The following is a 57,671-nucleotide window of genomic DNA, read 5'->3' on the forward strand; positions in this document are numbered from 1 at the left end:
CCAGCCGGCACCGGCGGGCGATCGGGCGATGCGGATCCAGTCCTGGATGAAGGCCACGCCATTGCGGTCGCGGATGCCGCGCAGATTGCTGCCGGCCTGTCCTGGCCTGCGGGCATGGGCACGGCAGGTGCCGTCCAGGTCATAGACGAAGACATAGAGATCGCCATCATTGAAGGCACGCGGCCCGCGCGTCACCTCGGCAAGCCCGGCCGCCTCGCCATGGGCGTCGAAATAGGCGACGGCGCGCGCCACCATCGCCTGGGCATCGGCGGGCCCGTGGCCGGTTTCTCCAGGATCAAGCCTGGGGGCGGCAGCCGCCGTCATCGCCATCAGGGGTAAGGCCAAGGCCGCCAGCAGGGTGGGCAGGTGTCGCCGCATCGGCCATCTCCAGGCATACATAAACCTCGGATAGAATAGCAGCGGCCATCGCCAACGAAAAGAGCCACCACCGGTTGCCCGGGGTGGCCCTTCCGTCAGATCAGAACGGCGAAGATCAGCCGATCTTGCCGGTGACCCAGTATTCCACCCGCGCCGGATGGTTCTTGATGTAGTTGTCGACCGCGGCCTCATACGAGGTCTCGTTCGCCTCGGCCATCATCGCTTCCAGCTCGGCGAGCGGGATGTTGAAGCGGCTGAGGAAGGCGAAGGCTTCCGGCTGCTCGCGATCCAGGCCCATACGGGCGATGGCATGGACCCGCTCGGCACCGCCGAGTGCGCCCTCGGGATCATCGAGATAGCGCAGGTCATAGGCGCCGAACATCCAGTGCGGGCTCCAGCCGGTGACCACGATCCACTCCTCGCGCTTGATCGCGCGGTCGAGGGCGGCGGTCATCGCGGCGCCGGAAGCCGAGACCAGCTCGTAATCCAGGCCATAGGTCTCGATCGCCTCGTCGGACAGCCGCATCAGGCCGGCGCCGGGGTCGATCCCCTGGATCTTGCTGTCCAGCTTTTCAGCGACCTCGGGCTTCTTCAGGTCGGCCAGCGACTTGAGCTGATCTTCCGGGATGAAGTTCGGAACCACCCAGCCCAGCTTGGCGCCGGTATAGATGGGGCCGAGATCGATGATCTTGCCGGCGGCCTTCTTGTAATAGTCGCCATGGGTGTCGGGCAGCCAGGACATCATCATCAGGTCCAGATCGCCGTTCTCGACACCCTGATACTGCGGCCCGATATCGGCCAGCGTCAGTTCGACGTCATAGCCAAGGCGGTCTTCCATCAGCTTGGCGGCAAGCTTGGTCACCGCTTCCGCATCGGACCAGGCGGTCCAGCCGATGTTGATCTTCTTCTCCTCTGCGGCCGTGGCCGGGGCCGCCAGCACGCCGGTGACGGCGGTGGCGACGAGCGCCGCGAGGGCACGCTTCGGGATGAAGCTCATGGTTGTCTCCTTCAGGTAGGTGCGAGGATCGATCAGAACGTGTGTGGAATGGTGGCAGGCATGGTGCCGCCGGCGTTGCGGGGTCAGCGCTTGCGCGCCTTGCTGCGTCCGACGCTCTGGGTCAGCCGGTCGAGCACGATCGCCAGCACCACCACGCCCAGCCCGGCCTCGAAGCCCAGGCCGATATCCAGCCGCTGAATGCCGCGCAACACCTCGTTGCCAAGCCCGCCCGCGCCGATCATCGATGCGATGACCACCATCGACAGCGACAGCATGATCGTCTGGTTGACGCCGGCCATGATCGCCGGCAGCGCGTTCGGTAGCTGGACCTTATAGAGCAACTGCCGATCGCTGCAGCCAAAGGCGCGCCCGGCCTCGACCATCTCGGCCGGCACCTGGCGGATGCCGAGAGCGGTGAGCCGCACGGCGGGTGGCATCGAGAAGATCACCGTGGCAATGGCGCCGGGCACCTGGCCCAGGCCGAAGAACATCACCGCCGGGATCAGATAGACGAAGGGCGGCATGGTCTGCATCAGGTCCAGTGCCGGCCGGAGCGTGTTCTCGACCCGGTCGGAACGGGCGGCGGCAATGCCCAGCGGCAGGCCGATCGCCAGACTGAGCAGAGTGGAGGCGATGACCAGCGACAGGCTGCGCATCGTCGCGTCCCACAGATCCATGCCGACCAGAGCCAGCAGGGCGATCACCGCGAACAGCGCGAAGCCGCGGCCGACCCGCCAGAAGGCGATGCCGGTGATGATGATGATCATCGCCCACCAGGGCATCCAGGCCAGGGCGACGGCGAAGGCGTCGACGACGGCTTCCACGACATCGGCGATCGCGTCGAAGGCGGGGGTGAAATTGTCGAGCAGGAACTCGACCACCGCCTCGACGCCATCGCCGATTGGAAGCGTAAACCCAAGATCACTCATTACTCTGCAGCCTCCCCGCCACGTTGACCTTCAGGGCCATCGGCCGCCAGTGCTTCCGTCGGCGCCGGGGCCTCGGGTGCCTGTGGATCTTCCGAACCGCGATCCAGCGCATTCAGCAGCGCGCGCCGGCTGACCACGCCCAGATACAGCCCCTCGGCATCGATCACCGGTACCGGATAGGGGGCCGACGCGACCGTGCCAAGGATGGTCGACAGCGACGCGTCCGACGGCACGGTCACGGCATCGGGCAGGAAGGCGGCCTTGATCACCGCTTCCGGATCGGCCTGCGCGGTCGGATTGCCGGCGGCCTTGCGGTCGCGTTCGGCAATCGCGGCGGCCAGGCTTTCCACCGAAACCATGCCGCGGAAGCGGCGGCGGCGGTCGTGAACGATGGCAAAGTCGCGTTCCGCCCGGCGCAGGCGTTCAAGCGCCGCACGCAGGTTGGACTCCGACAGGTTGATCACCGTCAGGCCTTCGCGGCGGGCGACATCGGCGGCGGTGTAGACATGCGCCACATCGACACCGCGGAAGAAGGCCCGGACATAATCATCGGCCGGATCGCGCAGGATCTCGTCGGGCGTGCCGACCTGAATCATCCGGCCGCCTTCCATGATCGCGATCCGGTCGCCGATGCGCATCGCCTCGTCCAGATCGTGGCTGATGAACACGACCGTACGGCTTTCCTCTTCCTGCAGGCGGATCAGCTCGTCCTGCATCTCGGTGCGGATCAGCGGGTCGAGGGCCGAGAACGCCTCGTCCATCAGCAGCACGGTGGGGTTCTGAGCCAGAGCACGGGCGAGGCCGACACGCTGCTGCTGCCCGCCCGACAATTCATGCGGATAGCGGTCGGCCAGATGGCCAAGCCCCACCTTGTCCAGGGCGGCGCGGGCACGCTCGCGCCGCTCGGGCACCGGCATGCCGCCCACGGCCAGCCCGAAGGCGGCATTGTCCAGCGCCGACAGATGCGGCATCAGCGCGAAGCTCTGGAACACCATCGCGATATCGCGACGGCGCAGATCGCGCAGGCTGCGCATATCCATGGCGGTCACATCGGTGCCGTCGATCAGCACGCGGCCTTCGGTGGGGTCGATCAGGCGGTTGAGCATGCGCACCAGCGTGCTCTTGCCTGAACCGGACAGCCCCATGATCACGAAGATCTCGCCGGCCTTGACGGAAAAGCTCACCTCGCGCACGGCGACGGTGTTGCCGGTGGCCTCATGGATGGCGGCTGAGCTTTCACCCTTGGCAATGCGCTTCAGCGCCTGGCTGGGGTGAGGCCCGAAAACCTTGGTCATTCCTTCGACGACGATCTTGTCGGTCATGCTCCATCGATCTGGTCGGGCGGCCCGGATCAGGGCGGCACTGCGGCCCGGCATACGACGACACCAGACAAAAAAGGGCCCGGACAGTCCAGCCTTCATGCCGAACCGTCGGGTGACAATCGCATCAGAGATGCGCATAGCCGTATTGAACGGGCCCATCAGCGCCGGCCCGTTATGTCCAGACGATCAGGATCGTCCACGGACAGATAGACCGCCGGGTTGCTCTGGACTGACTTGATATCTGGTCCAGAATTCTATGCGTGATCTCTATGTATCACAGGTGGCCGGTTTTGAAAACCCGTGGGAGGGCATAAAGTCTGTTCGTGATCACGCATCTAACGCATAAGAGGCGGGAATCGAATGCCGAACGCCCGCTGGTGTGCTGCCCCAAAGTCCCATCCGGGCACAAAAAAAGCCCCCGCCGGGCCAGCGGGGGCTTTCTTCATCATCGCGTCACAGGTCAGCCGGATATGGCTGGTGACGGCAGATCACGTCAGGCGCCGATCACGCGGTGCCGGCGGCGCCGATCGCGATCCGCTTCGGCTGGCGTGCCTCGGGCAGCTTGCGCACCAGCGCGATGCTCAGCACCCCGGCCTTCAGATCGGCGCTTTCCACCTCGACATGCTCGGCCAGCGTGAAGCGGCGCTCGAAGCTCGCAGGCGCGAAGCCGCGGGTGACATAGGTGATACCGTCTTCGGTCGCCTCGGGCTTGGTGCCCTTCACGGTCAGGATCCGGTCCTCGACCGTGATCTCGACCTCGGATTCGACGAAGCCGGGCACCGCCAGTTCAACGCGGAAGCTGTCGTCGCCAAGCCGGGCGATGTTGACGCCGTCTGTCCGGGCACCGTCGGCGATCCGGTCGACCAGATCGAACAGGGGCGAGCGGAAGCCGTCGAGGGCACGGAAAGCGGGAACGGTGCGGAATGCGGGCGCGTAATTCAGGAGACCAGCCATGGGTCACATCCTCCAGGAGCAATGTGTCGTGTGGGTGGGATCAGCCGCCGCTGGCATCCGTTCATACGCCCGTCACGGGCCGTACAGGGGAGGCGGTCGGCTGGTGCCGGTCTGACTGTCAGCCCCGGCACGACCACGATGTAGGAACCCTGACAAGGACGTTCAAGAGGTCTGGGCACGCGGAAAATGCCGCCCGCCACGACCAGACGCGAAGGCCCGGCAGACGCGAAAGCCGACAGGCGCGAAAGCCGACAGACGCGAAAGCCGACAGACGCGAAAGCCCGGCGCCTGTCGACCCCGAGAGGACGCAGATGCCGGGCTTTCGCGCGGGACGATCCGGCAGAGGGCCAGGGCCGCTCTGCGGGTCGCTCAGATACCGAAGTTCCCGAAGCGCTTCTTGAACTTCGCGACCTGACCGGCCTTCTCGGACAGACGGACAGTGCCGCCGGTCCAAACCGGATGGGTCTTGGTATCGACGTCAAGCTGCAGCTGATCACCAGCCTTGCCATAGGTCGAACGGGTCTGGAACGTCGTGCCGTCGGTCATCACCACGGTGATATCGTGGTAATCCGGATGGATGCCCTGTTTCATGGCGATGCCTCCTCGCGGAAAATCGAGGCTGCGAAATACCATGGCTAGGGCGGGCCGGCAAGCTGAAACGCCATTGAGCCCCGGTATCATGTCCGCCGGCCCCTGATGAGCGGCCGGCGATCCATGGTCATTTGTTGGTCAGTTTCAGCTCGATGCGCCGATTGCGCCGATAGGCGTCGCCGGTTTCGGCGGTGTCGATGGGGTGGAACTCGCCATAGCCGGCGGCGGCCAGACGCCAGGGCGGCACGCCCTGCGAGATCAGGAATTTGACCACGGAAATCGCTCGTGCCGCCGACAATTCCCAGTTCGAGGCGAACGCGGCGGTCGAAATCGGGCGGACGTCGGTATGACCGTCGACCTGAAGGACCCAGTTGATGTCGTCGGGGATCTCGCCGGCGATCTGGTTCAGCGCGTCGCCCAGCCGGGCCAGTTGCGTGCGGCCGGCGGGGCTGATCTCCGATGCGCCGCTGTCGAACAGCACCTCGGACTGGAAAACGAACCGGTCGCCGACGATCTGGATGTCTTCCCGGCCGCCCAGCACCTCACGCAGCCGCCCAAAGAATTCCGAGCGATAGCGTGCCAGCTCCTCGACCTTGGCGGCCAGGGCCTGGTTGAGCTTCTGGCCCAGATCGGCGATCACCGCCTTCTGTTCCTCGCTGCGCTCGCGGCTTTCATCCAGCAGGGCGGACAGCCGCGCCAGTTCCTGGTTCAGCCGTTCAAGCTGTGCCGCCATGTCGGTCAGCCGTGACTCGGCCGCATCGGCCCGGGACTCGGCGGACTCTGCCCGGACGGTCTGGCGGTCGACCCGGTCCAGCGCCGCCATCAGGCTCGACGACTGCGCCTCGATGGTGCGGTCGGCATCAGCCAGCCGGTCGCCGGCGCTTTGCAGAGCCAGCGCGCGGTCGTCGGCGGTCTGCTCGCTTGCGGCCAGCCGCTCGTCCAGAATACGCAGACGCTCTTCCAGTTCCGCCATCCGGTCGGTCAGGCTGCGCTTGTCGGCTTCGGCGCTTTCCAGCGCGCTGGCGATGCGGGCGCGTTCGGCCTCGGTGGTGCGCTGGCTTTCCGCGGCCTCGTTCAGGGCCTGTTCAAGGGCGGTGATCCGCTGATCGGCGGCCGAAACCCTGGCCGCCAGACTGTCGCGCTCGGCAGTCGACCGTTCCAGGTCGCTCGACACACGATCCAGGGTCACGCGCAACTCTTCCGACCCGGCACGCTCCAGGTTAAGAAGCTCGGTCAGTTCGTTCAACTGCCGGGTAAGCTGGTCCAGCTTCTCCTCGCGGCCCGACAGCGCCTGGCTCAGATAGAACTGGGCCAGCATGAAGACCACGAGCAGGAAGATGATGACCAGCAGCAGCGACGACAGGGCGTCGACAAAGCCGGGCCAGATATCGCTGCCGCCCTGTTTGCGGCGTAAACGGCGCATGAGCGTCGATCCTTGGAACGCGGTACCGAACTCCGTTGCCGGAGCGACGGGGTGGTCTGACAGTGGCGCGGATCAGCGCCGGGCGTCGTCTTCGGCGGCCAGCGCCGCGATGGTGCGGGCCAGAAGGCGGACTTCGGAACGGATGTCTTCCACGGCCTGCTGGCGCCCCTGGGGGATGTCTTCCACCATGCGGGCCAGAAGGATGTCCACATTGCGCAGATGCGCCCGGCTGGCCTCGTCGAAGCCGTCATCGCGGTGCTGGGACTCGACCAGCAGCGTCAGCAGCGGCTTCAGGTCTTTCTGCTGTTCGGCCAGCTTCACCAGAACCGATTGTTCCACCCGCATCTGATCGGTCAGCGTCGCCAGCCGTTCGGTCAGCGCGCGGAGGTTCTCGTCGCCCTGGCGGCGGGCCTCGTCAGACCGTTGCAGCGTGCGCTTCAGATCCGACAGGTTCTCGGCCGTCTGTTCCACCAGCGCCGCCAGATAGGCGCCGGCGCCGGGCGCGCCCTCGATCTCGATGCCGCCCATGCCGCCGCCAAGCTTGGTCAGCCGCGAGAACCACTCCTCGACCTCGTTGAAGAACCGGCTCTGCGCCTGGCCCGCCTGAAGGTCCAGAAAACCCAGCACCAGCGATCCGGACAGACCGAAGAGCGAGGATGAGAATGCCGTGCCCATGCCGGCCAGCGGCGCTTCCAGCCCCGCCTTCAGATCGTCGAACAACCGCCCGACATCGCCGGTGCCGACCGACAGGTTGCCGATGACGCCGGCGACCGCGCTGATCGTCTGGATAAGCCCCCAGAAGGTGCCGAGCAGGCCCAGGAAGATCAGCAGCCCGATGATGTAGCGGCTGATCTCGCGGCTCTCGTCCAGGCGGCTGCCCAGGCTGTCGAGCAGCGACCGGCTCGCCATCGGCGACAGCTTGGCGTCCTCGCGGGTCTGCGACAGCATCGCGGCGATCGGGTTCAGCAGGTCGGGGGCGGGGGTGGCCGCCATGCCCGGCCGGTTCTGGCGGAAGCCTTCCAGCCACGCGACCTCGCTGTTCAGCCGCCAGACCTGACGGATGGCGTAGGCGCAGCCAAGAACGGCGGTGCCCACGATCAGCGCGTTCAGGACCGGATTGGTCATGAAGGCGTCGATCAGGGTCTCGCCGAGCAGGGCCACCACGCCCAGAGTGAGGGCGAGGAAGATGATCATCCGCACGAGATAGCGTTGCGGGCGGGTCAGGCTGTCGGTGGTCGGGCGGGCCATGCGGATCAACCCTTGCTCTTCGAACGGTCTGAAGCGGACGACCGGTGACCGGCAGCCAGGCGGCTGGCGAGCCTGCGGTCATGGCCGGGATGGGGGAGGCGTGGGCGTCGATCGACGGCTGGCAGGCCATGTGTCTGGCCCGCATGCCTGGCGCCCGGATGGGGCAGGAAAGCCGGATGGGACAGGAAGATCTGGGGCATCGCCATTGTCTGCGTCATCTCAACCGGCCCGCGCCACGTCGAGGTCCACACGGTCGGCCGGGCCGGAGGAGGCGGCGCCGTGGACCTTCAACTCGATGCGGGTGGGGCCGATGCCGGCATCGGCCAGGATATCGCGGACCGCGAGCGCCCGATCCAGCGCCAGTCGGCGCGATGCATGCGCGGGCGCACCGGCCGGTGCGGTCGCATAGGCATCCACCAGAACGCGGCTGCGTGCCTGCGGCTGAATGGTGGCGGCAAATGCGCGGATGATCTCGCGGCCGCCGGCGGGGATTTCGGCGCTGCCGGCATCGAACGGCACGGTGATCGCCGCCGCCGATACCGCTTCGGCTGTCTGCGCCATGGCATTGCCGATGGCAACCGGTGCCGCCAGCAATGCCATGGCCAGCGCCGCGGCGCCGGCGAGCCGGCACGACAGGCGCCCGTGCGGCAATGGGGGGGCAGCCTGCCGGTCGTGGTCCGGCAGGCGATATGGCGAATGGACGAGCGGCGTCGACGCGAGCGTCATGGCATCCCGATGGCTGATCGCCCGCGAGGCCCCAGAGCCCCGGCACGGCTGTACCGGCCGGTGCCCGCTGGGCGGACCGACCGGCCCAACCATAGCCCAGCCCCGGAAGCAGCGGCAAGCCCGCCGCCACCTCTGGTGCCGTGCTGCGGCATCATTCCATCAGATCAGGGCGTGGCCAGGCGGCTGCGACCGGGTTCAGAGAGGTGTCGACGCGTGCGACGGTATGGTTTCAGCCGCGCGGCCCGCGCGGTGCGGCGGCGGGGCGAAGGCCCGGCGCCATCGTCTCCTCAGGGCGACGCGGACGCTTGGCCAGCATGGTGCTCAGCACCTTGTGGGTCTGGCCGTGCACGGCGGTGTTGCCGGCGATGATGCCGCCGGTGTCCATCATGGCCTCGGCGCCGGTGATGTCGCTGACGAAGCCGCCGGCCTCGCGGACCAGCACGATGCCCGCCGCCATGTCCCAGGGCTGAAGATCGATCTCGAAAAAGCCGTCGAAACGGCCGGCCGCGACATAGGCCAGGTCGAGTGCGGCGGAGCCGAACCGGCGCAGGCCGCCGGTGTTCTTCATCATCCCGGCCAGCATCTTCAGATACTCGGTGTGGTTCGGCTTGTCGGCGCGCGGAATGCCGGTCGCGATCACGCAGTCGATCAACTGGCGACGGGCGGCCACGCGGATGCGGCGATCGTTGACGAAGGCGCCATAGCCCTTTTCGGCCGAATACATCTCGTCGCGCAGCGGATCATAGGTGACGCCGGCGATGATCTCGCCCTCGCGTTCCAATGCCACGGTCACCGCGAAATGGGGGATGCCATGCAGGAAATTATGGGTGCCGTCCAGCGGATCGATGATCCAGCGATGCGACGGGCCGGTGCCGGTGGCCTTGATCTCGCCGCCTTCCTCCATCAGGAAGCCGAAATCGGGACGGGCCTTCGACAGTTCGGCGCGGATGGTCTTTTCGGATTTCAGATCGGCGCTCGACACGAAATCGGCCGGCCCCTTGCGGGACACCTGGAGGTTTTCGACCTCGCCGAAGTCGCGGATCAGGCCGCGCGCGGCCTTCTGGGCGGCACCGATCATGACGTTGAGAATAGGGGAACGGACGGCCATCGGTGGCAACTCCCGGCGGTAGGTCAGCAGACGGACTGAAAGAACGGTGGCGCCGACGCATGCAGCGCCCCTCGGCGGACCGGACCGGCCTGCCAAGGGGCGCCATCATGCCCCGGATCGGCGGGCGAAGGGAACTGCGGATGCCGCAGGTCAGTCCTTCGCGCGCTCCAGATAGGTCTGGTCGGCGGTCATCACCACGACGCGGGTGCCGGTTTCGATATGCGGCGGCACCATGATGCGGATGCCGTTCGACATCATCGCCGGCTTATAGGACGCGGCGGCGGTCTGGCCCTTCACGGTCGGCTCGGTCTCGACCACTTCCAGGACCACCGATTCCGGCAGGGCCACGGCCAGCGGCTCGTCTTCATAGGTGGAGACGGTCAGCATCATGCCGTCCTGCAGGAACACCGCCGGTTCGCCGACCAGATCCTTGTGAATATTGATCTGGTCATAGGTTTCCTGATCCATCAGGGTCAGCATGTCGCCGTCGGCGTACAGGAACTGGTATTCCTTTTCGTCCAGCCGCACCCGCTCGACCGCCTCGGACGCCCGGAAGCGCTCGTTCAGCTTGGTGCCGCTGCGGATGTCCTTCAACTCCACCTGCAGATACGCACCGCCCTTGCCGGGCTGGGTGTGCATGGTGCGGCGGGCGACCCACAGCCGGTTCTGATGCTCGATGATCATGCCGGGGCGGATGGCGTTGCCATTGATCTTCATAGGCGTCGGTCCTTCGGTGCCGGACCGGCCGGGCCTGGTGGGGCCGCGGCTGCGGTCGCAAACGGAACGGGATGGCGTCGGGGTGTCGGGGGGCTTGGTCGGGCGTCCCGGCGCCGCCATCCCGCGAAGCACCCGCCGCCGTCGTCGGTCTGCGGGGTGGTGCGCCGCCGCCGGTTGCCGGGCGCCCCTTGGAACTTCGGGCGCCGGCATCGGGCGGACGGGCGTCAGCCCCGGCCGGGGGCGGGGCCTTCGTCTTCAAGTGCCCGCGCGATCTCGCGGTTGAAATCGGTCACCGCCTGGGCGGGACCGGCTTCGTAATTCCACACCCCGGCGGTCACCGCCAGGAAATCGGCGCCGGCGCGAACCACGTCGGCGCAATTGGCGACCGTGATGCCGCCGATCGCGACACAGGGCACTTCCATCAGCGCCTGCCACCATTCCAGCAGATCCAGCCCGGCCCGTGCCGGCGGTTCCTTGGTGGTGGAGGGGAAGAAGGCCCCGAAAGCCACGTAATCGGCGCCATCCTCGGCAACGACCATGGCGCGATGGCGGCTGTCATAGGCCGACACGCCCAGGATAGCGTTGGGCCCCATGATCTTGCGGGCCTTCGCCTGATCCATGTCGTCCTGGCCGATATGGGCGCCGTCGGCCCCCATTTCAGCGGCAAGATCGGGCCGGTCGTTGATCAGCACCGCGACATTGCGGCTCTGGGCGACCGGCAGCAGACGTTCGATCGCGCGCCGGACCTGGTCGTCGGGCACATCCTTCAGGCGGATCTGAAGGCAGGCGACGTCACCGGCATCCAGTGCGCGGGCAAGCGTGTCGGCGAACGCCGCCGGCTCGAAAGCCGGCGGCGTCAGCAGATAGAGACGGCAATCGCGGGACGCGGTCACGCCTTGCCCTGATAGATCTTGATGATCTGGTCGAGCAGCGCCAGCGCTTCCTCACGCGGGCGCTGGAAGGTGTTGCGGCCGATGATCGAGCCGTTGGCACCGCCGTCGCGGATCTCGCGGATCTCTTCCATCAGATCCTCGGTGCCCTTGGCGTTGCCGCCCGAGAACACCACGATCCGGCGGCCGTTGAACGACGCCTGGACGACATGCGCGATCCGCTCGGCCATGGTCGAGCGGGCGATGTCGTATTTCTCGTAGACCTTCTTCGCCTCGTCCTGCTCAAGCTCGGCGGTCGGCGGCTTCACCTTGATGATGTTGGCGCCGAGCAGGGCCGCATGATGGGCGGCATAGGCGCAGACGTCGAGCGCGGTCTCGCCGGACTTGGTCAGCATGCCGCCGCGCGGATACGACCATACAACGACCGCCACACCCTTGGACTTCGCCTCAAGGGTCAGCTCGCGCAGCTCTTCCATCATCTCGAACTGGTATTCCGAGCCCGGATAGATGGTGAAGCCGATGGCGGCGCAGCCCAGGCGCAGCGCGTCGTCGACCGTCGCCGTCACCGCCTGATCCTTCTCGGTCGCCAGGCTGTTCGAGCTGTTGACCTTCAGGATGGTCGGGATCGCGCCGGCGAAGGTGTCGGCACCGGCTTCCAGCATGCCCAGGGGTGCTGCATAGGCCGACAACCCGGCATCGATCGCCAGCTGATAGTGGTAGTGGGGATCATAGGCCGGCACGTTCGGCGCGAAGCTGCGCGCGGGACCATGCTCGAATCCCTGATCGACCGGCAGGATCACCAGCCGCCCGGTACCGCCCAGGCGGCCTTCCATCAGGATGCGGGCGAGGTTGGTCTTCACACCGGGATTCTCGCCTTCATAATTGGCAAGGATCCGCTTCACGCGCTGAGTGATCTTCATCCGGCTGATGTTCCCTGGCTGACGCATCAGCGGCGAATATGCCACCGCTGCTGCTGTAAAGGCTTGTCCGGGCGCTGAAAACGTCCCGGTTCCGCGGATACGGCCCGCTCGATGGGCCTTTTAACCGAGGCGTGGGCGATTTGCAATCACCCGACCGGGTCAGACGGCGCGACATCTTCGTGTCAGAGGCTGAAAACGGCCCGTCAGAGCCGCATTTCGGCCTCCATAACCGAGATTCCGCCCGAAGCAGCGGCTTTCACCGCATCCAGAACCGCGGGTGGCGCGGCCAGGATCAGATCGGCCGCGCCCAGTTGCGCCAGCCGGTGGGCGCGCGCGGCATCATCGCCGCAATCGACCAGCAGGCGGATGCCGGCGGTGGCCGGGGTGGCGGCGAGAAGCCGGCAGATCTCCATCACCCAGCCGATGCCGCCGGTGGCCAGCAGGCCCGGCGGCGTCGCCACGCGCGCGGGCCTGGCGATGGTGCCGGCCTCGATCGCCGCGGCCAGCCGCATGACATCCGCCTGCGCGGCGATCAGCCAGGGCGAGGTGTCGGGGCAGGGCGGTGTGTCGGGGCACGGTGAGGTGTCGGGGCTGGCTTCGGTCATCGGACCTCGCGCCGTTCGGCGGAAGGGTCAGCGGGCCAGGGCGGCGACGCCGGGCAGTTCCTTGCCCTCGCAGAATTCCAGGAAGGCGCCACCCGCGGTCGACACATAGGTCAGCGCATCGAGCACGCCGGCATGCGCCAGCGCCGCGACCGTGTCGCCACCGCCGGCGATCGAGGCGAGGCCGCCCGCACGGGTCAGCTTCTCCACCGCCCTGGCCACCGCCACGGTGGCGGCATCGAAGGGCTCGATCTCGAAGGCGCCGAAGGGGCCGTTCCACAGCAGGGTCTTCGATCCGGCGATGCAGGCCTCGACCTCGGCCACCGTCTTCGGGCCGACATCCAGGATCATCTCGTCATCGGCGACCCCGGTGACCTCGACCGTGCGGCTGTCGGCGCCGGCCTTGAATTCGCGGGCGACAACCGCATCGACCGGCAGCACCACCCGGCAGCCTGCGGCCTCGGCCCGGGCCAGGATCGCGCGGGCGGTTTCGGCCAGATCGGCCTCGCACAGCGACTTGCCGACGGCGATGCCCTGGGCATGCAGGAAGGTGTTGGCCATGCCGCCGCCGATGATCACCGCATCGACCCGGGCCACCAGATTGTTCAGCAGATCGATCTTGGTCGAGACCTTGGCGCCGCCCACGATCGCCGCCACCGGCCGGCGGGGATCCGCCAGTGCGGCACCCAGTGCCTCAAGCTCCGCCTGCATCGACAGGCCGGCAGCGGTCGGCAGGCGTTCGGCCAGACCGACGGTGGAGGCATGGGCGCGGTGGGCGCAACTGAAGGCATCCGACACGAAGATCTGGCCCAGTCCCGCCAGCGCATCGGCGAAGCCGGCCTCGTTCTTCTCTTCGCCGGCATGGAAGCGCAGATTCTCCAGCAGGGCCACGTCGCCGTCGCCCAGCGCCGCCACCACCCCGGATGCGGCCTCGCCGATGCAGTCATCGGCAAAGGCGACCGGACGGCCGATGGCGGCGGCAAGCGGTGCCGCAACCGGCTTCAGCGACATCGACGGCACGATCCGGCCCTTGGGCCGGTCGAAATGCGACAGCACCACCACGCGGGCGCCACGTTCGGCCAGGGCGCGCACCGTCGGTGCCTGACGGTCGATGCGGGTGGCGTCGGTGACGACACCGTCCTTCATCGGCACGTTCAGGTCCAGGCGGACCAGGACGACACGGCCGGCGACATCGATCTGATCCAGGGTCTTGAAGCGGAGGGGCTGGCTTGACGACATGGCGATAAGCGGTTCCGGTTGCTGCGGGCGATGATGATGAGCCGGGGTATCTCCGGCCAGGCCCGTCTGAAGGGGGTGGCTGACAGCGACAGGCCCCGCACATCGCTGTGCGGGGCCTGTGCCGGTCGGTGGATCGATCAGAGCTTGCCGAGTGCCACGGCCGTGTCGGCCATGCGGTTCGAGAAGCCCCACTCGTTGTCGTACCACGACAGCACACGCACGAAGGTGCCGTCGATCACCGAGGTCTGGCCCAGATCGAAGCTGGACGAGTGCGGGTCGTGGTTGAAGTCGATCGACACCAGCGGCTCGTCGACCACGCCCAGAATGCCCTTCAGCGAACCTTCGGCGGCGGCGGCGCGGATCGCGTCGTTGATCTCGTCGGCCGAGGTGGCCCGGCTGGCGACGAAGGTCAGGTCGATCATCGAGACGTTGGGGGTCGGCACACGCACGGCGACGCCGTCGAGCTTGCCCTTCAGTTCCGGCAGCACCAGGCCCACGGCGCGGGCGGCACCGGTCGAGGTGGGGATGATCGACTGCGCGGCGGCGCGGGCACGGTGCAGATCCTTGTGCGCGATGTCCAGAACCGGCTGGTCACCGGTATAGGCATGCACCGTGGTCATGAAACCGTGGACGATGCCGACGGCATCGTTCAGCACCTTGGCGACCGGGGCCAGACAGTTGGTGGTGCACGAGGCGTTCGACACCACCACGTGGTCGGCCGTGAGGCCCTGATGGTTGACGCCATAGACCACGGTGTAGTCGGCATTGTCGGCCGGGGCCGAGACCAGCACCTTGCGGGCGCCGGCTTCCAGGTGCTTCGCGGCGGCGTCGCGCTTGGTGAAGATACCGGTGCATTCCAGCGCCACATCGACCTTCAGCTCGGCCCAGGGCAGCTTCGCGGGGTCGCGCTCGGCGGTGACCCGGATCGGGCCGGTGCCGACATCGATGCTGTCGGGGCCGGTGGTCACGGTGCCGGGGAAGCGGCCATGGACCGAGTCATACTTCAGCAGATGGGCATTGGTCGCGGCAGGCGCGAGATCGTTGATGCCGACGACCTGAATGTCGGTGCGGCCCGACTCGACGATCGCACGCAGAACGCCACGGCCGATGCGGCCGAAGCCGTTGATCGCCACCCGAATGGTCATGCCTTCCTCCGAACTGTCTTCGACGTTAAGGGCGCCGACCGCCAGGACGGCGCCCCTGGGGGGATATAGGGACGCTTCGACATCTCCGCGACAGCGCCCCCCTCGATCAGGGGGGAGGGAGGAGAGCGCAGTCGCGCAGGCCGGCTGTCAGATCCGCGTCTTCACGGCATCGACAACGGCCTCGGCGGTGATGCCGAAGTGACGATAGAGTTCCGGTGCCGGCGCGCTGGCGCCGAAGCCGGTCATGGTGACGGTGGCGCCACGGGCGCCGATCCAGCGCTCCCAGCCGAAGCCGATGCCGGCCTCGACCGCGACGCGGACCACGTCGCCGCCCAGCACCTCGGCCTGATAGGCCGCCGGCTGGTCTGCGAACAATTCCCAGCACGGCATCGACACCACGCGGGTCGCGATGCCCTGGGCTTCAAGCGCCTCGGCGGCGGCCATGGCGATCTCGACTTCCGAACCGGTGGCGAGCAACACCGCCTTCGGTGCGGCCGAGGCCTCACGCAGCACATAGGCGCCCTTGGCCGACAGATTTTCGGCCTCGGCCGTCAGGCGCACCGGCTTCAGGTTCTGCCGGCTCAACGCCAGCACCGACGGGCCGGTGGTGCGGTTCAGAGCCGCCGCCCAGCATTCGGCGGTCTCGACCGCATCGGCCGGGCGCATCACCGCCACATTCGGCATCATGCGCAGGCTCATCAGATGCTCGACCGGCTGATGGGTCGGGCCGTCCTCGCCGAGGCCGATCGAGTCGTGGGTCATGACATAGATGACCCGCTGCTCCATCAGCGCCGACAGGCGGATCGAGGGCCGGCAATAATCGGTGAACACCAGGAAGGTGCCGCCATAGGGGATGACGCCGCCATGCAGCGCCATGCCGTTCATCGCGGCGGCCATGCCATGCTCGCGGATGCCCCAATAGATATAGCGGCCGTCGAATTCGCCCGGCGCCACCGGCTTCATCGCCTTGGTGCGGGTGTTGTTCGAGCCGGTGAGGTCGGCCGAGCCGCCGATCAGTTCCGGGATCGCCGGAACCAGCGCTTCCAGCGCCATTTCCGAGGCCTTGCGGGTGGCGACGGCCTTGGGATCGGCGATGATCGCGGCGATATGGGCATCGAGCGCCCCGGTCCACCCGGCCGGCAATTCGCCCGCCATCGCGCGGGTGAAGCTGGCCTGCGTGTCGGGATCGAGAGTGGCGAACCGCTCTTCCCAGGCCGTGCGATCGGCGCTGCCGCGCCGGCCGGCGGTGGCCCAGGCATCGCGGATCGCCGCCGGAACCTCGAACGGCTCATGCGGCCACGACAGCGCCTCGCGGGCGCCGGCGATTTCAACCGCACCCAGGGGTGAGCCGTGAACGCCGGAGGTGCCGGCCTTCTTGGGCGCGCCGTAACCGATGGTGGTGCGGCAGGCGATCAGCACCGGCTTGTCGCCGGACCGTGCCCGCTCCAGCGCCGCGGCCACAGCCTCAGGGTCGTGACCGTCGACCGCATCGGTCGCCCAGCCGCTGGCCTCGAAGCGCTTGCGCTGGTCATCCGAGCACGACAGCGACACCGGCCCGTCGATCGAGATGCCGTTATCGTCCCACAGCACGATCAGCTTCGACAGCCGCAGATGGCCGGCCAGCGAGATCGCCTCGTGGCTGATGCCTTCCATCAGGCAGCCGTCGCCGACGATGGCATAGGTGTGATGGTCGACCACCGACCCGCCGAATCGGGCGGCGAGCAGGCGCTCGGCCAGCGCCATGCCGACGGCATTGGCGATGCCCTGGCCCAGCGGCCCGGTGGTGGTCTCGATGCCGCTGGCATGGCCGTATTCCGGATGGCCGGCGGTGCGGGCGCCGAGCTGACGGAAATTCCTGATCTCGTCGAGCGTCATGTCGGCATAGCCGGTCAGATGCAGCAGCGCATAGAGCAGCATCGAGCCATGGCCGGCCGAGAGCACGAAGCGGTCGCGATCGGCCCATTTCGGCGCCGACGGATCGAACTTCAGGAAACGGGTGAAGAGAACGGTGGCCGCGTCCGCCATGCCCATGGGCATGCCCGGATGGCCGGAATTCGCGCGCTCGACGGCATCCATGCTGAGCGTGCGCACGGCATTCGCCATGTCGCGCAGCGATGGCGCATCGGTCGAGGGGGCATCGGTCGTCTGAGCGGTCATCGGCCTTCACGCAGCATAAGAGGGGCGGCAAAGTGCCGGCGCTCGCTGCCGGTCCGCCGCCGACGATCCGTCAACTGCCTGAAACAAGCGCCGTGCGGCGCAAAGATGGCGGGCTGTCACCGCCCCGTCAACCGCCTATTTCCGCAAGGCTCCGTGCTGCGGGTGCGGCCGTTCCACCCGGGCATGCAGGGCTGCCGTCCCCGAGCACAGGCGGCGGGTGGGGCCAGACTCCGAGTGAGGCCAGACTCCGAGTGAGGCCAGACTCCGAGTGAGGCCAGGGTCATTGACGGCGAGCGGTGGCAGTTCCTATCTTGGCCCGTCGATACCGGCCGATCATGTTCGCCGGTTCCGCAACCAGCCGTGCGACACCATGTTGTCATTTGCGTGCGTCTGTTTACCGCAGATATCTGTATCTTTGTATATCCTTCCCAAAGTCGATGGTGGCCGGACCGATGGCGAATATGGAATTGGCATGGCAGCGTCTGTCGAGCGCGCTCGCCCGCCTCGATGCGGCAAGCCGCAAGGCATCGGAGCGTGTCACCCAGGCGCGTCACGCCGGTGAGACTGCGGCGGCCGGCGCTGCCGGTGCGCAGATCGAGGCTTTGCGGGCCGAAATCGAGACGCTGGCGGCCGAGCGGTCGGCATTGCAGCAGGCCCTGGCGGCGGCGCAGGACGCCCGCGGCCGGGCCGATGCCCGCGGCCATATGGCCGGGCAGGAGATCGACAGGGCGATCGACGCAATCGGTCGCGCGCTCGATGACCGCTGACCTCAACCGGATCGGAGACACAGGCGCGATGGCCGAAGTCGAGGTACGCATTCTGGGCCGGGCGTTCACGCTGGCCTGCGGCGAGGGCCAGGAAGACAGTGTCCGGGCGCTGGCCCACAAGCTTGAAGACAAGGTCCGCCAGGTCACCGGCGACCGGCCGGTCGCTGTGGATGCGCGCGTGATGCTGATGGCGGCCCTGCTGCTGGCCGATCAGGCGAACGAGTCCGAACAGGGCCTGTACCGGGCGCGGATCGAGGTCGACAAGATGCGCCGCAGCGCCGATCGCTCCGCCGCCGAGGTCGATGCGACGCTGGCCCGCGCCCTCGACGATTTCGCCGGACGCATCGAGGCTATTGCAACCCGGCTTGAGAAACTCTAAATGAAGGCCAGGACGGGATCTGGCCTTCACGTCAGGCAACCTAAATCCCAGGGACCGATACCATCTACATGAGGGAGCTGTCCCTCTCCGTCGGGCGGACAGGGCACCGGCCGGCTCGTCCGGACCGGTTCAGCCCGGACCAAACGACGGAGGAAACGGCGCCCACCTGCTCAAGCGGGTCCATGTGGATTTTTAACCGCCAACGAAAGTGCCGGTTCCCCGTCCGACCGTTTGACGACCCTGATCGACCCTGGTTGCGAACCCGCAGCCGGGGCGAATTGCTTTTTGCGGAGCCACGATCTGACGCAGCCGATTGCCCCCGATCCGGACGCGGCCCTTGCCGTCCTGAAAGGCGCCATGCGCCGGGAATTGCGCCGGGTGCGGCGCGAGGCTTCGGCCGCACGGGGATTTGAGGCCGCCGACGCGCTTGCGGCACAGGCCGATATCCTGGCGGATGCCCTGGCGGATATCGTGCCCGCCCGCTCCCAATCCGCCCGCTCCCAATCCGCCCGCTCCCAATCCGCCCGCTCCCAATCCGCCCGGTCCCAATCCGCCCGGCCTCAATCCGCCCGGCCTCGCATCGTGGCGGGTTACGTCGCGGCCGGCGGCGAGATCGATGTGCTGCCGCTGATGCGGGCGTTGGCCGGCCGGCTGGATGCCGCCATGGCGCTGCCGGTGGTGAACGCGCCCGACACGCCGCTCGACTTCCGCGCCTGGCGGCCCGACGTGGCCCTGGCCATCGGTGCCTTCGGGATCCCGATTCCGGCCGCGGGTCCGACGGTGATGCCGGATCTGCTGCTGATGCCGCTGGTGGCGGTGGATCGCGGCGGGCACAGGCTGGGCCAGGGGGGCGGCTTTTACGACCGCACCATCGCGCGCGCCGAAGCGGCGGGGCTGCCGCCGGTCACCGTGGGCGTGGCCTTTGCCGAACAGGTCGTCGATGCGGTGCCCCGGGGTCTGTTCGACAGGCCGCTGGATCTGGTGCTGACCGATCGGGGATTGATGCGTCCCGACCGGCCCTGAGCGGCCCTGCATCCGCATCGACAGGCGTCCCGGCTGGTCCGGCACGCCTGTCGACCCGACATCACCTGCGGACGCCATGCTCGCCATGGACGCCGCGACGAACGCGAAACATGACGACAAGCTCAACACACGGAAAGGCTGAACGGTGCGGATACTCTTTCTTGGCGATGTGGTCGGGCGGACCGGCCGGCAGGCGGTGATCGATCATGCCACGACCATCAGGGCGGCACTCGGCGTCGATCTGCTGATCGTCAACGGGGAGAACGCGGCCTCGGGCTTCGGCATCACGCCCAAGATCTGCGAAAGCTTCTATGCCGCCGGCGTCGATATTCTCACCACCGGCAACCACGTCTGGGATCAGCGCGAGATTCAAGGCTGGGTCGACCAGGACCAGCGCCTGTTGCGGCCGCTGAATTTCCCGCCCGGCACGCCGGGGCGCGGCGCCACCATGGCGACCCTGCCCGATGGCCGCCGGGTGGTGGTGGCGAATGTGATGTGTAGCTTGTTCATGGAAACGCTCGATGATCCGTTCCGGGCGCTGGCGCCTGTGCTGCGCGATTATCCGCTGGGCGGTATCGTGTCGGCGATTTTCGTCGACCTGCATGGCGAGGCGACCAGCGAGAAGATGGCCTATGGTCATCATCTGGACGGGCAGGTGACCGCGGTCGTCGGCACCCACACCCATGTGCCGACCGCCGATCATCAGGTTCTGCCGGGTGGCACCGCCTTTCAGTGCGATGCCGGCATGTGCGGCGATTATGACAGCGTCATCGGCATGGACAAGGCAGCCTCGCTGGACCGGTTCACCCGCAAGATGCGTGGCCAGAAGCTGCTGCCCGCGAACGGCCCGGCCACGATCTGCGGCTCGTTGATCGAGACCGACGACGCGACCGGCCTGGCCCGCTCGATCAGCCCGCTCAGGGTCGGCGGGCGGTTGAGCCCGGCCTGGCCGGGGGCGGAGCCGATGCCCGAGAGCCTGATGAACCTGTATCTGACCGGGGCGGCCGTCGACGCCGTCGGCTGAGCCGGGCGGGGACGGCTGATCGGGGCAGGGGTGACTGAGCCGGGTCGTCTGAAGGGGTGCATCCGGCGCGAATTCCTGCTATCGAAGCCGTCGGAAGCGCCCCTGGCGTCGCCCCTTGCGGGCTGCGGTGCGTTAGGGGCGCCATGTGCATCACCGCGTTTCGGGTCTCACCGCGTTCCGGACGCCGGGCTGACGAGGTTTGAACGGCAGATGGCTGGTCATTCACAATTCAAGAACATCATGCACCGCAAGGCCGCGCAGGATAAGAAGCGCGCCAAGGTGTTCACGAAGCTGTTGCGCGAACTGGTGATCGCCGCCAAGGAAGGCGGCGCCGACGCCAATGCCAATCCGCGCCTGCGCAGCGCCGTGCAGGCGGCGCGCGTCGCCAACATGCCCAAGGACAATATCGAACGCGCGATCAAGCGCGGTGCCGGTGGTGCCGAGGGCGACAATTACGAAGAGGTCCGTTACGAGGGCTATGGCCCCGGTGGTGTCGCGGTGATCGCCGAGGCGCTGACCGACAACCGCAATCGGACCGCATCGGAAGTGCGCTCGGCCTTCAGCAAGAATGGCGGATCGCTGGGTGAGACCAATTCGGTGGCGTTCAACTTCAACCGCGTCGGCCAGATCACCTATCCGGTCGATGTGGCGGCGGCCGATGCCATGCTGGAAGCGGCGATCGAGGCCGGCGCCGACGATCTTGAAAGCGACGACGAAACCCATGTGATCTATACCCAGCCCGATCTTCTGCAGGAGGTCCGGTCGGGTCTTGAGGCGCGGTTCGGCGACCCGCAGGAATCGAAGCTGGGCTGGGTGCCGCTGAGCACGATCGAGATCGACGAGGAGCAGGCCCAGGGCCTGTTCAAGATGATCGAGGCGCTGGAAGACAATGACGACGTCCAGGAGGTCATCGCCAATTTCGAGGTCTCGGACGAGGTGATGGCCAAGCTGAACGCCTGATCGCCGAAAGACGCCGCTGTCGGGCGGTATCTGAACCAGCTTGAGCGGGAGGCAGGCGGCACCATGCGCATCATCGGCATCGATCCCGGCTTACGGATCACCGGCTGGGGGATCGTCGACGCCGAAGGCTCGCGTCTGGTGCATGTCGGCCACGGGACCGTCACCTCCGACGACAGGGCGGCGCTGTCGGAACGGCTGCGGTCGCTCTATGACGGGCTGTACGAGGTGGTCGCGCGCTATAATCCCGGCGGTGCCGCGGTCGAGCAGACCTTCGTCAATGCCAATGCCGCCTCGGCGCTGAAGCTTGGCCATGCGCGCGCGGTGGCCCTGCTGGTGCCGGCCCAGACCGGGCTGACGGTGGCCGAGTATGAACCGAGCGTGGTGAAGAAGGCGCTGACCGGCAGCGGCCGGGCCGACAAGGCCCAGGTCGCCGCCATGGTGGCCCGGCTGCTGCCCGGCATCGACCGGACCGCACGCGCCGATGCCTATGATGCGCTCGCGGTGGCCATCTGCCACGCGCATCATGGGGCGACACGCAGCGGCTGGGCAGCGCAGGCGCGCTGACGATCGACCAGGGGAAGGATGCGGTTTAGATGTTCGCGCGGCTGAAGGGCATCGTCGACGAGATCGGCGCCGACCATGCGGTGATCGACGTCCATGGCGTGGGCTATCTGGTCCAGGCGTCGCGCCGGACGCTGGGCGCGCTGGGCGGCACCGGCGCCGAGGCGGTTCTGCACATCGAAACCCATGTCCGCGAGGACCACATCCATCTTTATGGCTTCGTCGACCGGTCGGAACGCGACTGGTTCCGCCTGCTGGTGACCGTGCAGGGGGTGGGGGCCAAGGTGGCGCTGGCGGTGCTGTCGGTGCTGGAGCCGGGCGCATTGGCGGCAGCCATCGCCGCCCAGGATGCACGGCCGCCGGCACGGGCGACCGGGGTTGGGCCGAAGCTGGCCAAGCGGATCGTGATGGAGCTGAGGGACAAGGCGGCGCTGGTCGGCATCGGCGCCGCCGATGTGGCGGTGCTGGCCAGATCCATGCGCACACCCGAAGCGGCGGCGGCCGCCGCTGCGGCCAAATCGCCCGATATCGCGGCGTTCGATGACGCCCTGTCGGCTCTGGTCAATCTGGGCTATCGCGAAAGCGAGGCCGAGCCGGCCTTGCGGCGCGTGGCGGACGCTGCGGGCGAGACGGCGGCGGATGTGCAACTGCTGCTGCGCGGCGCGCTGAAGGAACTAGCGCGATGAGCGCCGGCGACGAGCGCCTGATCGCGCCCGCCAGCCTGCCGGAAGACCGGCAGGATCCGGCGCTCAGGCCCGAGAGGCTGGCGGATTTCGTGGGGCAGCGGCAGGTGCTGGGGAACCTCGCGGTGTTCATCGCCGCCGCCCGGGCGCGCGGCGATGCGCTCGATCATGTGCTGCTGCACGGGCCTCCGGGGCTGGGCAAGACCACGCTGGCCCAGATCGTCGCCAAGGAAATGGGCGTGGGGTTCCGCGCCACATCGGGGCCGGTGATCGCGCGGGCCGGCGATCTGGCGGCGATCCTGACCAATCTGAACGAATTCGACGTGCTGTTCATCGACGAGATCCACCGCCTGAACCCGGCGGTGGAAGAGATCCTGTATCCGGCGATGGAGGATTTTCAGCTCGATCTGGTGATCGGCGAGGGGCCGTCGGCCCGATCGGTGCGGATCGACCTGCCGCGCTTCACGCTGGTGGCGGCCACCACCCGTGCCGGGCTGGTGACCCGGCCGCTGCGGGAACGCTTCGGTATTCCGCTGCGGCTGAACTACTACGAGATCGACGAATTGGCGTCGATCGTGCGGCGCGGCGCGCGGCTGTTGGCGGCACCGCTGACCGAAGATGGTGCCCATGAAATCGCCCGACGCTCCCGCGGTACGCCCCGTGTGGCCGGCCGGCTGCTGCGCCGGGTGCGCGATTTTGCCGCTGTGGCCGACGCGGTGCAGATCGATGCCGGCGTGGCCGACCGGGCGCTGACCCGGCTGGAGGTCGACCCCCAGGGTCTGGACGCCATGGACCGGCGCTATCTGGGCTGCATCGCCCGCCATTATGGCGGCGGGCCGGTGGGGGTGGAAACCCTGGCGGCGGCCCTGTCGGAAAGTCGCGACGCGATCGAGGACGTGATCGAGCCGTTTCTGATCCAGCAGGGGCTGCTGGCGCGCACGCCGCGCGGCCGGGTGCTGACCCGGGGCGGCTGGCAGCATCTGGGCCTGATGCCGCCACCACCGAAGGATGGCGAACCCGATCTGTTCGCGGGGCCTGAGGACGGCGTCGACGAGGCGTGACGAATTGCCTGCAGGTGGTGTAGTTTTTCGTGACATCCCGCCAGAGTGGCATTCTTCGCCGAGACGCCACCCCATGCCGCCGTCGTGCCGCCATAAAGACAGAGGATCGCGCCCGTGACCGAGATACGCCCAGAAACCGTGCAGCCCGATATCATCCGGGTCCGGGTCTATTGGGAAGATACCGATGCCGCCGGCATCGTCTATTACGCCAATTATCTGAAATTCATGGAGCGGGGGCGCACGGAATGGCTGCGCCGGCGCGGCATCGATCAGCGCCCGCTGCTTGAGCGCGACGGTTTCGGTTTCGCTGTGCGCGAGGTGGCGCTGGACTATCAGGCGCCGGCGCGGCTTGAGGATATGCTGACCGTTTCCACCGTGATCAGCGCCCATGGCGGCGCCTGGGTGACCTTCGATCAGATGGTGTCGCGGGGCGACCAGCTTCTGGTGCGGGGCACGATCAAATGCGTGGCGTTGAGCCCCGCGACCGGTCAGCCACGCCGCCTGCCGCGGGAACTCCTGGCGTTGGTGAAGGCCCCTCGCTAGAGTATTTGCAACCTAGATGACATGAATTAATGGAGAACAAGTCTATAGGTTGATAAGCCAACTATTCTTTTCAGAAAAATAGCATTATTATGTGCCTTCTGGTTCGCACTTGCTTCGCTGAGACAAACCGTGTGAGGATTGGTTCGCCTATTCTCGCAGATGGCCAATCAGCACCTGGGGTTTCTGATGCTTTCCAGTCGGTTCGATATCGCGACAGGCACGCAATCTGTCGTCGATCTGAATGACATACAAAATCGCGCACGCGACAGGTTGATATCGGATATCGCGACAGGTCGGTATATCTTCGAGACTCTGAGTTGTCCGATCTGTGACGGCGATCAGTTCACACCGTTGGCCACCAGGGACAGATATGGCGTGCCGTGCAGGATCGTGATTTGTGAAACCTGCTCTCTGGTTCAGACAAATCCTTATCTCGATCAGAATTCGGCATCGATATTCTATAGTGAGATATTTGCGCCCCTACATCGCGGGTCGACAGAGCCAACTGAGAAGAAATTTCAGGATCGCCGCAAATATGGCGCCGGTATTGCCTCTTGGTTGATGAAGAACGGCGTCAAGCCGCCGGCACGCATCGTCGACGTCGGATGCAGCTCCGGTGGTGTTCTTCAGGGCCTGACCGATGCGGGATTCAAGGGCGTGGGGATCGATATCGGCGCGGATTATGTGGCCGATGCGCAGAGCCGGGGTTTGGAAGCGATCGTTGGAACGCTGGATGATCTCGATTCCTCACAATCCCCCGACGTGATTGCATATTGCCAATCGCTTGAGCATTTTGTGCCGATCAATCAAGAGATCGAGCGCATGTCACGGGCCGCCGGAAAAGGCACGTTGCTCTATATCGAGGTGCCGGGCCTGTTTCAACTGTTCCCGACCTATCACCTCGACCTGATGCGATATTTTCAGTTGGCACACATCTGGCATTTTTCGCCATACACACTTCAGAGATTGTTCGCGAAACATGGCTTCGTTCAAGTCGCGGGCGACGGCTACATTCACGCGTTGTTCCGGAAGAGCGAAAAGCCCGTCGATATGGGCCCGCCGCCCTCGGTGGCTCAGGTCATCGCAAAGCTGCGGCGGACGGAACGTCTGCGCGCGATCTATCCCGTCAAGCTGTTGCGTTCGGCCAAGCGGGCGCTGCGGGGGTAGGCGGCCGGGAAGGCCGGCCGGCGCCATCTTCTGATGTGGCGCCGGCCGGTTCGGCACAGGCTCAGGCGGGCACTGGCTCAGGCGGGCACCGGCTCAGGCGAGCGTCGGCCAGGCGCGCTGTTCATCGCGCATGCCTTCCCAGGCGCGTGCCATGCGCAGAACCCCCAGATCGTCGAACCGGCGGCCCACGATCTGCAACCCGATCGGCAGCCCCGTCGGCCCGTAGCCGCAATTGACCGAGATCGCCGGCTGTTCCGACATGTTCCAGACCACCGTGTAGCCGATATGTTCGAACGGCCGGTCGGGATCGTCGACCGGCGAGGCCCACTCGGCCGGGAACGCCACATCGGGGGCGACAGGCGACAGCACGAAATCATAGCCGCCACCGTGGAACAGCCGGGCGGCCGCCTTGCGCATCTCCATGGTGCGGTTGAAGCCGCGCACGGCCTGCAAGGCCGTGCGGGTCTGGCCGCTTTCGGCCCAGGCGCGGATATAGGGCAGGATCCGAGCCCGCGTCGCCTCGGGCAGCCGCTCGACATCGTCCCACGACCGCACGCGCCAGAAATCGTCCAGCCCGTCGAGCATCTCGCGGGTCAGAACCGCCGGCACCTCTTCGACCACGGCACCGGCCGCCTCGAAACGGCGCGCGGCTTCCTTGACGGCCGCGATCACCGCCGGGTTCGGCGTCATGCCGGCGCCGATATCGAGCATCAGACCGATGCGCAGGCCCTTGATCGCCTGATTGTCCAGATCCATCCAGTCGATATCGGCGGGCGGCAGGCTCATGCCATCGCGCCAGTCGGGCTTTGACAGCACGGTCATTGCCAGCGCCGTGTCGGCGACGGTGCGGGTCATCGGCCCGGCGACCCGGCCGACATAGGCGGGGTCGATCGGGATACGGCCCAGACTCGCCTTCAGGCCGACCACGCCGCACCAGCCGGCGGGCAGGCGGATCGAGCCGCCGATATCGGTGCCGATATGGATCGGACCGTAACCGGCCGCGGCCGCGGCACCGGCGCCGGCGGACGAGCCACCGGGATTGGTCGTCAGGTCCCATGGGTTGCGGGCCAGCTTGTGGAAGCTGGACAGGCCCGAAGACAGCATGCCGTAATCGGGCATGGTGGTCTTGGCCAGGATCACGGCACCCGCCTCGCGCAGCCGGGCGGCCGGGGGCGAATCGGCGGCGGCCGGGGTCATGTCGGATGCGGCCGTGCCCACCGGGACCGGGCAGCCCTTGGTCGCCATATTCTCCTTGATCGTCACCGGCACGCCGTCGAGGGGGCCGAGCGCCGCCTTGCGGGTCCAGCGGTCGGTCGCGGCGCGGGCGGCCTCGCGGGCGGCCTCAGGATCGAAAGCCCAGGTCGCGCACAGCCTGTCGTCCCACGCCTCGATCCGCGCGATCACGGCATCGGTGACCTCGGTCGGCGAGGTTTGGCCCTGGTCATAGAGCGTTGACAGCTCCACGGCTGACAGATCGGCGAGCGACGTCATGGAAAACATGCCTTTCGTAATGCTGAGCCCAAGGCCTTTGGGGGAGGGATGGCGGATGCGGCGCGGAGCATGTCTCGTTGTGCGAGATTCCGCAGCGCGGCGGCCTTCGGGCTGACGGCGCCGATTATGGCGCCCGACGCAGGGCAGGGTCCAGGCAAATGCATCCCGGCCCGATGAATCTCCTCTCGTAAATCTTTGTATAATATGGAGAATATTGCAGTGCAGAAGAGCAGGTCCAAGACCGCTTGTGGCGCTGCGATGACAGCCCGTCGCATGACCGTGCGCCGGGCCTCAGATGGACCCTTCACAAGACCCGCGGCATGGCATATCTCGTGGCCCGGCCAGCCCTGATTGCAGCCCCGCCCAGGCGCGGTGGCGGCTGTCGTCGAGGCCTGCCTGCCCGTGTCAAATTCGTGAAACGGCAGCGGATTGCCCGGAAGTCTGCTAATCAAGCGGGTCGAAGAGACGTGGACCACCGGTTCTGATGGTCAGCCGGGTCAGGTCCGTTCCACGGAGGACGTGAATGGAGCAGGAGGTCGTTAGCCAGGCGGCGCTCGCCGGATCGGTGGGCGCGCATGATATGAGCATCATCAGCCTGGTGATGAACGCCGACATCATTGTGAAGTCGGTCATGCTCATGCTCGCACTGGCCTCCATCTGGTCCTGGGCGATCATTTTCGACAAGTTCCGATTGATGGGCCGGCTGAAGCGCCGGGCCGATGACTTCGAGAACCGGTTCTGGTCGGGCGGTTCGCTGGAAGAGCTGTACGACGCGATATCGGAACGCGCCGATCATCCGATGGCGCATGTGTTCACGGCCGCGATGGGTGAATGGCGCCGGGCGAAGGGCAAGGGCACGGCGCTGGCCGATCCGCTGTCGCGGGCCAATCTGCGCCAGCGCATCGAGCAGGTGATGGACATCGCGCTGAACCGCGAGATGGCCGTGCTCGAACGCAATCTGGGTTTCCTTGCCACCGTTGGTTCAACGGCGCCGTTCGTGGGGTTGTTCGGCACGGTCTGGGGCATCATGAACAGCTTCACCTCGATCGCGATGACCAAGAACACCACGCTGGCCGTGGTGGCACCGGGCATTGCCGAGGCGCTGTTCGCCACCGCCATCGGCCTGGTCGCGGCCATTCCGGCGGTGATCTTCTATAACAAGCTGTCGAGCGATATCGGCCGCTATGGCGCCCGGCTGGACAACTTCACCGGCGAATTCGGCGCGCTGATCGCCCGCCAGATCGAAGACAGGCGCTGAGATCATGGCCGGTGGCATCCGACGCGCGAAGGGACATGGCCGCCGCCGCCGCTGGGGTGGTGGCGAACCGATGAGCGAGATCAACGTGACGCCGATGGTCGACGTCATGCTGGTTCTGCTGATCATCTTCATGGTCACGGCCCCCTTGCTGACCGCGGGGGTCGAGGTCGATCTGCCGGAAAGCTCGGCGGCGCCGCTGGCGGGCCAGGACGAACCCTTGTCGGTGTCGGTGGATGCCGAGGGACGGGTCTATGTTCAGGACAAGGAAGTGACGCTGGAGACCCTGCCTCAGACCCTGATGGCCGTCGCCGCCAACAAGACCGATACCCGCATCTTCGTGCGTGGCGACCGGTCGATCGATTACGGCCGGGTCATGCAGGTGATGGGCACGGTGACCGGCGCCGGCTTCACCAAGGTGTCGCTGGTGACAACACTGCAGCAGACCGGTGCTGCACCGGCTGCCCGTCGGGGTAGCTGACGCCGCCCCTGTCAACCTGGCGCCGGCCGTCTGGCGACTGGCGCTTTTCCGCTTTCTGAATGGAGCAACGGACGCACGTGAAGCGCGGTTTGACATATTCGCTGGCAACTCACGGCGCCGTTGCTGCGCTGTTGTGGTTCGGCCTGCCGTCACTCAGCCGCCCGCTGCCGCCGGAGGAACAGACGATCGTGATCGATCTGGTTCCGGTGACCGATGTGACGCGTGCGTCCCAACTGCGCCCCAAGCCCGAACCGAAGCCCGAGCCTGAAAAGCAGGTGGCGCAGGCGAGCCCTCCGCCCCCTCCGCCCCCTCCGCCTCCGCCCCCTCCGCCGCCCCCTCCGCCTCCGCCGCCTCCGCCACCTCCGCCACCTCCGCCACCTCCGCCGCCTCCGCCCCCTCCACCGCCTCCACCGCCGCCGGTCCCGAAGCCGGAGCCGGCACCTCCGCCGCCGCCACCGCCTCCGCCGCCTCCGCCCAAGAAGCCGGAGCCGCCGAAGAAGCCGGAACCAGAGAAGAAGCCGGAACCAGAGAAGAAGCCGGAACCAGAGAAGAAGCCTGAGCCAGAGAAAAAGCCGGAACCGCCCAAGCCCGAGCCGAAAAAGCCGGAACCGCCCAAGCCCGAGCCGAAAAAGCCCGAGCCGGTGAAGAAGCCGGAACCCGAGAAGAAGCCGGAGCCCGACGATCCGCTTGCGTCGCTGCGCAAGAGCCTCGATCAGCTAAAGACGCAGTCCCGCGAGGATGCGCCGAAGGAACAGCAGGTCGCGCGTTCGAACCAGCCGCAGCAGGCCGTGATGCAGCGCAATGCCCAGCCGACCAATCAGGTCTCGGTCAGCGACATTGCCTTCATCCGCAGCCAGATCGAACGGCGCTGGTCGGTGCCCGTCGGCGCGCCGGAGGCTGAGAACCTGATCGTCGAGGTTCGCATTCGCCTGGCGCCCGATGGTACGGTGCAATCGGCGGATGTGGTCGACCGGGCGCGTATGCAGCGGCCGGGCGAGGAATCCTATCGCGTGGCCGCGGAAAGTGCGGTCCGCGCGATCAGGGCCGCAAGTCCGTTGGAATTGCCTGCGGGCAAATATGATCAGCTCAAGGACATTGTCCTGGCGTTCAACCCGAAGAACATGGTGGGCCGATGACAGACACGATCCGTTCCGCAAACGCAGACAGCCGCCCGCGTCGTCGCGCGCGGCCGGTGCTGCGTGTCCTCGCGGTGGCGGCGCTCGGGCTGGTCGTGGGGCTGGCTGGGGCGATGATGCCGCATCCGGCTTCGGCGCAGGTGCGCATCGACATCACCCGTGGCGTCGTCGAACCCATGCCGATCGCCATCAGCAATTTTCTGGCGGTCGACCCATCGGGCGCGCCGTTCGACAGCGACATTCCGGGCGTGATCGCAAGCGATCTGGCAAGCTCGGGCCTGTTCCGGCCGATCGACCGCAACGCCTTCCTTCAGGCGCCGGGCGAGATGACCCCGCTGCCGGATTTCGCCGACTGGCGGCAGATCAATGCCCAGGCGCTGGTGACGGGTCAGGTCCGCCAGGAAGGCAACCAGATCGCGGTCGAATTCCGCCTGTGGGACGTGTTCGGCCAGAGCCAGATGGCTGGCGTGGTCTATCGCGTCGACCCGAAGCTGTGGCGCCGCGTCGCCCATATGATCGCCGACCAGATCTATGAGCGGATCACCGGCGAGGGCGGCTATTTCGACACCCAGATCGTGTATGTCGCCGAAAGCGGCCCCGCCGACAAGCGGGTCAAGCGGCTGGCGATCATGGATCAGGACGGGGCCAATCACCGCTATCTGACCGATGGCCAGGATCTGGTGCTGACCCCGCGCCTGTCGCCGAACGCACGCGAGATCACCTATATGGCGTTCCGCAATCGTCAGGCGCGGGTGTTCGTCTATGATCTCGACACCGGCCGGCAGCGGGTGCTGGGCGATTTTCCAGGCATGACCTTCGCGCCGCGCTTCACGCCCGACGGGCGCTCGGTGCTGATGTCGATGGCCCGCGACGGCGCCACCTCGCTCTACAAGCTCGATGTCGCGAGCGGCGCCGTTCAGCGGCTCACCTCGTCGCAGGCGATCGATACCTCGCCATCGGTCTCGCCTGATGGCAAGCGGATGGTGTTCAACTCCGACCGGTCCGGCGGCCAGCAGATCTATGTGGCCAACGCCGACGGCTCGGGCCTGCAGCGCATCAGCTTCGGCACCGGCACTTATGCGACGCCGGTCTGGTCCCCTCGTGGCGACCTGATCGCGTTCACGAAAATGAACCGCGGCCGGTTCGTCATCGGGGTCATGCGCCCCGATGGCAGCGATGAACGGCTTCTGACCGATGGCTATCTTGTGGAAGGCCCGACATGGGCCCCCAATGGCCGCGTTCTGGCCTTCTTCCGCAAAGACCGGCCCGGCGGCGAGACCCGCCTGTATTCGATCGATATCACTGGATATAACGAGCGGTTGATCGTTACACCCGGCGAAGCATCGGATCCGGCGTGGTCGGCCTTGATTCGATAGTGTTGGTTGATATACTCCAACCTGTCGTGTGCCTGGCGACCGGGTGAATTGTGACCCTCGCACAATTCACGCTGGCGATTGGAGCGAACGCCGGCCAGGACTACGGAACTGCTTTCCGGTGCTCCGACATGTCTCGGATACCTTAGGTACAAAATGCGCTTCAAGATCCTCACGTCTATCGCCGCTCTGGCATTCGTCGCCGCTTGCTCGTCCGCTCCGGAAGACACGGGCTCCACCGGCGCCACCGGCGGAACCTCCTCGTCCGTCGGTTCGAGCCAGGGCACCATCTCGACCGGCGCCCAGCCCGGTTCGTGGGAATACGTGCAGCAGACCGCTGGCGACCGCGTGTTCTTTGAACTCGACAGCTCGTCGCTGACCGCCGAGGGTCGCCAGACCCTGTCGGTTCAGGCCGATTTCCTGCGCGCCAATCCGGCACAGCGGGTGATCGTCGAGGGCCATGCCGACGAGCGCGGCACCCGCGAATACAACCTCGCCCTTGGCGAGCGTCGCGCGACGGCGGCCAAGAACTATCTCGTGGCGCTCGGCATCTCGCCGGACCGTATCGAGACGATCTCTTACGGCAAGGAACGGCCGGCCGTGCTCGGCTCCGACGAGGCTGCCTGGGCGCAGAACCGTCGCGCCGTGACCGTGCTGGTCAACTGACGACGGCTCCGTCATTCCAAGACGGATTTCCGGTCCTGACGGACCGGACGACGGCCGGCGATCCCCTTGGGGGAACGCCGGCCGTCGGCTTTTGCACGGCTTTGCGTTATACCTGTCGATGCCTGATCCGCAACGATGCCGATCGTTATCGGGATCCTGCGGCGCAGGCAGGCAGACATGGTCGATCCCCTGATCTAAGGCATGAACATCATGGCTCTCTTCCCGACCGGCTTCGGCGACAGGCATGCCGGCGCATATGGGCGCCGGCTGACGCGCGGCATCGCCGGCACGACGGCACTGGTGGCGGTGACCCTGGCCTTGCTGCTGGTCGACAGCCCCGATGCGACGGCGCAGCAGCAGCCCCCCGCGACCGCGGCGATGGCGGCCGCATTCGAGAGCCGGTTGAGCGGCCTTGAAGAGGGCCAGCGCCGCCAGACCGGACGGATCGAGGAAGCCGAATTCCGCCTGCGCCGGCTTGAAGAACGGCTGGATCGCATGGAGCGCGACCTCAACGACCGGCTGGGCCGGATCGAGGCGCGCTTGTCCCAGGCGCCGGGCGCCGGCGACGTTGCGGCCGGGGCCGCAATCGGGGCCGGCGGCGACGGCGCCGGCACGCAAGCCCCTGCCGGCGACCAGCGGGGCGGGGCGGTGCAGCCACTTGGCACCATCACCACGCAGCGGGATGCCAACGGCAACAGCATCACCAGCACCCAACCCGCGCCGACACAGCCGACCCCGCCGCCGGTGGCCGGTGGCGATGCGGCGAAGAGCCGGGTGGAGCAGATCCAGACCGAACAGGAGCTGTATCGCTACGGGCTCGATCTGCTGCTGAAGGACCGTGATTATGCCGGCGCCGAGGTGGCGTTCAACGAGCTGATCGGCCGCTATAAGCAGGGCGATCTGGTCGGCAACGCCTATTACTGGCTGGGCGAGACCTATTATGCGCAGGGCCAGTATGATCGCGCCGCCCTGACCTTCGGCGACGGCGTCAGCGGCCATGCGAAAAGCCCGAAAGCGCCCGACATGGTGCTGAAGCTGGGGATGAGCTTTGCGGCGCTGAACCGCAAGGACGACGCCTGCGGCGCCTATTCCATCCTGAACAAGCAGTTCCCCGATGCCCCCGCCAACATCAAGGTGGTGACCGAGCGCGAGCAGAAGAAGCTGGGCTGCAACTGATCAGGCATGGCGATGGCCGCGATTTCCACCGAGGACCGGAAGGACACAGCATGCGGCCGCCCCGATCGTGTCGGCACCGCTGTCGGGCATGATGATCTGACCGGTCGCTTCGCGGCTGCCATGATGGCGGCCGGCATCGTCGAGGCATCGCCGCATCTGGCCGTGGCCCTGTCGGGCGGGCCGGACAGCCTGGCGCTGACCCTGCTGGCGCGCGACTGGGCGCGGATGAGGGGCGGACGGGTCACCGCGCTGGTGGTCGATCATGGCCTGCGGGCCGGCAGTGACGATGCCGCCCGCGCCGCCGCCGGTCTGGCCGGCCGGCTGGGGGTGGCGGCCCGCATTCTGACACTGCCCCCCGGCAGCCTGCCGGCTGCCGGCATCGAGGCGGCGGCACGCCGCGCCCGCTATGACCGGCTGGCCCGGGCCTGCCGTGATGCCGGCATCCTGCATCTGCTGGTCGGTCACAGCCTGGACGACCTGGCGGAAACGGTGCTGATCCGCCTGGGGCGGGGCAGCGGCATCGACGGCCTGGCGGCGATGGCGGCCATCCGGCCGCATCAGGGCCTGCGGCTGCTGCGGCCGCTGCTGGGCCTGCGCCGCGCCGGTCTGGCCCGGCTGGTGGCGCAGGCCGGGCTGACCGCGCTGCATGACCCGATGAATGACGACGGCGCGGTTCAGAGAGTGCGGTTGCGCCGGGCCGCTGCCCCCCTGTGCGATGCCGGGCTGGACCCGGCCGGCATCGCCCGGTCGGCATCGCGCGCGGCGCGGGCGCGGGCGACGCTGGATGACCGGCTGGTGCGGGCCGCCTTTGCCGGTGGCCTGCGGTTCCACCCCTGGGGGGGCGCCGAGCTGCCTTTGCCGCTCTTCGCCGAGCCGGCGCTGACCGGCGATCTCGCCCCCCGGCTGGTTGAACGCCTGTGTCTGGTGATCGGCGGCCTGGATCTGCCGCCAAGGCAGGGGCCGGTGATGGCGCTGACCGCCGCGCTGATCGGTCAGGCCCGAGCCGCGACCCGGAGCGGCAACATGCCGCAAGGCGGCCGTACCCTTGGCGGCTGTCGCATCGTCTGGGGCGGCGGCCGGGTGACGGTGCTGCGTGAACCGGCGGCGGTGGCGGCACCCGTACCGGTCGTCGCGGGCGAGAGAATTGGCTGGGACGGGCGGTTCATCGTGCAGGTGCCGAATGCCGATGTGTTCGGCGACGGCGGAGCTGCGACGCCCTTGACCCTGGGGGCGATGGGCGCGTCGCTGGCCATGCGGCTGGGGCTGATGGCCCCGGATGCCGCCCGCAGGCTGCGGAACGAGGTGCCTGGACGTGCAATCGCATCCCTGCCGGTGCTTCGGCGACTTGACGTGCCCGTCGCATTCCCCCACTTAACAGGGAGCATCCGCGGGGAGGCTGCGGCTGACCACACCCTTGCCCATCCGCACACCCTTGCCCAACCGACCTTCCGGGCATGGTTCGCGCCATCCCGTCCGTTCGACGGTGACGGCGTCTTCTGGACGATGGCGGGCGAACATTCGGCAGGAAAGAGACCTCGGTCGTGAACAATGTTAAGAACCTCGCGCTCTGGGTGATCATCGCCCTGCTGCTGGTGGCTCTGTTCAATCTGTTCCAGAGCCCCCAGAGTCAGGGTCCGTCGCGCCAGGTCGCGTATTCGGACTTCCTCAACGCCGTGCAGGAAGGCCGCGTCACTGACGTGACCATCCAGGGCGACACGATCCGCGGTCATTTCAATGACGGCAGCGGGGTCGAATTCCGCACGGTCGCCCCGCCGAACGACAACGGCATGGTCGACCGGCTGCGGGAAGGCAATGTCCGCATCAATGTGGCGCCGGCCGAGGACAACGTGCCCTCGCTGTTCGGGATTCTGATCTCGTGGTTCCCGATGCTGCTGCTGATCGGCGTGTGGATCTTCTTCATGCGTCAGATGCAGGGCGGCGGCGGAAAGGCCATGGGCTTCGGCAAGTCCAAGGCCCGGCTGCTGACCGAGAAATCGGGGCGCGTGACCTTTGAGGACGTCGCCGGTATCGACGAGGCCAAGGACGAACTCCACGAGATCGTCGAATTCCTGAAGTCGCCGCAGAAGTTCCAGCGGCTGGGTGGACGCATCCCCAAGGGCGTGCTGCTTGTGGGCCCTCCGGGCACCGGCAAGACGCTTCTGGCGCGCGCCATCGCCGGTGAGGCGAACGTTCCCTTCTTCTCGATCTCGGGCTCCGACTTCGTCGAGATGTTCGTGGGTGTCGGCGCCAGCCGTGTCCGCGACATGTTCGAACAGGGCAAGAAGAATGCCCCCTGCCTGATCTTCATCGACGAAATCGACGCGGTCGGCCGCCATCGCGGCGCCGGCCTCGGCGGTGGCAATGACGAGCGCGAGCAGACCCTGAACCAGCTTCTGGTCGAGATGGACGGTTTCGAGGCGAATGAGGGCGTGATCATCATCGCCGCCACCAACCGCCCCGACGTGCTGGACCCGGCCCTGCTGCGTCCGGGCCGCTTCGACCGTCAGGTCGTGGTGCCGAACCCCGACGTCGCCGGACGCGAAAAGATCCTGTCGGTGCATATGCGCAAGGTGCCGATCGGTCCCGACGTGAACGGCCGGGTCATCGCCCGCGCGACCCCCGGCTTCTCGGGCGCCGATCTTGCCAATCTGGTCAACGAGGCGGCCCTGCTGGCCGCGCGCCGCAACAAGCGCGTGGTGGGCATGGCGGAATTCGAGGACGCCAAGGACAAGGTGATGATGGGCGCCGAGCGCCGCTCGATCGCGATGAGCGAGGACGAGAAGCGCCTCACCGCCTATCACGAGGGCGGCCATGCCATCGTCGCCATGCACTGCCCGGCATCCGACCCGATCCACAAGGCGACCATCATCCCGCGCGGCCGCGCGCTGGGCATGGTGATGCGGCTGCCGGAGCGGGATCGTCTGTCGGTGTCGCGCGAGAAGCTGGAAGCGGATCTGGCGGTGGCCATGGGCGGCCGGCTGGCGGAAGAGATCATCTTCGGTCACGACAAGGTGACCAGCGGCGCCTCGTCGGATATCCAGATGGCGACCAAGCTGGCCAAGAACATGGTCACCCAGTGGGGCATGAGCGACAAGCTTGGCCCGCTGAATTATGGGGACGGCGACAACGAGCCCTTCGTCGGCTATGCGGTCACCCAGTCGCGCGGCACCTCCGAGGCGACGGCCAATGTCATCGACCAGGAAGTGCGGCGGATCGTCGAGGAAGCCTATGACCGGGCACGCACCATCCTGACCGATTACCGCGATCAGTTGGAGCGGGTCGCCCAGGCGCTGCTGGAATACGAAACCCTGTCGGGTGACGAGTTGAAGGCGATCGCCGCAGGCGAAACCATCAGGCGGCACCGCCCCGACGACATGGGCGATGGCGGCACGGCGCCGGCATCCGATCCGCGGCCGCCCAGGGCCTCGGTGCCGACGGCGGGCGGCGATGACGGGCTGCGACCCAGCCCGCAGCCGGGCGCCTGATCCCACAGGACGACCATCCGGTAGGACGGCCGTCCGGCAAGACGGGCGGTTGCTCGCTTGGCCGATCGCCGTCTGACGATCATGGGGCTGGCGTCGACAGACACCGGCCCCGCACCGCCGACCGACAGCCAGGGACTGCTGACTTGCCCGCTGACCTGTCCACATCCATCGCGGCCGCATCGTCTGATGCGGCCGCGATGTCATATGTCGAGACCCGCATCCGTGACGCCGATGCGGGTCTTCGTGTGTATGTCCGCCCGATCGGATTCGTGCCGGCCCGCGCCGCCGGCGTCGGCGCAGCACCCCGCGCGGCGTTGAGGCGGGCGCCGGTCGCGGGGTTCCGCTGCCTTGCCGGCGGCTGGCTGGCTTTCGGCGTGGTCGAGATCATCTGGCGGGCCGGACGGGGCGCCGGCGCGGCCGACCGGGTGGGCCGGGCGGTGATGCCGGTCGAGGATGCCCTGCGTCTGGCCGACCGATTGACCGCTCTGCCGGCGGGCCGGCGACTGGCCCGGCGGTTGCGGGCGCTGGAGGTGCCGCGCCAGAGGTTTGCCGGACTGGATATGCGCGGCCGGCCGCAGGTGATGGCGATCGTCAACGTCACGCCCGACAGCTTCTCGGATGGCGGCGACGCTTTCTCACCGGTCGACGCGGCGGCGGCGGTGCGCCGGGCGCTGGAGGATGGCGCCGATCTTGTCGATCTTGGCGCCGAAACCACCCGTCCGGGTGCGGCCGCCGTCGACCCGGCGGAAGAGATCCACCGCCTGGAGCCGGCGCTGACGGCGGCGGCGGAACTGGGGGCGGTGGCATCCGTCGACACCCGCAAGGCGGTGGTGATGCGCCATGCCGCGCGCCGTGGCGCCGCGATCGTCAACGACGTCAGCGGCTTCACCTATGACCCGGCGGCGGCCGACACCGTGGCCGCCGCCGGGCTTGCCGCGGTGGTCATGCATATGCGTGGCACGCCGGCCGATATGCAGTCTCTGGCGGTCTATGACGATGTGGTTCTGGACGTCTTCGACGAATTGGAGGACCGGCTGGCGCTGATGGACGAGGCCGGGGTGGCGCAAGGCGATGTGGCGGTCGATCCGGGCATCGGCTTTGCCAAGACGGTGGACCAGAACCTTGCCTTGCTGCATAACCTGTCGATCTTCCATGGGCTTGGCCGGCCGCTTCTGATCGGCGTGTCGCGCAAGAGCTTCATCGGGCGCGTGGCCGGCATCGACCAGCCAAAGGCACGGGTGCCGGGGTCGCTGGCGGCGGTGCTGGCCGCGGTGGCCCAGGGCGCGCAGATCGTGAGGGTGCATGACGTGGCTGAAACGGCTCAGGCATTGGTGGTCGACGCGGCCATCGCTCGCGGTCGGGCGCCGGGGGGCTGACCGTCCGCGCCGTCGGGCTGACCCTCTGTGCCCGCCTGTCCGGGTGAGGCCACCAGCGGGTCCGTGCTTCGGGCCGAGCTTCGCGCATGCCCCGGACGAGGAGCATGATCCCGATACGGCCGGAATGCCGCACGACCGGGACAACCAGTCAGGAGCTTGATCATGTCGCATCGATATTTCGGCACCGACGGCATTCGCGGCCGCGCCAATAGCTGGCCGATGACCGCCGAGGTCGCCCTGCGGCTGGGTGTGGCCACCGGCATGCGGTTCCGGTCGGTCCGGGCGCGCACGCGGGTGGTGATCGGCAAGGACACGAGGCTGTCGGGGTATATGATCGAACCGGCGCTGACCGCGGGATTCGTGTCGGCCGGCTGTGACGTCATTCTTGTCGGGCCGATACCGACACCGGCGATCGCGATGCTGACCCGGTCGATGCGGTGCGATCTGGGCGTGATGATTTCCGCCTCGCACAATCCGTTCGCCGATAATGGCGTCAAGCTGTTCGGCCCCGACGGCTACAAGCTGTCCGACGAGGTTCAGGACGAGATCGAGGCCCTGATGGACGGCCCTCCCGATGTCGGCCTCGCCCCATCGGAGAAGCTGGGCCGGGCCCGACGGCTGGATACCGCCCGCGACCGCTATGTCGAGGCGATCAAGGGCACCTTGCCCCGAGGCTTGCGGCTCGATGGCCTGAAGGTGGCCATCGACTGCGCCAATGGCGCCGCCTATTCGGTGGCCCCGACGATCTTGTGGGAGCTGGGTGCCGATGTGACGGCGATCGGGGTGGAGCCGGACGGCTTCAACATCAATCGCGACTGCGGCTCGACCGCGCCGGATGCCCTGGCACGGGCGGTGGTGGAGAAGGGATGCGATATCGGATTCGCCCTGGATGGTGATGCCGACCGGGTGATCGTGGTCGATGAAGCCGGGCGCCAGGTGGATGGCGACCAGATCATGGCCCTGATCGCGACCAGTTGGGCCAAACGCAACCGGCTGGTCGGCGGTGGGATCGTGGCCACGGTAATGTCGAATATGGGGCTGGAACGCTATCTGGAGGCGAGCGGCCTGCATCTGGTCCGCACCCAGGTGGGCGACCGCTATGTGGGCGAGCGGATGCGTGCCGATGGCTATAATGTCGGTGGCGAGCAGTCGGGCCATATGATCTTCAGCGATTATGCCACCACCGGCGACGGGCTGGTGGCGGCCCTGCAGGTGCTGGCGGTGATGGTGGATGACGGCATCAGTGCCAGGGCGGCGACCAACCGTTTCGAACCCTGGCCGCAGCTACTGCGCAATGTCCGCTATGCCGGCCAGTCGCCGCAGACCGACCCGGAGGTGATGGCGGTGATTGCCGCCGAGACCGCGCGGCTCGACGGACATGGTCGCGTCCTGATCCGCCCGTCCGGGACTGAAACCCTTATCCGCGTGATGGCCGAGGCGGATGATGCCGCCCTGGTTGAAAGCGCCGTCGATCGCATCGTCTCTGCCATGGAAAAGGCGACCGCGAGGCGGTCTTGACCGCCCGGACGGGTGGAAGCGTTAACACAACGCCCGCTAACATGGCCTCTCAGGACACGAGAGGCCGACGGATCGGGCAATACCCCCGGGCGTCCGGGCTCGATGCATGGCAGGAAAGGGGCAGGTTGATGACGGGTGCTTCACGCGCGCCGATGAGGCGGCTGCTCAGCGTCGACCATGGCGATCCCGAAGGCCGTGGCGGTATCGCCTTCGACCTGAAGCTCGCCACGGCCTGTGGCGTCTATGCGGCCAGCGCCGTGACGGCGATCGTGGCCGATGGCGCCGCGATGACCGTGCCGGCCGACATCGTTGGCGGGCAGTTGAGGGTGGTGCTGGACGACATCGGCGCCGATGCGTTGAGAATCGGCCGGGCGACCGAAACCGATCAGTTGCTGGCGATTTCCGAGGTGGTGGAGCATTTCGGCGGCAATGTGCCGCTGATTCTGGACCCCGTTCTGGTCGACCCGTCGGGCCGTCACCTGATGAATCGCGACGCGTTGCAGGTGCTGAAGGCGCGGCTGGTGGTGCGGGCGCAGGCCCTGGTGCTGGATCTGGCGGCGGCGGAAGTGATGGTCGGCCGCGAGATCCGCCATGTCGACGCGCTGATCGATGCCGTGGCGACCCTCGCGAGCCTGGGCCCTGAGCAGGTGGTGGTGGCCGGCGGACCGGCTTTCGGCATCGCCATCCTGAGCGGTGACAGCCTGGATGTCCTGCCGGATCAGGGCCTGGTCGCCGGGCCATTGGGCGGGCCGCCGATCGGGCTTGCCAGTGCCGTCGCCCTGGGGGCGATGGAGCGGCTGGACGCACGCAGCGCCTGGTTGCGGCATCAGCCGCTGATCCGGGCGGTGATCGCCGCCGACCCCGCCGCGCGCGACGCCATGCATGCCCATCCTCATGTCGACTTGACCGGCGCCTTTCGGACGGTTGCGGCCGATGGCCCGGCAAGCCAGGAGACCCTGCCGTGACCGCAGACAGCACCATCGCCGGCAAGCCCGCCCTGCTGCCGGCGGGCCGCCATCTGCCCCGCCTGCTGATCATCGCCGGTTCTGATTCCGGCGGTGGTGCCGGCATTCAGGCCGATGTGAAGACCGCGCTGGCCCTGGGGGTGGACGGCTATGCCGCCATCACCGCACTGACCGTGCAGAACACCCTGGGCGTCCATGGCGTGTGGGAGGTGCCGCAGCCGGCGCTGATGGCCCAGATCGACGCGGTGCTGGCCACCGGCGTGGTGGCGGTCAAGACCGGCATGCTGCATTCGGCCATGGTGATCGACACCGTCATCGGCCGCATCGGCGCCGTGGTCCGGGCCGGGCTGCCGCTGGTGGTGGACCCGGTGATGGTGGCCAAGGGCGGACACCGGCTGCTGCGCGAGGATGCGATCGCGGCCCTGACCACGCGCATGCTGCCACTGGCCACGATCGTGACCCCCAATCTGCCCGAAGCCGAGGTGATGACCGGGCGGCGGATCGCTGCCGTCGACGACATGATCGCGGCCGGCCGCGGCCTGATCGGCATGGGTGCGCGGTCCGCCTTGATCAAGGGCGGCCATATGTCGGGCGATATGTTGAGCGACATTCTGGTGATCGCCGGCGCCACCGAGCGTGACCCGGTGACGGTGACGCGGTTCGACGGTCCGCGTATCGACAGCCGCCATACCCATGGCACCGGTTGCACGATGGCCAGCGCCATCGCGGCCGGCCTGGCCCGCGAGCGGGCCACCGCGGATGCGGTGGCGATCGCGCGCAGCTATGTGCGCCAGGCCATGCTGGCGGCACCGGGCCTGGGTCATGGCCACGGCCCCCTGCGTCACGACTGGAACCGGCGCATGGTCTGATCGCCGCGGCCGGCAGCGGGCATCGACACCGGTTCTGGCCCGCAACCGTTCTGATGATGGCGTTGCACCACGAAACCTATGGTGGTTTTGCGGCGGAATGGCGTCCGCGGCAGAAGCCGTGTAAGGTGAATGTCCTGGTCGGGCCAAGCATGGTCCGGCCCGTCATCGACCGGGCCGCGAGGTCCGGTTGCCACCTGTCGTCGTCGCGGACTGTTGCCAAAGATGTCGAACGGCACCCCAGACCAGCCGGGGGAGGGGCCAGCTTCCTCTCCGGGACAGACCAGCCGGGCCGTCAGCGGCCGACCGGTCGGGGATGTTCATGTATTGGCCACGCCGGTGCGCGCACCCACGACCCAGACCGAGGTGTCCGGCCGTCGCATGCAGATACCCATCTGCCATCTGGACGTCTTCGCCGACCGCGTGTTTCGCGGCGTTCCAGCCGTGGTCTGCCCGCTGGATAGCTGGTTGCCCGATGACATGCTGGCCGATATTGCCGGCGAGCATGCCAAGGCCGAAACGGTGTTCATGGTGGGCGCCACCGGCGTCTATCAGGTCCGCTGGTTCTCGCGCGCGAGCGAGGTGCCGTTGTCGGCACCCGGCGCCCTGGCCGCCGCCCATACCGTGTTCCATTATCTTGAGCCGCAATTGCGCCGGGTTCAGTTGCTGACGCCGTCGGGCATGATCATGGGCCAGCGCGAGACCACCTCGGTTCTGGTCGATCTGCCGCTGCGCCCGCCGGTGAAGATGCTGGGGAAGGTCGACCTGGCGCCGGCGCTGGGCGGTATCGTGCCCGAGACGGTGATGATGCTCGACAGCTCGTGCTATGTCGCGGTGCTGGAAAACGAGGATGCGGTCGCCCGGGTGCGGATCGACCGCACCGCCATGGAAGCCCTGGAACGGCCGGTGGTGGTGCTGACATCGCCGGGCGATCAGAGCGATTTCACCGCCCGGGTGGTGGCGGCGAAATGGGGCCCGGCGGCATTGGCGGTACGGTCTTCGGCCCTGTGCACATTGCTGCCCTATTGGCGCCAGCGCCTGGATCGCGAGGATCTGACCGTGCGGGTGGTGGGCCAGCGTGGCGGTGGCGCCTGGGCGAATGCGGGGCGCGAACGCGCCATCGTGGCGGCGCTGGTCCAGCGCTATATGGAAGGCATCATCTATCTCTGACCGCCACAGGGTCCGGCGGGGCGGGCGGCATGCTTGTCGTCATACATCCGCCGGTCGGCGGCGGCGCACAGATCCGTCAGGGTCTGGCCGTCATCGGGCACGATGGCATAGCCGGTGCTGATCCGGCGGGGCAGGGGCATCAGGTGGCGATCCCTGGCCAGCGCGATGTTGATCCGCGCCGCCAGCCTGTGGACGCGCTGGCCCAGAGCCGTGGCGTCGCCGGCCTCTTCAACGAACAGCGCGAATTCATCGCCGCCCATGCGGATCACGGTTTCGCCGGGGCGCACCGAGGCCTTCAGCATGTCGGCGATCCAGCACAGGGCCTGATCGCCCTGTTTGTGGCCGTGGTCGTCGTTGACGCGCTTGAAGCCATCGAGGTCGATCAGCACCAGAGCCGTGCCGCCGCGTGGCAGATGGCGGCCGGCCAGCCGGTCGAGCACCCGGCGGTTGCCGATACCGGTCAGCGGGTCGCGGTCCGCCATGTCGGCGAGCGCCCGCTGGACCTTCAGGTTGACCATCAGCAGCATGCCGAAGGTCCAGCTGAGGATGAAGATCAGCGATACGAAGAAGACATAGGCATGGGCCGGATCGCCCGGCGCGCGAAACTGTCCCCGGGGCGTGGCGAGCGCCACGTCGACGCGGATCAGATAGGCCGCGATCATCAGCGCCGTGGCGACGGCGATCATCAGGTGGATGATGCGCTCGTCACGGCGGGCATGGTGGAGCAGAGCGGCGATCATCGCCGCCAGGATCAGGCTGTTCAGCACGTCGTTGAGGACGATCCGAAGCCAGTCCTGGTCGAGATTGGCCCGCACCTGAACGGCCGCGACCATCACCGCCACCGGTGTCATCCAGCGCAGCCGGCCGGGCGGGATCAGGCTACGGAAGCGCAGTGTCCCGTCCAGGATCAGCATCAGGCTGCCGGTGGCGATCGCCATGTTGAGCGGGATGGCGACCGCGCGCCCCAGCCAGGGCATCGAGACCCAGGCAAGGAAGGCGGCGGTGCCGGCGAAGGCGGCCATCATCCACGAGACGAGGCCGGCCATCGGCCGGTTCAGGCGCCAGAGGACGATCGAGACCATCGACGAGATCACGCAGGTCATGATGATCATGAACCCGACGGTCCTGATATCGATGACGTCCAGCCAGGAAAGCATGTGGTTGCAGCCGATTATCGGGAACCGAAGGCGGATAGTATGCCGACAATCAGGTTAACAGTCTGTGCCGCCCGCAGCTTTCGCGGTTCAGGGCACAGCCCTGCGTCTGGCGCATGGCTTCCGTCCGATTCCCAGGGGGCGGACATGTGTTGACCGGGTGGCCGGCCGTCTCTATCGTCTGCCTCGGGCCGCGATCCCCCAACGGGTCGCCACTCTTCCTGAGGGGAAGGCATATGACGACGAAACCCGCCGCGAAGCCGCTTGATCCGCGCTTCTCGTCCGGTCCCTGCGCCAAGCGCCCGGGCTGGACCCTCGATGCCTTGAGCGATGCAGCGCTCGGCATCTCGCACCGCGCCAAGCTCGGCAAGGCGAAGCTCAAGGAAGCGATCGACCGCACCGCGGCCATTCTTCGCGTCCCCGCCGACTATAAGGTCGGCATCGTGCCCGCATCGGATACCGGCGCCTTCGAGATGGCCATGTGGACCATGCTCGGCGCCCGTGGTGTCGACGTGCTGGCCTGGGAGAGCTTCGGCGACGGTTGGAAGACCGACATCCTGAAGCAGTTGAAGCTGACCGATGTCCGCAGCCTGAACGCGCCATACGGTGCGCTGCCGGCTCTGGGGCAGGTCGATTTCACCCGCGACGTGGTGTTCACCTGGAATGGCACCACCTCGGGCGTGCGCGTGCCGAACGGCGACTGGATCGCCGCCGACCGCGAGGGGCTGACCTTCTGCGATGCGACCTCGGCCGCCTTCGCGATCGATCTGCCCTGGGACAAGCTCGACGTCGTCACCTTCTCGTGGCAGAAGGTTCTGGGCTCGGAAGGCCAGCATGGCATGCTGATCCTGTCGCCGCGCGCCGTCGCCCGGCTTGAGAGCTATACCCCGGCCTGGCCACTGCCCAAGATCTTCCGCATGACCAAGGGCGGCAAGCTGATCGACGGCATCTTCAAGGGCGAGACGATCAACACGCCGTCGATGCTGGCGCTGGAAGATTATCTCGACGCCCTGAAATGGGCCGAGCAGATCGGCGGCCTCGACGCCCTGATCGCCCGCACCGAGGGCAATTTCGCGGCACTCGCCGACTGGGTTGCCAAGACCCTCTGGGTCGATTTCCTGGCGACCGATGCCGACACCCGCTCGCCCACCTCGATCTGCCTCGCCATCGTTGATCCCTGGTTCCAGGGTCTCGATGCCGCAGGGCAGGCCAAGGTGCAGAAGGATCTGACCGGTCTGCTGGACGCCGAAGGTGCGGCGCTGGATATCGGCGCCTATCGCGATGCCCCGGCGGGCTTGCGCATCTGGGGCGGCGCCACGGTCGAGCGCGCGAACATCGAAGCACTGCTGCCCTGGCTCGATTGGGCATGGGATCAGGTGAAGGCCAAGGCGGCCTGACCGGAACCATCGCGCCCGGAGCCACCGCGCCCGGCGCCACCGCGTCCGACTGATCCACCCTCGTATCCTGTTTGTATTCCATCCGGTTTGAACGACGGTGCGCGTCCGCATGATGGCGGACGCTGCCACCCTCGCCAGAGGTATCCCATGCCCAAGGTTCTGATTTCCGACAAGATGAGCCCCGCCGCCGCCGAGATCTTCTCGTCCCGTGGAGTCGAGGTCGACGTGAAGCCGGGGATGACCCCCGACGAGCTGCGCGCGATCATCGGCCAGTATGATGGTCTGGCGATCCGCTCGGCCACCAAGGTGACCAAGGACATCCTGGCGGCCGCGACCAATCTTCGCGTCGTGGGCCGCGCCGGCATCGGCGTCGACAACGTCGATATCCCGGCCGCGTCGTCCCATGGCGTGGTGGTGATGAACACCCCCTTCGGTAACTCGATCACCACCGCCGAGCATGCGATTTCGCTGATGCTGTCGATGCTGCGCGAGATCCCGGCCGCCAATGCCTCCACCCATGCCGGCAAGTGGGAGAAGAACCGCTTCATGGGCGTCGAGGTGACCGGCAAGACGCTGGGCGTGATCGGCGTCGGCAATATCGGCGCCATCGTCGCCGACCGGGCCCAGGGCCTGAAGATGAAGGTGATCGGCTTCGATCCGTTCCTGTCGCCGGAACGCGCGCAGGATCTGGGCGTCGAGAAGGTGGAACTGGATGAGCTGTTCCGCCGCGCCGACGTCATCACCCTGCACACGCCACTGACCGACGGCACCCGCGGCGTCATCAATGCCGAGGCGATCGGCAAGATGAAGACCGGCGTCTATATCGTCAACTGCGCCCGTGGCGGCCTGGTGGTCGAGAAGGATCTGAAGGCGGCGCTGGATGCGGGCAAGGTGGCGGGTGCCGCCCTCGACGTGTTCTCGGAAGAGCCGGCCAGGCAGAACCCGCTGTTCGGCGACGAGCGCGTGGTGGCGACCCCGCATCTGGGCGCCAGCACGGTCGAGGCGCAGGAGAATGTGGCGCTTCAGGTTGCCGAGCAGATGGCCGATTATCTGCTGACCGGCGCCATCACCAATGCCATCAACGTGCCGTCGGTGACGGCCGAAGAGGCGCCGCGCCTGAAGCCCTATATGAAGCTGGCCGAACAGCTTGGCAGCTTCTCAGGGCAACTGGTGGAAAGCGGCATCCGCGGCGTGACCATCGAATATTCCGGTCAGGTCGCCACCCTCAACACCCGTCCGATCACCGCGGCTCTGCTGACCGGCCTGCTGCGGCCGCTGCTCGACAGCGTCAACATGGTCAATGCTCCGATCGTCGCCAAGGAGCGCAACATCTCGGTCACCGAGGTGCGTAGCGACAAGGCGACCGACTTCCAGACCCAGATCAAGCTGACCATTTCGGACGAGCGCGGTGGCCGCAGTGTCGCCGGCACCCTGATCGCCGGCTCGAAGCCGCGTCTGGTGTCGATCGAGGATGTGGCGATCGAGGCGGAACTGGCCCCGAACATGCTGTTCGTGGTCAACGACGACAAGCCGGGCTTCATCGGTGCCGTCGGTCGCGCGCTGGGCGAGGCCGGCATCAACATCGCCAGTTTCCATCTGGGCCGGCAGTCGCCGGGCGCCCGCGCGATCTGCCTGATCGAGGTCGACCAGCCGCTGCGTGAGGCGGTGCTGAAGCAGGTGCAGGGCCTGCCCAATGTGGTGACCGCGCTGTCGCTGACCTTCTGATCCCGGCCGGTCATTCGGGTTCGGATCATGCTGAAACCGGTCGTACCCGCGGGTGCGGCCGGTTTCATGCGTTTCGCGGTTGAGTGCCGGGACGCGGGGGGCTAAACTCCGCCTCCGGTCGCCGGCACCGCTCAATCGGGTGCCGTTGCGGCCGTCGTCTGTCTTCAAGCCGGCCGTGCATCAGCGCGGTCCGGGTGTTTTCCATGGGTAGAGACCGGGCCTGTCCTGATGATCGACGACCGCCAGCGCGCGCTTCTGCCCAACGGGCTGCAGGATCTTCTGCCGCCCGAGGCCGCCTTCGAGGCGCAGACGATCGAGCGGCTGATGGCGCATTTCGCGGCGGAAGGCTATGCCCGCGTGAAGCCGCCGCTTGTCGAATTCGAAGAAAGCCTGCTGACCGGCCCCGGCCGGCTGCTCGCCGCCCAGATCTTCCGGGTGATGGACCCGGTGTCGCAGCGGATGATGGGGGTGCGCGCCGACATGACGCCGCAGCTTGCCCGCATCGCCGGCACCCGCCTGTCGCATGCCCGCCGGCCGTTGCGCCTGTCTTATGCCGGCCAGGTGCTGCGGGTGCGCGGCGGCATGCTGCGGCCCGAACGCCAGTTCGCCCAGGTCGGTATCGAGTTGATCGGCGCGCCGGAACCCACCGCCGATGCCGAGGTGGTGCGGCTGGCCGCCGAAGCCCTGACCGGCATCGGTGTCCGCGGATTGACCATCGACCTGAACCTGCCGACCATGGTCGACGTCGTGGCCGAGGCCTTCGGGCTGCCGGCCGACCAGACCGGCCGGCTGCGCGAGGCGCTGGACCGCAAGGATCCGACCGCGGTCGCCGAACTGGCCGGTGCCGCGGCACCGCTTTATGCCGGGCTGCTGGACGCGGCCGGTCTGGCGGATGCGGCCCTGGCCAAGCTGGATGCGCTGGCGCTTCCGGCCGAGGCGCGCCGCCTGGTCGCGATGGTGGCCGATGTGGTCAAGGTCATCGATCTGGCCGATCTGGATGCCCAGGTGACGATCGATCCGGTCGAACATCGCGGGCTCGACTATCAGACCGGTGTCAGCTTCTCGCTGTTCGCGGCCGGTGTCCGTGGCGAACTCGGCAGTGGCGGGCGCTATGTCGCGGGCGCCGATGCCGGCAATGCGGGTGAACCGGCAACCGGCTTCAGCCTGTATATGGACAGTGTGCTGAGGGCGCTGGACGCGCCCGTGCGGCCACGCCATGTCTACCTTCCCTTCGGCAGCGGACCGGTCATCGGCCGGCAGCTCCGGGCCGAGGGATGGATCACCGTTCAGGGCCTCGCCCCTGAAACCGACCCTGTCGCGGAGGCGCGCGCCCAGGGCTGTTCCCATATCCTGCGGGTGGCTGATGCCGTCCCGCTCGACGCCATCGATTTCCGGGGGGCGTAAGCTCATGAGCAACGTGGTCGTTGTCGGCTCCCAGTGGGGCGACGAGGGCAAGGGCAAGATCGTCGACTGGCTGTCGCACCGTGCCGATGTGGTGGTGCGCTTTCAGGGCGGTCACAACGCCGGTCACACGCTGGTTATCGACGGCAAGACCTATAAGCTGAGCCTGCTGCCGTCGGGCGTGGTGCGGGGCAAGCTGTCGCTGATCGGCAACGGCGTCGTCGTCGACCCCTGGGCGCTGCTGGACGAGATCGAGCGGATCGGCAAGCTTGGGGTTGCCGTCACCCCCGACGTGCTGCGGATCGCCGAGAATGTCTGCCTGATCCTGCCATTGCATGGCGTGATCGACCGTGCGCGCGAGGATGCGCGCGGTGGCAACAAGATCGGCACCACCGGTCGCGGCATCGGGCCGGCCTATGAGGACAAGGTCGCCCGGCGGGCGATCCGCCTGTGCGACCTGACCGATCGCGACCTGCTGGTCGCCAAGATCGACGATCTGCTGGTGCATCACAATGCGCTGCTGACCGGGCTTGGCGCCGAGGAGCGGTTCACCCGCGACGAGGTGCTGGCGAAGCTCGACGAGATCGCGCCCAAGCTGCTGCCCTATATGGACCCGGTGTGGCGGACGCTGCATGAGGCGCGCCGCGCCCGCAAGCGGATCCTGTTCGAAGGCGCGCAGGGCGCGATGCTCGACATCGACCATGGCACCTATCCCTTCGTCACCTCGTCGAACACGGTCGCGGCGCAGGCCGCCACCGGTACCGGCTTCGCGGTCGGCCAGATCGGCTATGTGCTGGGCATCACCAAGGCCTATACCACCCGCGTCGGTTCCGGACCGTTCCCGAGCGAACTGCACGACGAGATCGGCAAGCTGCTGGGTGAACGCGGCCACGAATTCGGCACCGTCACCGGCCGTCCGCGCCGCTGCGGCTGGTTCGATGCGGTCGCCGTGCGCCAGGCGATCAAGACCGGCGGTATCGACGGCATCGCGCTGACCAAGCTCGACGTGCTCGACGGTCTGGCCAAGATCAAGGTCTGCACCGGTTACCGCCACAAGGGCGCGATCATCGACTATCTGCCGTCGAGCCCGCGTGCCCAGGCCGAGATCGAGCCGGTCTATGAGACGATCGAGGGTTGGAGCGAGAGCACCCAGGGCGCGCGGTCCTGGGCCGATCTGCCGGCCACGGCGATCAAGTATATCCGCCGGATCGAGGAATTGATCGAGGCGCCGGTGGCGATGCTGTCGACCAGCCCCGAGCGCGAGGACACCATCCTGGTCCACGATCCGTTCATCGACTGACCAGCCGCCGACAGATGTCGGTGGAACCGGACCGCGACCGAAAGCCGCCGGCGGACCATCCGCCGGCGGTTTTCGCATGCCGGTGCCATGTCTGGCATCATGCGGTGCTGCGGATGGATGCAGCATGGGCCGGAACCGGCTATACAAGTGTGGGGTAGAGACATGGTCCGGCGACCGGCCGGATCGGTGCTGCGGACGGGGGACGCATCGGCATGGCCGAAGCGACACAGGGCGAGGCGACGATCGTCGGCGGGCGTTATCGGGTGATGCCCGAGATCCGGCTGGAGGAGTTCGACCGGACGCATATCGAGGCCTTCGCGGTCGAGGACATGCGCGACCGCACGCGTTCGCTGATCGGGCTGGTTGCCCGCCGTGGCCGGCCGGTGCGCGACGAGTGGATGTCGGCGATCCGGCGGATCGACCAGCCGGGCCTGTTGCGGACCATCGATGGCGGGGTGGTCGACCCGGGCGACGGCCAGGGCAAGCGCTATGCGGTGATCATGGAACGCCCCCAGGGCGGCCGGGTGATGGACTGGCTGCGCGCCGAAGGCCAGAGTCTGGACGATCTGGAGATGTCGCGGCTGCTGCTGCGCCCGCTGGCGACCGCCCTGAAGGCGGTGCATGACGTCCGGACCGCCCATCGGGCGATCGCCCCCGACAACCTGTATTTCGTCGACAGCGCCCGCACCCGGATCGCGCTGGGCGATTGCCTGTGCGGTCCGCCGGGCGAAAGCCAGCCGGTGGCGTTCGAGAGCGTCGAGCGCGCGGCGGCCCATCCCGCCGGCCGTGGCGATGGCGGCCCGCGTGAGGATTTCTTCGCCCTGGGCGCCTTGTTCGCCGCGGCCCTGGCCCGCAAGGTGCCGGGTACGGAAAGCCCCGAGGCTGCCGCCGATCTGATGCTGCGCCGGCTGGAACGCGGGTCATATGTGGCATTGACCGATCGGGCGCGGTTCGGCAGCGATGTCGGCGGCCTGCTGCGCGGATTGTTGAGCGACAACGCCGAAGAGCGTTGGGGCTTCGAAGAGGTGCGCGCCTGGCTGGACGGCCGGCGCAGCATCGGCGCCATGCATTCGACCCGCCCCCAGGCGGCGCGCGCCTTCACCTTCAAGGGCGTCGATCATTCCAACACCATGAGCCTGGCGACGGCGCTGGCCCAGCACTGGCGCGAGGCCCTGCGGGTGGTGATCGAGGAAAAACTCGATGGCTGGGTGGCGCGGGCGATCGGTGACGAGCGTCGTGGCAGCATGATTGCCCAGACGATCAGCGCCGGCCGCACCGATGGCGGCGCCGGTGCCGATGCCACCCTGGCACGGGTGCTGGCGGCGCTGGACCCCGAGGGGCCGTTGAGGCTGCGCCATGTGTCGGTGATGAAGGACGGGCTGGGTACGCTGATCGCGGTGTCGTTCCTGGATGACGACCGCGATACCCGGCAGGCTCTGGCCGAGATGCTGGTGGAAGGTCTGCCGATCACGTCACTTGGGCTGGTCGACACCAACGATGCCCAGCGCCGGCGGCTGGCGCAGAGCGAGATGGCCGAGTTCATGCGGCTGCGCGGCTTCGTGGCCGAGACGATCATGGGCTTCGGCCTGGAACGGGTGCTGTATGACCTGAACCCGACCCTGCCATGCCTGAGCCCGCTGGTTGCCGACGCCTATCCGCAGACCGTGCCGGCATTGCTGATGGCCCTGGACCAGCGGGCGGCCAAGGCGGGGCGGGGCACGGCACCGGTCGACCGCCATATCGCGGCGTTCATCGCCACCAAACTGGGGATTTCCTATGCCGGTGCGCTGAAGGGCGTGGTGCGCCAGGACAGCGAGGCATCGGAGCGGCTGTCGCAGTTGAACCTGCTGAGCCTGGCTCAGGAAACCCAGCCGCAGGTGCTGGTGCCGGCACTGAGCCGCTGGCTGGTGCAGCGGCTGGGGCCGGTGGTGCAGAGTTATGGTGCCAAGACCACCCGTGCCTGGATGGAGAAGGAACTGGAGCGCGCGGTATCGACCGGCAGCCTGAACGCGCTGCGTGCCATCGTCGACAACCCCGACCGGCGGATGGCCGACGATAGCGGGATGGCGGCGGCCCGCACCACCCATGCGCAATTGGGCATGGCAATGCGCCGCTATGACGAAACCCGCGCCGCCCGACGCGCCGAGGCGCAGCATTTCGGCCGTCAGGTGGCGGCGATGGTCGGCTATACGCTGTTGCTGAGCGTGCTGGCCGCGCTGACATTCGGATCGGTCGGATGAGGATGACCATCTTGCGTTCCAGAGACGGGCAGGGGCCCGGTGCCGCAACCGGCAGGGGCTGGTTCTGATGGCGAAGAAGGCCGCAGCCAAGCGCCGCGCCAAGGGCCCGGCCAAGTCGAGCGGATCGAGTTCGCGCCTGGTGGTGCTGGTGGTGATGGTGGTTCTGGCGCTGGTCGCCACACCGACCGCACTGGTGCTGGCGATCGGCATGGCGCCGTCCCTGGTGGCCCTGTTCCTGGAAAATCGCCCCGGCGCCTATACCACGAAATGCATCGCCGCCTGCAATCTGGCGGGTGTGCTGCCGGTGTTGCGGGATTTGTGGCTGGGCGGCCACCTGCTGTCGCAGGCCCGGATGCTGGTGGGTGACCCGCTGGTCTGGTTGCAGATGTACGGGGCGGCCGGTGTCGGCTGGTCACTGGTGTGGCTGGCACCGCTGGTGGCGGGCGTGCTGGCCGATGCGGCCCATGACCGCGCCATCGTCAAGCTGCGGAGCCGGCAGGAAAAACTGCGGGAAGAATGGGGCGACGAAATCGGGTCGTGAGGCGATCGGGCCGTGACGGCAAAGCTGGCGCCGGGACGATTTGGATGGGTGAATTCGCAGACGGTGCCTAGGATGCATGCTGCGCTGCAGCGTCGATTCGGCGGATCTGCTGAAAGCTTAGGCAGATCCGCCGATATCTGATCGTCAATGGCGCAGAGCCGGCGTGGGAAGAATGGGTGTACGACCCATTTCACGTTTGGTTTCGCGCTTCACCCAGCGGCTGACCTTTTCAAGCGCCCGCGCCTCGATCTGCCGGACGCGTTCGCGGCTGATGCCGTAAACCTGGCTCAGATCCTCCAGTGTCGCCGGCGCTTCGATCAGGCGCCTGCGGTTGAAGATGTCACGTTCCCTGTCGCCCAGGCTGGCGACGGCGTTGGCGATCAGGCTGCGCGCGCGGCCGCTTTCCTGCTGGTCGGCGAGGGTGGTTTCCTGGTCGTCTTCAGGGCTTTCCAGCCAGTCCTGCCATTCGGTATCGGCTTCCTGGCGCACCGGCTCGTTCAACGAGCTGGCGATGCCATCCAGATAGCGTTCCATCGCGACCACGTCGCCCGGCTCGACATCCAGCTTCTCGGCAATGATGGCAACCTGATCGTCGTTCAGGCCGGCCTCGCCGATGATGTCCAACTCGCTCTTCACCCGGCGCAGGTTGAAGAACAGCCGCTTCTGCGACGCCGTGGTGCCCATGCGGACCACCGACCACGAACGCATGATGTATTCCTGAATGGCGGCCCGGATCCACCAGATGGCATAGGTGGCAAGCCGGAACCCGCGATCGGGATCGAAACGGTGCACCGCCTGCATCATGCCGAGATTTCCCTCGGAGATCAGATCCGCGAGCGGCAGCCCATAGCCGCGATAACCCATCGCAATCTTCGCCACCAGACGGAGATGGCTGTTGACCAACTGGTCCGCAGCACGTACATCACCCTGGTCGCGAAAGCGACGCGCCAGACGCTGCTCCTCGGACAGTTCCAGGACCGGATAGCGGCGGATCTGTTGCAGATAGGGGCCGAGGCCGGCGTCGAACATGTTTTGACGACCGACGGTGCGGGGCGTGCGTGAAGCCATGGCACATGCCTCCTCTCGACTGACCACGCGGGCGGAAGCCCGCGGGCCGGGTCTGGCCGCGCCGTGGATCGGGCGACCGGTGCGGAGCCTTGTCACCCGCAGGATGCGGGGCTGGTCCGTCTGACCCGTCGCCGGAGTGCGATGCAAGCATCGCGCCAATTCTGGCGGTCGTGACCCGTTAACTTTTTGAACCACATTGGGAACGGTTACACGAAGCAGCCGCTCCATTCCTACGCTGGACGTCCACGAACCAGTGCGGACGCGACGCCCGGCTGGACGCCATGCGCGGCCTGGGCCGCCGAAAGCTCGAACTCCGTGATCTGTCGCTGTTAAGCAGCCAACTGATCAAACCAGACCTGGTTCCCACCCGGTTGTGGTCACCGCGTGTCCATATCGGGGCGGCGAGTGGCCATGAGCGCACTGGACATGTCCGCCCTGGCCAGGTGCCCGACGCCCCGTTATCAAAACTCTAGTCGGTGACGGCGTTAACGTCCATCACTTTAGAAGAAGTCTAAACTCTCAAGATGCTGCCGCATATCGGCTGGCAGCGGGCTTTCGAATCGCAAATTGCGACCCGTGATGGGATGCACGAAGCCCAGGCGGCGCGCGTGCAGCGCCTGACGGGGAAAGCGGCACAGCGCCTGGATCCGCGGATCCTCCATCCGCTGCAGCCGGGCGGGGCTGCGGCCATAGACCGGGTCGCCAACCAGCGGGTGGCCGATATGGGTCAGATGGACCCGGATCTGATGGGTGCGTCCTGTTTCAAGACGGCAGTCCAGAACCGAGGCGAAGGGCTCTTCGCCCAGCGCCTCCAGACCCACGGTGTTGGCGATGCGATAATGGGTGACAGCGGGCTTGCCGCCGCGGGTCACCACACTCATCCGCTGGCGCTCCACCGGATGGCGGCCGATATTGCCCTCGATCCGGCCCGGATCGACCCCGGGCACACCCCAGACCACGGCGGTATAGGCGCGGCGAATGGTGTGTTCGGCGAATTGACGGGCCAGCGCCAGATGGGCCGCATCGGTCTTGGCGAACACGATCAGCCCGCTGGTGTCCTTGTCGATGCGGTGAACCACACCCGGCCGGGTGGGGGCGCCGATCGACGACAGCCGTCCCTGGCCATGGGCCAGCAGGCCCGAGACCAGCGTGCCCCGGTCGTTGCCGGCGCCGGGATGGACCACCAGTCCGGCAGGCTTGTCGACCACGATCAGCCATTCATCCTCGAACACGATGTCCAGCGCCATCGGCTCGGGTTCGAGCGTTCCGTCTTCGGGCGGCGGAACCGTCACGGTCAACGACTGGCCGGGCTTTACCCGCCGGGAGGGGTCGGCTATCGTCGCGCCGTCGAGTGTCACCCGTCCGTCGCGGATCAGACCCTGGACGCGTCCGCGCGACAGCGACGGCGCGGCATGGGCCAGCAGCCGGTCGACGCGTTCCTCGACGAAGCCCGCCGGCAGGGTGATATCGACCACGCCACCCAGAACGGCCGCAGATTCCAGTGCCGAAAGCTCGTCATCATCCAGCGCCGTGTCGTCGTCATCGAAGATGGCGGGCAAGGTGTCGCCATCTTCATCCGCGGCGGCATCATCGGCGCCGGATGGGGACGCGACAGCACCGGTATCGGGCCGGGCATCGGCATCGGGCCGGGCATCGGCATCGGGCCGGGCATCGGCATCGGGCCGGGCATCGGCATCGGGCCGGGCATCGGTATCGGGCCGGGCATCGGGATCAAGGCCGGTTTCGGCGTCAGGGCCGGGCCGGGGCCGGTGTGGCCGGCTGGTGTCGCGTCCGCTCAAAACCGTCAACTCCCTCGGGGATCGGGATCATACACTATGCAGGAACAGTCGCCCGAGTCGATCGAACAGCGCATGACCCGCATTCTGAAGCGGGTGATCATCGGGCTTGGCATCGCCATCGCCATCGTCGGTGTCGGCATAGGTGTGCTGATATACCAGCGCAGCGTGGCAAACAAGGACGATAAGGCCGGCCTGCCGGTGGCGGCCGACCAGACACAGGCGCCGGCGGCACCGGCCGCACCGGCCGAGGCCGCCCCCGCAGTGCCGGCGCCATCCGCTGTAACGCCTGCCATGCCGGGGCGGATCGCCGGCGATTTCGACGCGGCGCGCCCACCCATGGCACCGGCGCGGGGGGCCGAAGGGCCGGCCTTGCTGCCCGGCGAGCGTGTGGTGACGGTGGCCGCCGCCGGCGAGGACGTGATGATGGTGGCCGAAGGTGAGGGCGGTGCCCAGGTTCTGGTGGTGATCGACCGGAGCAGCGGCCTGCTGATCCGCCGGGTGCCACTGAACGCCGCCGCCGCCGGCCGATGACCGGGGCGGAGACGGTGTCGGGGGCTGTGGCGCGATCGCGGGTTGAGATCGACCCGGCGGCGATGCGTGCCGTTGCCGATACGGTGGAGGCGGCCTATCCGGGCGAAGGCTGCGGGCTGCTGCTGGGCCGGATCGTCGATGGGGCGGCCGTGATTGAACGCGCGGCGGCCTCGGTCAATCTGGCGCCGGACCCGCTGCGCGCGTTCGAGATCGACCCCGGCCTGCGCCTGCGGTCGCAGCGCGAGGCCCGCGCCGGCGGCCTTGCCGTGATCGGGCTCTATCACGGACACCCGGACATGGCGGCCAGCCCGTCGGCCGCCGATCTTGCCGGTGCCTGGGAGGCCGGGCTGGTGTGGATGATCCTGCGGGTCGAGGATGGCCAGATGATCGAGGCCCGATGCTGGCAACTGGCGGCAGATGGCAGTTGCTTCGTCGAGCGGCCATGGAGTGTGGGGCGTGGCCGGGCCGTGGCCTATGGTCCACCCCGCGCGGTTGAACCGGGATGACCGCGGATATCGTGGACCGCGACAGAATTGGCCCTGTGATGTACAGGCATGCGACAACAAGCAGAACGATCAGATCCTTCAGATAATAAAGAGAGCGTGTGTGGACGAGGATCGCGACGACGAGGCGGAAGACCGGGAAGACGAGACCGGCTCCGATGACGATGATGGCGGCCCGGCGGGCTTGCGCGCGGGCGACGAGATCGAGGTCGAGATCACCGCGCTGGGCAGCCATGGCGATGGTATCGGCGAGCATGACGGCCGGCCGGTCTTCGTCAGCCATGCCCTGCCGGGCGACCGGGTGCTGGCCGCGGTGGACGCGGTGGAGCGCGACCGCATCCGGGCACGCTGGCTGGAACTGATCACCCCGGGCCCGGTGCGCGTCGAGCCGCCATGCCCGTATTTCGGCCCCTGCGGTGGGTGCTCGCTGCAGCATATGGCGCTGCATGACTATCGCGGCTGGAAGCGCGGCCTGGTGGTCGACATTCTGGCCCGCAACGGCTTTGCCGATACGGTGATCGCGCCGATGATCCCCGGTGAGCCGGGAGAGCGCCGCCGCACCGCCTGGAAGCTGCGCGCCACCGCCCGCAAGGCCGTGGTCGGCTATGCCGAGGCCGGCAGCCGCCATGTCGTCGATGTCGAGCACTGCATGCTGCTGGTGCCGGAACTGGATGCGCTGATCGGCAAGCTGCGCCGGTTCATGACCGCGGCCGGCGAGGGCGAGGCGCCGATGGCGGCCGGTGATGCCGACCGTTATCCGACACCGGCCGATTTCCGCGATGCCCATGCCGAGGCCACCGATGGCGGCATCGATCTTGTGGTGACGCTGGCCCGGGCCCCGGACGGCGCCGGATTGCAGGCCCTGGCGGCCTTTGCCGAAACCGCCGATCTGGCGCGCATCTCGTGGCGGCCCGAGCCGGAGGCGGCGCCGGAACCGGTGTCGAGCCGCGGCGGCAAGGGCCGGGGCGGTGCGCGGCGCGGCCCCGCCCGTGGCGGGCCGCGTGCCGGCAGCAATCCGATGATCATGGCCGAACCACAGGTGGTGGTGCGTCGGCGCCCGGCCTTCGTGCACCGTGGCGGCGTGCAGGTGGAGCCGCCGCCTGCCGGCTTTGCCCAGGCGACCCATGCGGGCGAAGAGGCTCTGATCGGCTTCGTGATGGGCGTTTTCGGCAGTCTGGCCGAAAGCGGCGGCACGATCGGCGATTTCTATGCCGGGTCCGGCACCTTCGCCCTGGCGCTGGCCCATCGTGGCGCCAAGGTGATCGCGGCCGAGGTGGAAGGGCCGGCCCTGGATGCCCTGACCCGTGCCGCGGCCGGTGCGGGCCTGTCCGACCGGGTGACGATCGAGCCGCGCGACCTGATGCGCTGGGCACCGTCGGCTCGCGAGCTCGGCGTTCTGGACGGGGCGGTGTTCGATCCGCCGCGTGCCGGCGCGCGCGCGCTGGTCGAGGAGCTGGCGCGATCGGGCGTGCCGCTGGTCGCGGCGATTTCCTGCAACCCGGTCACCTTTGTCCGCGACGCCAGAATTCTGGCGGCGGCG

Annotated in this window: 53 protein-coding genes and 1 other RNA gene (2 of these 54 running past the window's edge); 33 read left to right on the forward strand and 21 right to left on the reverse strand. The window is 67.6% G+C overall.

Features of this window, described 5'->3' with window-relative positions:
• The 17 genes from WG924_RS17540 to tkt all read right to left on the reverse strand — a co-directional run.
• A protein-coding gene (locus WG924_RS17540; protein WP_345934395.1) for a cache domain-containing protein crosses the window boundary here: on the reverse strand, positions 1–378 show its 5' portion. The gene continues 117 nt to the left of window position 1, outside the view; 378 of the gene's 495 nt are visible here — the first part of the coding sequence; it begins with the start codon at positions 376–378; its stop codon lies beyond the left edge, outside the window.
• A 115-nt stretch (positions 379–493) separates the two neighbouring features.
• On the reverse strand, positions 494–1,375 hold the full coding sequence (locus WG924_RS17545) for a glycine betaine ABC transporter substrate-binding protein (protein WP_345934397.1): 882 nt from the start codon (positions 1,373–1,375) through the stop codon (positions 494–496).
• Positions 1,376–1,458: 83 nt separating this feature from the next.
• Positions 1,459–2,304 (reverse strand): ABC transporter permease, encoded by an 846-nt coding sequence (locus WG924_RS17550; protein WP_345934398.1) that lies wholly within the window; start codon positions 2,302–2,304, stop codon positions 1,459–1,461.
• A complete protein-coding gene (proV, locus tag WG924_RS17555; protein WP_345934399.1) occupies positions 2,304–3,626 on the reverse strand; it encodes a glycine betaine/L-proline ABC transporter ATP-binding protein ProV in 1,323 nt (440 codons plus the stop codon). Before proV ends, WG924_RS17550 begins: the two co-directional genes overlap by 1 nt.
• 504 nt (positions 3,627–4,130) lie before the next feature.
• Positions 4,131–4,580, reverse strand: a complete 450-nt coding sequence (locus tag WG924_RS17560) for an Hsp20 family protein (RefSeq protein WP_345934400.1) — start codon at positions 4,578–4,580, stop codon at positions 4,131–4,133.
• Positions 4,581–4,949: 369 nt separating this feature from the next.
• Positions 4,950–5,171, reverse strand: a complete 222-nt coding sequence (gene rpmE, locus WG924_RS17565; RefSeq protein ID WP_345934401.1) for a 50S ribosomal protein L31 — start codon at positions 5,169–5,171, stop codon at positions 4,950–4,952.
• 127 nt (positions 5,172–5,298) lie between these two features.
• Complete coding sequence (locus tag WG924_RS17570) at positions 5,299–6,594, reverse strand: peptidoglycan -binding protein (RefSeq protein ID WP_345934402.1); 1,296 nt, start codon at positions 6,592–6,594, stop codon at positions 5,299–5,301.
• A 72-nt stretch (positions 6,595–6,666) separates the two neighbouring features.
• A complete protein-coding gene (locus WG924_RS17575; protein WP_188575105.1) occupies positions 6,667–7,842 on the reverse strand; it encodes a flagellar motor protein MotA in 1,176 nt (391 codons plus the stop codon).
• A 219-nt stretch (positions 7,843–8,061) separates the two neighbouring features.
• Positions 8,062–8,568: an OmpA family protein gene (locus WG924_RS17580; protein WP_345934403.1), complete on the reverse strand. Its 507-nt coding sequence runs from the start codon at positions 8,566–8,568 to the stop codon at positions 8,062–8,064.
• 229 nt (positions 8,569–8,797) lie between these two features.
• Entirely contained in the window at positions 8,798–9,676 is an 879-nt protein-coding gene (locus tag WG924_RS17585; RefSeq protein ID WP_345934404.1) for an inositol monophosphatase family protein, read from the reverse strand.
• 150 nt (positions 9,677–9,826) lie between these two features.
• Positions 9,827–10,393 carry an elongation factor P gene (gene efp / locus WG924_RS17590; protein ID WP_345934405.1) on the reverse strand — a complete coding sequence of 189 codons (567 nt, stop codon included), beginning with the start codon at positions 10,391–10,393 and terminating at the stop codon, positions 9,827–9,829.
• A gap of 224 nt (positions 10,394–10,617) precedes the next feature.
• Entirely contained in the window at positions 10,618–11,286 is a 669-nt protein-coding gene (thiE, locus tag WG924_RS17595; protein WP_345934406.1) for a thiamine phosphate synthase, read from the reverse strand.
• Positions 11,283–12,203, reverse strand: coding sequence for a class I fructose-bisphosphate aldolase (locus WG924_RS17600; RefSeq protein ID WP_345934407.1), 921 nt, complete (start codon positions 12,201–12,203; stop codon positions 11,283–11,285). Before WG924_RS17600 ends, thiE begins: the two co-directional genes overlap by 4 nt.
• 203 nt (positions 12,204–12,406) lie before the next feature.
• Positions 12,407–12,808, reverse strand: coding sequence for a hypothetical protein (locus WG924_RS17605; protein WP_345934408.1), 402 nt, complete (start codon positions 12,806–12,808; stop codon positions 12,407–12,409).
• Positions 12,809–12,835: 27 nt separating this feature from the next.
• On the reverse strand, positions 12,836–14,044 hold the full coding sequence (locus tag WG924_RS17610; RefSeq protein WP_345934409.1) for a phosphoglycerate kinase: 1,209 nt from the start codon (positions 14,042–14,044) through the stop codon (positions 12,836–12,838).
• Between the two features lie 137 nt (positions 14,045–14,181).
• Positions 14,182–15,189, reverse strand: coding sequence for a type I glyceraldehyde-3-phosphate dehydrogenase (gap, locus tag WG924_RS17615; RefSeq protein ID WP_345934410.1), 1,008 nt, complete (start codon positions 15,187–15,189; stop codon positions 14,182–14,184).
• 147 nt (positions 15,190–15,336) lie between these two features.
• Positions 15,337–17,346 (reverse strand): transketolase, encoded by a 2,010-nt coding sequence (tkt, locus tag WG924_RS17620; RefSeq protein ID WP_345934411.1) that lies wholly within the window; start codon positions 17,344–17,346, stop codon positions 15,337–15,339.
• 452 nt (positions 17,347–17,798) lie between these two features.
• On the opposite strand from tkt, the gene WG924_RS17625 reads away from it, so the two are divergent.
• The 11 genes from WG924_RS17625 to WG924_RS17675 all read left to right on the forward strand — a co-directional run bounded on the left by WG924_RS17625 (position 17,799) and on the right by WG924_RS17675 (position 25,514).
• Positions 17,799–18,113: a hypothetical protein gene (locus WG924_RS17625; RefSeq protein WP_345934412.1), complete on the forward strand. Its 315-nt coding sequence runs from the start codon at positions 17,799–17,801 to the stop codon at positions 18,111–18,113.
• Positions 18,114–18,141: 28 nt separating this feature from the next.
• A complete protein-coding gene (locus WG924_RS17630; RefSeq protein WP_188575083.1) occupies positions 18,142–18,492 on the forward strand; it encodes a cell division protein ZapA in 351 nt (116 codons plus the stop codon).
• 13 nt (positions 18,493–18,505) lie between these two features.
• A non-coding RNA gene (gene ssrS, locus WG924_RS17635) (6S RNA) lies at positions 18,506–18,714 on the forward strand.
• Positions 18,715–18,777: 63 nt separating this feature from the next.
• A complete protein-coding gene (locus tag WG924_RS17640; protein WP_345934413.1) occupies positions 18,778–19,515 on the forward strand; it encodes a 5-formyltetrahydrofolate cyclo-ligase in 738 nt (245 codons plus the stop codon).
• Positions 19,516–19,660: 145 nt separating this feature from the next.
• Positions 19,661–20,539, forward strand: coding sequence for a TIGR00282 family metallophosphoesterase (locus tag WG924_RS17645; RefSeq protein ID WP_345934414.1), 879 nt, complete (start codon positions 19,661–19,663; stop codon positions 20,537–20,539).
• Between the two features lie 210 nt (positions 20,540–20,749).
• The gene (locus WG924_RS17650) at positions 20,750–21,499 is read left to right on the forward strand and encodes a YebC/PmpR family DNA-binding transcriptional regulator (protein ID WP_345934415.1); all 750 of its coding nucleotides are present in this window, start codon (positions 20,750–20,752) and stop codon (positions 21,497–21,499) included.
• 63 nt (positions 21,500–21,562) lie between these two features.
• Entirely contained in the window at positions 21,563–22,063 is a 501-nt protein-coding gene (ruvC, locus tag WG924_RS17655; protein ID WP_345934416.1) for a crossover junction endodeoxyribonuclease RuvC, read from the forward strand.
• Positions 22,064–22,092: 29 nt separating this feature from the next.
• Positions 22,093–22,746 (forward strand): Holliday junction branch migration protein RuvA, encoded by a 654-nt coding sequence (gene ruvA, locus WG924_RS17660; protein ID WP_345934417.1) that lies wholly within the window; start codon positions 22,093–22,095, stop codon positions 22,744–22,746.
• The gene (gene ruvB, locus WG924_RS17665; protein ID WP_345934418.1) at positions 22,743–23,804 is read left to right on the forward strand and encodes a Holliday junction branch migration DNA helicase RuvB; all 1,062 of its coding nucleotides are present in this window, start codon (positions 22,743–22,745) and stop codon (positions 23,802–23,804) included. Before ruvA ends, ruvB begins: the two co-directional genes overlap by 4 nt.
• Positions 23,805–23,918: 114 nt before the next feature.
• Positions 23,919–24,347: a tol-pal system-associated acyl-CoA thioesterase gene (gene ybgC / locus WG924_RS17670; RefSeq protein ID WP_345934419.1), complete on the forward strand. Its 429-nt coding sequence runs from the start codon at positions 23,919–23,921 to the stop codon at positions 24,345–24,347.
• 159 nt (positions 24,348–24,506) lie between these two features.
• Positions 24,507–25,514 carry a class I SAM-dependent methyltransferase gene (locus WG924_RS17675; RefSeq protein ID WP_345934420.1) on the forward strand — a complete coding sequence of 336 codons (1,008 nt, stop codon included), beginning with the start codon at positions 24,507–24,509 and terminating at the stop codon, positions 25,512–25,514.
• Positions 25,515–25,607: 93 nt separating this feature from the next.
• Here the strand turns inward: WG924_RS17675 and WG924_RS17680 are convergent, their stop codons facing one another.
• On the reverse strand, positions 25,608–27,005 hold the full coding sequence (locus WG924_RS17680; RefSeq protein ID WP_345934421.1) for an amidase: 1,398 nt from the start codon (positions 27,003–27,005) through the stop codon (positions 25,608–25,610).
• 523 nt (positions 27,006–27,528) lie between these two features.
• On the opposite strand from WG924_RS17680, the gene tolQ reads away from it, so the two are divergent.
• The 13 genes from tolQ (at position 27,529) to WG924_RS17745 (ending at position 42,472) form a co-directional block, all read left to right on the forward strand.
• Entirely contained in the window at positions 27,529–28,263 is a 735-nt protein-coding gene (tolQ, locus tag WG924_RS17685; protein WP_345934422.1) for a protein TolQ, read from the forward strand.
• A gap of 4 nt (positions 28,264–28,267) precedes the next feature.
• Positions 28,268–28,741, forward strand: coding sequence for a protein TolR (tolR, locus tag WG924_RS17690; RefSeq protein WP_372045098.1), 474 nt, complete (start codon positions 28,268–28,270; stop codon positions 28,739–28,741).
• 641 nt (positions 28,742–29,382) lie between these two features.
• On the forward strand, positions 29,383–29,877 hold the full coding sequence (locus WG924_RS17695) for a TonB C-terminal domain-containing protein (protein WP_345934424.1): 495 nt from the start codon (positions 29,383–29,385) through the stop codon (positions 29,875–29,877).
• A 113-nt stretch (positions 29,878–29,990) separates the two neighbouring features.
• Positions 29,991–31,253 carry a Tol-Pal system beta propeller repeat protein TolB gene (tolB, locus tag WG924_RS17700; RefSeq protein WP_229707807.1) on the forward strand — a complete coding sequence of 421 codons (1,263 nt, stop codon included), beginning with the start codon at positions 29,991–29,993 and terminating at the stop codon, positions 31,251–31,253.
• A 153-nt stretch (positions 31,254–31,406) separates the two neighbouring features.
• Positions 31,407–31,916, forward strand: coding sequence for a peptidoglycan-associated lipoprotein Pal (pal, locus tag WG924_RS17705; RefSeq protein ID WP_188575061.1), 510 nt, complete (start codon positions 31,407–31,409; stop codon positions 31,914–31,916).
• A 201-nt stretch (positions 31,917–32,117) separates the two neighbouring features.
• Complete coding sequence (ybgF, locus tag WG924_RS17710) at positions 32,118–33,092, forward strand: tol-pal system protein YbgF (protein ID WP_345934425.1); 975 nt, start codon at positions 32,118–32,120, stop codon at positions 33,090–33,092.
• A 12-nt stretch (positions 33,093–33,104) separates the two neighbouring features.
• On the forward strand, positions 33,105–34,637 hold the full coding sequence (gene tilS / locus WG924_RS17715) for a tRNA lysidine(34) synthetase TilS (RefSeq protein ID WP_345934426.1): 1,533 nt from the start codon (positions 33,105–33,107) through the stop codon (positions 34,635–34,637).
• A complete protein-coding gene (ftsH, locus tag WG924_RS17720; RefSeq protein WP_345934427.1) occupies positions 34,634–36,577 on the forward strand; it encodes an ATP-dependent zinc metalloprotease FtsH in 1,944 nt (647 codons plus the stop codon). The genes tilS and ftsH overlap by 4 nt, the downstream gene beginning before the upstream one ends.
• 197 nt (positions 36,578–36,774) lie before the next feature.
• Entirely contained in the window at positions 36,775–37,953 is a 1,179-nt protein-coding gene (folP, locus tag WG924_RS17725; protein WP_345934428.1) for a dihydropteroate synthase, read from the forward strand.
• Between the two features lie 162 nt (positions 37,954–38,115).
• Complete coding sequence (gene glmM / locus WG924_RS17730; RefSeq protein WP_345934429.1) at positions 38,116–39,471, forward strand: phosphoglucosamine mutase; 1,356 nt, start codon at positions 38,116–38,118, stop codon at positions 39,469–39,471.
• 128 nt (positions 39,472–39,599) lie between these two features.
• The gene (locus WG924_RS17735) at positions 39,600–40,436 is read left to right on the forward strand and encodes a bifunctional hydroxymethylpyrimidine kinase/phosphomethylpyrimidine kinase (protein WP_345934430.1); all 837 of its coding nucleotides are present in this window, start codon (positions 39,600–39,602) and stop codon (positions 40,434–40,436) included.
• A gap of 35 nt (positions 40,437–40,471) precedes the next feature.
• Positions 40,472–41,305 (forward strand): bifunctional hydroxymethylpyrimidine kinase/phosphomethylpyrimidine kinase, encoded by an 834-nt coding sequence (thiD, locus tag WG924_RS17740; RefSeq protein WP_372045136.1) that lies wholly within the window; start codon positions 40,472–40,474, stop codon positions 41,303–41,305.
• A 378-nt stretch (positions 41,306–41,683) separates the two neighbouring features.
• Entirely contained in the window at positions 41,684–42,472 is a 789-nt protein-coding gene (locus WG924_RS17745) for a PhzF family phenazine biosynthesis protein (RefSeq protein ID WP_345934431.1), read from the forward strand.
• Here the strand turns inward: WG924_RS17745 and WG924_RS17750 are convergent.
• Positions 42,463–43,584, reverse strand: a complete 1,122-nt coding sequence (locus tag WG924_RS17750; RefSeq protein WP_345934432.1) for a GGDEF domain-containing protein — start codon at positions 43,582–43,584, stop codon at positions 42,463–42,465. The two genes, WG924_RS17745 and WG924_RS17750, sit on opposite strands and share 10 nt — an antisense overlap.
• A 278-nt stretch (positions 43,585–43,862) precedes the next feature.
• Here WG924_RS17750 and WG924_RS17755 point away from each other — a divergent pair, with 278 nt between their 5' ends.
• From WG924_RS17755 to WG924_RS17780, 6 genes are all read left to right on the forward strand, one after another.
• Positions 43,863–45,023, forward strand: a complete 1,161-nt coding sequence (locus WG924_RS17755) for a phosphoserine transaminase (protein WP_345934433.1) — start codon at positions 43,863–43,865, stop codon at positions 45,021–45,023.
• A gap of 147 nt (positions 45,024–45,170) precedes the next feature.
• Positions 45,171–46,748 (forward strand): phosphoglycerate dehydrogenase, encoded by a 1,578-nt coding sequence (gene serA, locus WG924_RS17760; RefSeq protein ID WP_345934434.1) that lies wholly within the window; start codon positions 45,171–45,173, stop codon positions 46,746–46,748.
• Positions 46,749–46,976: 228 nt separating this feature from the next.
• A complete protein-coding gene (locus WG924_RS17765; RefSeq protein WP_345934435.1) occupies positions 46,977–48,152 on the forward strand; it encodes an ATP phosphoribosyltransferase regulatory subunit in 1,176 nt (391 codons plus the stop codon).
• Positions 48,153–48,156: 4 nt separating this feature from the next.
• On the forward strand, positions 48,157–49,449 hold the full coding sequence (locus WG924_RS17770; RefSeq protein ID WP_188575035.1) for an adenylosuccinate synthase: 1,293 nt from the start codon (positions 48,157–48,159) through the stop codon (positions 49,447–49,449).
• A gap of 212 nt (positions 49,450–49,661) precedes the next feature.
• Positions 49,662–51,689, forward strand: a complete 2,028-nt coding sequence (locus tag WG924_RS17775) for a protein kinase family protein (protein ID WP_345934436.1) — start codon at positions 49,662–49,664, stop codon at positions 51,687–51,689.
• Between the two features lie 67 nt (positions 51,690–51,756).
• Complete coding sequence (locus WG924_RS17780; RefSeq protein WP_188575031.1) at positions 51,757–52,230, forward strand: hypothetical protein; 474 nt, start codon at positions 51,757–51,759, stop codon at positions 52,228–52,230.
• A gap of 144 nt (positions 52,231–52,374) precedes the next feature.
• On the opposite strand, the gene rpoH is transcribed toward WG924_RS17780, so the two are convergent.
• Both rpoH and WG924_RS17790 read right to left on the reverse strand, forming a co-directional pair.
• Positions 52,375–53,298: an RNA polymerase sigma factor RpoH gene (rpoH, locus tag WG924_RS17785; RefSeq protein WP_345934554.1), complete on the reverse strand. Its 924-nt coding sequence runs from the start codon at positions 53,296–53,298 to the stop codon at positions 52,375–52,377.
• A 500-nt stretch (positions 53,299–53,798) separates the two neighbouring features.
• A complete protein-coding gene (locus WG924_RS17790; RefSeq protein ID WP_345934437.1) occupies positions 53,799–55,097 on the reverse strand; it encodes an RluA family pseudouridine synthase in 1,299 nt (432 codons plus the stop codon).
• 36 nt (positions 55,098–55,133) lie between these two features.
• Between WG924_RS17790 and WG924_RS17795 the strand changes: the two genes are divergently transcribed.
• The 3 genes from WG924_RS17795 to WG924_RS17805 form a co-directional block, all read left to right on the forward strand.
• Positions 55,134–55,628: a hypothetical protein gene (locus WG924_RS17795; RefSeq protein WP_345934438.1), complete on the forward strand. Its 495-nt coding sequence runs from the start codon at positions 55,134–55,136 to the stop codon at positions 55,626–55,628.
• Positions 55,625–56,134: a M67 family metallopeptidase gene (locus WG924_RS17800; protein WP_345934440.1), complete on the forward strand. Its 510-nt coding sequence runs from the start codon at positions 55,625–55,627 to the stop codon at positions 56,132–56,134. The genes WG924_RS17795 and WG924_RS17800 overlap by 4 nt, the downstream gene beginning before the upstream one ends.
• A gap of 100 nt (positions 56,135–56,234) precedes the next feature.
• Positions 56,235–57,671: the 5' portion of a class I SAM-dependent RNA methyltransferase gene (locus tag WG924_RS17805; protein WP_345934441.1), read on the forward strand. It continues 240 nt past the right edge of the window; the window shows 1,437 of its 1,677 coding nt (coding positions 1–1,437); it begins with the start codon at positions 56,235–56,237; its stop codon lies beyond the right edge, outside the window.

It is taken from the genome of Tistrella arctica (genome assembly GCF_039630945.1).
Classification (GTDB): domain Bacteria; phylum Pseudomonadota; class Alphaproteobacteria; order Tistrellales; family Tistrellaceae; genus Tistrella; species Tistrella bauzanensis.

Bases quoted from the DNA above. Each gene is read 5' to 3' on its own strand.
- WG924_RS17545 (WP_345934397.1), bottom strand. From the start codon at position 1,375: ATGAGCTTCATCCCGAAGCGTGCCCTCGCGGCGCTCGTCGCCACCGCC.
- WG924_RS17550 (WP_345934398.1), bottom strand. From the start codon at position 2,304: ATGAGTGATCTTGGGTTTACGCTTCCAATCGGCGATGGCGTCGAGGCG.
- proV (WP_345934399.1), bottom strand. From the start codon at position 3,626: ATGACCGACAAGATCGTCGTCGAAGGAATGACCAAGGTTTTCGGGCCT.
- WG924_RS17560 (WP_345934400.1), bottom strand. From the start codon at position 4,580: ATGGCTGGTCTCCTGAATTACGCGCCCGCATTCCGCACCGTTCCCGCT.
- rpmE (WP_345934401.1), bottom strand. From the start codon at position 5,171: ATGAAACAGGGCATCCATCCGGATTACCACGATATCACCGTGGTGATG.
- WG924_RS17570 (WP_345934402.1), bottom strand. From the start codon at position 6,594: ATGCGCCGTTTACGCCGCAAACAGGGCGGCAGCGATATCTGGCCCGGC.
- WG924_RS17575 (WP_188575105.1), bottom strand. From the start codon at position 7,842: ATGGCCCGCCCGACCACCGACAGCCTGACCCGCCCGCAACGCTATCTC.
- WG924_RS17580 (WP_345934403.1), bottom strand. From the start codon at position 8,568: ATGACGCTCGCGTCGACGCCGCTCGTCCATTCGCCATATCGCCTGCCG.
- WG924_RS17585 (WP_345934404.1), bottom strand. From the start codon at position 9,676: ATGGCCGTCCGTTCCCCTATTCTCAACGTCATGATCGGTGCCGCCCAG.
- efp (WP_345934405.1), bottom strand. From the start codon at position 10,393: ATGAAGATCAATGGCAACGCCATCCGCCCCGGCATGATCATCGAGCAT.
- WG924_RS17600 (WP_345934407.1), bottom strand. From the start codon at position 12,203: ATGAAGATCACTCAGCGCGTGAAGCGGATCCTTGCCAATTATGAAGGC.
- WG924_RS17605 (WP_345934408.1), bottom strand. From the start codon at position 12,808: ATGACCGAAGCCAGCCCCGACACCTCACCGTGCCCCGACACACCGCCC.
- WG924_RS17610 (WP_345934409.1), bottom strand. From the start codon at position 14,044: ATGTCGTCAAGCCAGCCCCTCCGCTTCAAGACCCTGGATCAGATCGAT.
- gap (WP_345934410.1), bottom strand. From the start codon at position 15,189: ATGACCATTCGGGTGGCGATCAACGGCTTCGGCCGCATCGGCCGTGGC.
- tkt (WP_345934411.1), bottom strand. From the start codon at position 17,346: ATGACCGCTCAGACGACCGATGCCCCCTCGACCGATGCGCCATCGCTG.
- WG924_RS17625 (WP_345934412.1), top strand. From the start codon at position 17,799: ATGGCGAATATGGAATTGGCATGGCAGCGTCTGTCGAGCGCGCTCGCC.
- WG924_RS17630 (WP_188575083.1), top strand. From the start codon at position 18,142: ATGGCCGAAGTCGAGGTACGCATTCTGGGCCGGGCGTTCACGCTGGCC.
- WG924_RS17650 (WP_345934415.1), top strand. From the start codon at position 20,750: ATGGCTGGTCATTCACAATTCAAGAACATCATGCACCGCAAGGCCGCG.
- ruvC (WP_345934416.1), top strand. From the start codon at position 21,563: ATGCGCATCATCGGCATCGATCCCGGCTTACGGATCACCGGCTGGGGG.
- ruvA (WP_345934417.1), top strand. From the start codon at position 22,093: ATGTTCGCGCGGCTGAAGGGCATCGTCGACGAGATCGGCGCCGACCAT.
- ruvB (WP_345934418.1), top strand. From the start codon at position 22,743: ATGAGCGCCGGCGACGAGCGCCTGATCGCGCCCGCCAGCCTGCCGGAA.
- WG924_RS17675 (WP_345934420.1), top strand. From the start codon at position 24,507: ATGGCCAATCAGCACCTGGGGTTTCTGATGCTTTCCAGTCGGTTCGAT.
- WG924_RS17680 (WP_345934421.1), bottom strand. From the start codon at position 27,005: ATGACGTCGCTCGCCGATCTGTCAGCCGTGGAGCTGTCAACGCTCTAT.
- tolQ (WP_345934422.1), top strand. From the start codon at position 27,529: ATGGAGCAGGAGGTCGTTAGCCAGGCGGCGCTCGCCGGATCGGTGGGC.
- tolR (WP_372045098.1), top strand. From the start codon at position 28,268: ATGGCCGGTGGCATCCGACGCGCGAAGGGACATGGCCGCCGCCGCCGC.
- tolB (WP_229707807.1), top strand. From the start codon at position 29,991: ATGATGCCGCATCCGGCTTCGGCGCAGGTGCGCATCGACATCACCCGT.
- pal (WP_188575061.1), top strand. From the start codon at position 31,407: ATGCGCTTCAAGATCCTCACGTCTATCGCCGCTCTGGCATTCGTCGCC.
- ybgF (WP_345934425.1), top strand. From the start codon at position 32,118: ATGAACATCATGGCTCTCTTCCCGACCGGCTTCGGCGACAGGCATGCC.
- tilS (WP_345934426.1), top strand. From the start codon at position 33,105: ATGGCCGCGATTTCCACCGAGGACCGGAAGGACACAGCATGCGGCCGC.
- folP (WP_345934428.1), top strand. From the start codon at position 36,775: ATGTCATATGTCGAGACCCGCATCCGTGACGCCGATGCGGGTCTTCGT.
- glmM (WP_345934429.1), top strand. From the start codon at position 38,116: ATGTCGCATCGATATTTCGGCACCGACGGCATTCGCGGCCGCGCCAAT.
- WG924_RS17735 (WP_345934430.1), top strand. From the start codon at position 39,600: ATGACGGGTGCTTCACGCGCGCCGATGAGGCGGCTGCTCAGCGTCGAC.
- WG924_RS17745 (WP_345934431.1), top strand. From the start codon at position 41,684: ATGCAGATACCCATCTGCCATCTGGACGTCTTCGCCGACCGCGTGTTT.
- WG924_RS17750 (WP_345934432.1), bottom strand. From the start codon at position 43,584: ATGATCATCATGACCTGCGTGATCTCGTCGATGGTCTCGATCGTCCTC.
- WG924_RS17755 (WP_345934433.1), top strand. From the start codon at position 43,863: ATGACGACGAAACCCGCCGCGAAGCCGCTTGATCCGCGCTTCTCGTCC.
- serA (WP_345934434.1), top strand. From the start codon at position 45,171: ATGCCCAAGGTTCTGATTTCCGACAAGATGAGCCCCGCCGCCGCCGAG.
- WG924_RS17765 (WP_345934435.1), top strand. From the start codon at position 46,977: ATGATCGACGACCGCCAGCGCGCGCTTCTGCCCAACGGGCTGCAGGAT.
- WG924_RS17770 (WP_188575035.1), top strand. From the start codon at position 48,157: ATGAGCAACGTGGTCGTTGTCGGCTCCCAGTGGGGCGACGAGGGCAAG.
- WG924_RS17775 (WP_345934436.1), top strand. From the start codon at position 49,662: ATGGCCGAAGCGACACAGGGCGAGGCGACGATCGTCGGCGGGCGTTAT.
- WG924_RS17780 (WP_188575031.1), top strand. From the start codon at position 51,757: ATGGCGAAGAAGGCCGCAGCCAAGCGCCGCGCCAAGGGCCCGGCCAAG.
- rpoH (WP_345934554.1), bottom strand. From the start codon at position 53,298: ATGGCTTCACGCACGCCCCGCACCGTCGGTCGTCAAAACATGTTCGAC.
- WG924_RS17795 (WP_345934438.1), top strand. From the start codon at position 55,134: ATGCAGGAACAGTCGCCCGAGTCGATCGAACAGCGCATGACCCGCATT.
- WG924_RS17800 (WP_345934440.1), top strand. From the start codon at position 55,625: ATGACCGGGGCGGAGACGGTGTCGGGGGCTGTGGCGCGATCGCGGGTT.